This is a genomic window from Arthrobacter sp. NPDC055138, assembly GCF_053607305.1.
In genome coordinates this window covers 376,996-419,587 of sequence record NZ_JBSGTH010000003.1, presented here as the reverse complement: position 1 = coordinate 419,587, position 42,592 = coordinate 376,996, and the positions used below count along the sequence as shown (strand labels likewise).

Annotated in this window: 42 protein-coding genes (1 of these 42 cut by a window edge); 18 read left to right on the top strand and 24 right to left on the bottom strand. The window is 67.6% G+C overall.

Annotation, left to right across the window (positions count from 1 at the left end):
* Positions 1-76: 76 nt before the first annotated feature.
* The 3 genes from ACWF5H_RS10100 to purH form a co-directional block, all read right to left on the bottom strand.
* The gene (locus tag ACWF5H_RS10100) at positions 77-2,302 is read right to left on the bottom strand and encodes an NADP-dependent isocitrate dehydrogenase (RefSeq protein ID WP_452036590.1); all 2,226 of its coding nucleotides are present in this window, start codon (positions 2,300-2,302) and stop codon (positions 77-79) included.
* A gap of 218 nt (positions 2,303-2,520) precedes the next feature.
* Positions 2,521-2,784 carry a hypothetical protein gene (locus tag ACWF5H_RS10095; protein WP_452036589.1) on the bottom strand — a complete coding sequence of 88 codons (264 nt, stop codon included), beginning with the start codon at positions 2,782-2,784 and terminating at the stop codon, positions 2,521-2,523.
* A 136-nt stretch (positions 2,785-2,920) separates the two neighbouring features.
* Positions 2,921-4,609, bottom strand: coding sequence for a bifunctional phosphoribosylaminoimidazolecarboxamide formyltransferase/IMP cyclohydrolase (gene purH, locus ACWF5H_RS10090; RefSeq protein WP_452036587.1), 1,689 nt, complete (start codon positions 4,607-4,609; stop codon positions 2,921-2,923).
* 132 nt (positions 4,610-4,741) lie between these two features.
* On the opposite strand from purH, the gene ACWF5H_RS10085 reads away from it, so the two are divergent.
* From ACWF5H_RS10085 to ACWF5H_RS10050, 8 genes are all read left to right on the top strand, one after another.
* Positions 4,742-5,599 (top strand): hypothetical protein, encoded by an 858-nt coding sequence (locus ACWF5H_RS10085; RefSeq protein WP_452036585.1) that lies wholly within the window; start codon positions 4,742-4,744, stop codon positions 5,597-5,599.
* A gap of 68 nt (positions 5,600-5,667) precedes the next feature.
* Positions 5,668-7,314: an AAA family ATPase gene (locus tag ACWF5H_RS10080; protein WP_452036583.1), complete on the top strand. Its 1,647-nt coding sequence runs from the start codon at positions 5,668-5,670 to the stop codon at positions 7,312-7,314.
* Between the two features lie 27 nt (positions 7,315-7,341).
* Positions 7,342-7,551 (top strand): DUF2997 domain-containing protein, encoded by a 210-nt coding sequence (locus ACWF5H_RS10075; RefSeq protein WP_452036581.1) that lies wholly within the window; start codon positions 7,342-7,344, stop codon positions 7,549-7,551.
* Complete coding sequence (locus ACWF5H_RS10070; protein WP_452036579.1) at positions 7,535-8,359, top strand: 4Fe-4S single cluster domain-containing protein; 825 nt, start codon at positions 7,535-7,537, stop codon at positions 8,357-8,359. The genes ACWF5H_RS10075 and ACWF5H_RS10070 overlap by 17 nt, the downstream gene beginning before the upstream one ends.
* Entirely contained in the window at positions 8,356-8,832 is a 477-nt protein-coding gene (locus ACWF5H_RS10065; protein WP_452036578.1) for a hypothetical protein, read from the top strand. Before ACWF5H_RS10070 ends, ACWF5H_RS10065 begins: the two co-directional genes overlap by 4 nt.
* Positions 8,819-9,676: a ComEA family DNA-binding protein gene (locus tag ACWF5H_RS10060; RefSeq protein WP_452036577.1), complete on the top strand. Its 858-nt coding sequence runs from the start codon at positions 8,819-8,821 to the stop codon at positions 9,674-9,676. The genes ACWF5H_RS10065 and ACWF5H_RS10060 overlap by 14 nt, the downstream gene beginning before the upstream one ends.
* Positions 9,676-10,518 carry a ComEA family DNA-binding protein gene (locus tag ACWF5H_RS10055; RefSeq protein ID WP_452036575.1) on the top strand — a complete coding sequence of 281 codons (843 nt, stop codon included), beginning with the start codon at positions 9,676-9,678 and terminating at the stop codon, positions 10,516-10,518. The genes ACWF5H_RS10060 and ACWF5H_RS10055 overlap by 1 nt, the downstream gene beginning before the upstream one ends.
* Before the next feature lie 677 nt (positions 10,519-11,195).
* On the top strand, positions 11,196-12,548 hold the full coding sequence (locus ACWF5H_RS10050; RefSeq protein WP_364646699.1) for an MFS transporter: 1,353 nt from the start codon (positions 11,196-11,198) through the stop codon (positions 12,546-12,548).
* A gap of 91 nt (positions 12,549-12,639) precedes the next feature.
* Here the strand turns inward: ACWF5H_RS10050 and ACWF5H_RS10045 are convergent, their stop codons facing one another.
* The 4 genes from ACWF5H_RS10045 to purN form a co-directional block, all read right to left on the bottom strand.
* Positions 12,640-13,233 (bottom strand): DUF6318 family protein, encoded by a 594-nt coding sequence (locus ACWF5H_RS10045; protein WP_452036574.1) that lies wholly within the window; start codon positions 13,231-13,233, stop codon positions 12,640-12,642.
* Positions 13,234-13,385: 152 nt separating this feature from the next.
* Positions 13,386-14,123: a hypothetical protein gene (locus ACWF5H_RS10040; protein ID WP_452036573.1), complete on the bottom strand. Its 738-nt coding sequence runs from the start codon at positions 14,121-14,123 to the stop codon at positions 13,386-13,388.
* A gap of 194 nt (positions 14,124-14,317) precedes the next feature.
* On the bottom strand, positions 14,318-14,968 hold the full coding sequence (locus ACWF5H_RS10035; RefSeq protein WP_452036571.1) for a DUF6318 family protein: 651 nt from the start codon (positions 14,966-14,968) through the stop codon (positions 14,318-14,320).
* A 213-nt stretch (positions 14,969-15,181) separates the two neighbouring features.
* Entirely contained in the window at positions 15,182-15,739 is a 558-nt protein-coding gene (purN, locus tag ACWF5H_RS10030; RefSeq protein ID WP_452036569.1) for a phosphoribosylglycinamide formyltransferase, read from the bottom strand.
* A 40-nt stretch (positions 15,740-15,779) separates the two neighbouring features.
* Here purN and ACWF5H_RS10025 point away from each other — a divergent pair, with 40 nt between their 5' ends.
* Positions 15,780-16,190, top strand: a complete 411-nt coding sequence (locus ACWF5H_RS10025; RefSeq protein ID WP_452036567.1) for a hypothetical protein — start codon at positions 15,780-15,782, stop codon at positions 16,188-16,190.
* A 1-nt stretch (position 16,191) separates the two neighbouring features.
* Here ACWF5H_RS10025 and ACWF5H_RS10020 read toward each other — a convergent pair whose 3' ends face one another.
* The 4 genes from ACWF5H_RS10020 to ACWF5H_RS10005 form a co-directional block, all read right to left on the bottom strand.
* Positions 16,192-17,493, bottom strand: a complete 1,302-nt coding sequence (locus ACWF5H_RS10020; RefSeq protein WP_452036565.1) for a cell division protein PerM — start codon at positions 17,491-17,493, stop codon at positions 16,192-16,194.
* A 149-nt stretch (positions 17,494-17,642) separates the two neighbouring features.
* Positions 17,643-18,974 carry an FAD-binding oxidoreductase gene (locus ACWF5H_RS10015; protein ID WP_452036563.1) on the bottom strand — a complete coding sequence of 444 codons (1,332 nt, stop codon included), beginning with the start codon at positions 18,972-18,974 and terminating at the stop codon, positions 17,643-17,645.
* Positions 18,975-19,369: 395 nt separating this feature from the next.
* On the bottom strand, positions 19,370-19,498 hold the full coding sequence (locus ACWF5H_RS10010; RefSeq protein ID WP_276606329.1) for a hypothetical protein: 129 nt from the start codon (positions 19,496-19,498) through the stop codon (positions 19,370-19,372).
* A gap of 107 nt (positions 19,499-19,605) precedes the next feature.
* On the bottom strand, positions 19,606-20,352 hold the full coding sequence (locus ACWF5H_RS10005) for a sulfite exporter TauE/SafE family protein (RefSeq protein ID WP_452036732.1): 747 nt from the start codon (positions 20,350-20,352) through the stop codon (positions 19,606-19,608).
* Between the two features lie 101 nt (positions 20,353-20,453).
* On the opposite strand from ACWF5H_RS10005, the gene ACWF5H_RS10000 reads away from it, so the two are divergent.
* The 4 genes from ACWF5H_RS10000 (at position 20,454) to ACWF5H_RS09985 (ending at position 26,243) form a co-directional block, all read left to right on the top strand.
* Entirely contained in the window at positions 20,454-21,623 is a 1,170-nt protein-coding gene (locus ACWF5H_RS10000) for a glycosyltransferase family 4 protein (protein WP_452036562.1), read from the top strand.
* Positions 21,624-21,682: 59 nt separating this feature from the next.
* On the top strand, positions 21,683-22,078 hold the full coding sequence (locus ACWF5H_RS09995) for a hypothetical protein (RefSeq protein WP_452036560.1): 396 nt from the start codon (positions 21,683-21,685) through the stop codon (positions 22,076-22,078).
* Positions 22,079-22,280: 202 nt separating this feature from the next.
* Positions 22,281-22,709, top strand: coding sequence for a hypothetical protein (locus tag ACWF5H_RS09990; RefSeq protein WP_452036558.1), 429 nt, complete (start codon positions 22,281-22,283; stop codon positions 22,707-22,709).
* A 114-nt stretch (positions 22,710-22,823) separates the two neighbouring features.
* The gene (locus ACWF5H_RS09985) at positions 22,824-26,243 is read left to right on the top strand and encodes a DEAD/DEAH box helicase (protein WP_452036556.1); all 3,420 of its coding nucleotides are present in this window, start codon (positions 22,824-22,826) and stop codon (positions 26,241-26,243) included.
* Between the two features lie 85 nt (positions 26,244-26,328).
* On the opposite strand, the gene ACWF5H_RS09980 is transcribed toward ACWF5H_RS09985, so the two are convergent.
* Positions 26,329-26,469 (bottom strand): hypothetical protein, encoded by a 141-nt coding sequence (locus ACWF5H_RS09980; protein WP_364646663.1) that lies wholly within the window; start codon positions 26,467-26,469, stop codon positions 26,329-26,331.
* Positions 26,470-26,701: 232 nt separating this feature from the next.
* Between ACWF5H_RS09980 and ACWF5H_RS09975 the strand changes: the two genes are divergently transcribed.
* The gene (locus tag ACWF5H_RS09975) at positions 26,702-27,259 is read left to right on the top strand and encodes a histidine phosphatase family protein (protein WP_452036555.1); all 558 of its coding nucleotides are present in this window, start codon (positions 26,702-26,704) and stop codon (positions 27,257-27,259) included.
* Between the two features lie 49 nt (positions 27,260-27,308).
* Here ACWF5H_RS09975 and ACWF5H_RS09970 read toward each other — a convergent pair whose 3' ends face one another.
* On the bottom strand, positions 27,309-28,541 hold the full coding sequence (locus ACWF5H_RS09970) for a hypothetical protein (protein ID WP_452036553.1): 1,233 nt from the start codon (positions 28,539-28,541) through the stop codon (positions 27,309-27,311).
* Between the two features lie 56 nt (positions 28,542-28,597).
* On the bottom strand, positions 28,598-29,086 hold the full coding sequence (locus tag ACWF5H_RS09965; RefSeq protein WP_452036552.1) for an NADPH-dependent FMN reductase: 489 nt from the start codon (positions 29,084-29,086) through the stop codon (positions 28,598-28,600).
* A 124-nt stretch (positions 29,087-29,210) separates the two neighbouring features.
* Here ACWF5H_RS09965 and ACWF5H_RS09960 point away from each other — a divergent pair, with 124 nt between their 5' ends.
* The 3 genes from ACWF5H_RS09960 to ACWF5H_RS09950 all read left to right on the top strand — a co-directional run bounded on the left by ACWF5H_RS09960 (position 29,211) and on the right by ACWF5H_RS09950 (position 31,283).
* Positions 29,211-29,972 (top strand): DUF1353 domain-containing protein, encoded by a 762-nt coding sequence (locus tag ACWF5H_RS09960; protein ID WP_452036550.1) that lies wholly within the window; start codon positions 29,211-29,213, stop codon positions 29,970-29,972.
* A 113-nt stretch (positions 29,973-30,085) separates the two neighbouring features.
* On the top strand, positions 30,086-30,607 hold the full coding sequence (locus tag ACWF5H_RS09955) for a MarR family winged helix-turn-helix transcriptional regulator (protein WP_452036548.1): 522 nt from the start codon (positions 30,086-30,088) through the stop codon (positions 30,605-30,607).
* Positions 30,588-31,283: a hypothetical protein gene (locus tag ACWF5H_RS09950; RefSeq protein ID WP_452036546.1), complete on the top strand. Its 696-nt coding sequence runs from the start codon at positions 30,588-30,590 to the stop codon at positions 31,281-31,283. The genes ACWF5H_RS09955 and ACWF5H_RS09950 overlap by 20 nt, the downstream gene beginning before the upstream one ends.
* Before the next feature lie 109 nt (positions 31,284-31,392).
* Here ACWF5H_RS09950 and ACWF5H_RS09945 read toward each other — a convergent pair whose 3' ends face one another.
* Both ACWF5H_RS09945 and ACWF5H_RS09940 read right to left on the bottom strand, forming a co-directional pair.
* Complete coding sequence (locus ACWF5H_RS09945) at positions 31,393-32,298, bottom strand: macrolide 2'-phosphotransferase (protein ID WP_452036545.1); 906 nt, start codon at positions 32,296-32,298, stop codon at positions 31,393-31,395.
* An 80-nt stretch (positions 32,299-32,378) separates the two neighbouring features.
* Complete coding sequence (locus ACWF5H_RS09940) at positions 32,379-33,776, bottom strand: flavin monoamine oxidase family protein (protein WP_452036543.1); 1,398 nt, start codon at positions 33,774-33,776, stop codon at positions 32,379-32,381.
* A 182-nt stretch (positions 33,777-33,958) separates the two neighbouring features.
* Between ACWF5H_RS09940 and ACWF5H_RS09935 the strand changes: the two genes are divergently transcribed.
* Positions 33,959-34,660: a TetR/AcrR family transcriptional regulator gene (locus tag ACWF5H_RS09935; protein ID WP_452036541.1), complete on the top strand. Its 702-nt coding sequence runs from the start codon at positions 33,959-33,961 to the stop codon at positions 34,658-34,660.
* 105 nt (positions 34,661-34,765) lie between these two features.
* On the opposite strand, the gene galK is transcribed toward ACWF5H_RS09935, so the two are convergent.
* The 8 genes from galK to ACWF5H_RS09895 all read right to left on the bottom strand — a co-directional run.
* A complete protein-coding gene (galK, locus tag ACWF5H_RS09930) occupies positions 34,766-35,965 on the bottom strand; it encodes a galactokinase (protein ID WP_452036539.1) in 1,200 nt (399 codons plus the stop codon).
* Complete coding sequence (galT, locus tag ACWF5H_RS09925) at positions 35,962-37,143, bottom strand: galactose-1-phosphate uridylyltransferase (RefSeq protein ID WP_452036537.1); 1,182 nt, start codon at positions 37,141-37,143, stop codon at positions 35,962-35,964. Before galT ends, galK begins: the two co-directional genes overlap by 4 nt.
* Positions 37,140-37,928, bottom strand: a complete 789-nt coding sequence (locus ACWF5H_RS09920; protein ID WP_452036535.1) for a DeoR/GlpR family DNA-binding transcription regulator — start codon at positions 37,926-37,928, stop codon at positions 37,140-37,142. The genes galT and ACWF5H_RS09920 overlap by 4 nt, the downstream gene beginning before the upstream one ends.
* A 141-nt stretch (positions 37,929-38,069) precedes the next feature.
* Positions 38,070-38,948, bottom strand: a complete 879-nt coding sequence (locus tag ACWF5H_RS09915; protein WP_452036533.1) for a hydroxymethylglutaryl-CoA lyase — start codon at positions 38,946-38,948, stop codon at positions 38,070-38,072.
* Entirely contained in the window at positions 38,945-40,204 is a 1,260-nt protein-coding gene (locus ACWF5H_RS09910) for a CaiB/BaiF CoA transferase family protein (RefSeq protein ID WP_452036531.1), read from the bottom strand. Before ACWF5H_RS09910 ends, ACWF5H_RS09915 begins: the two co-directional genes overlap by 4 nt.
* Before the next feature lie 49 nt (positions 40,205-40,253).
* The gene (locus ACWF5H_RS09905) at positions 40,254-41,972 is read right to left on the bottom strand and encodes a tripartite tricarboxylate transporter permease (RefSeq protein WP_452036530.1); all 1,719 of its coding nucleotides are present in this window, start codon (positions 41,970-41,972) and stop codon (positions 40,254-40,256) included.
* Positions 41,973-41,974: 2 nt separating this feature from the next.
* Complete coding sequence (locus tag ACWF5H_RS09900) at positions 41,975-42,460, bottom strand: tripartite tricarboxylate transporter TctB family protein (protein WP_452036528.1); 486 nt, start codon at positions 42,458-42,460, stop codon at positions 41,975-41,977.
* 2 nt (positions 42,461-42,462) lie between these two features.
* A protein-coding gene (locus ACWF5H_RS09895; protein ID WP_452036527.1) for a Bug family tripartite tricarboxylate transporter substrate binding protein crosses the window boundary here: on the bottom strand, positions 42,463-42,592 show its 3' portion. The gene runs 857 nt beyond the window's last position; 130 of the gene's 987 nt are visible here — the last part of the coding sequence; its start codon lies beyond the right edge, outside the window — the gene reads right to left on this strand; it ends in the stop codon at positions 42,463-42,465.

Sequence of the window (42,592 nt, the reverse complement as noted above, 5' to 3'; positions counted from 1 at the left end):
CCTTCACGCGGAAGGTGCGCCGGCCGCCGTCGTTATTCAGGGCCGTGATCCGGGCGCAGCCGCCCGGCTCCGGTGGCTACGCTTCGGTCAGCGTGGCCACAATGCGGTTCAGCGTGGCCGACGGGCGCATGACCTCGGCGGCCTTGGCCTCGTCCGGCCGGTAGTAGCCGGCCAGGTCCACCGGGGAACCCTGAACGGCGTTGAGTTCGCCGACGATGGCCTCTTCGTTCTGGGCCATCTCGGAGGCAAGGCCGGAGAAGGCCGCGGCCAGCTCGGTGTCGGCGGTCTGCTTGGCCAGCTCCTGTGCCCAGTACAGGGCCAGATAGAAGTGGCTGCCGCGGTTGTCCAGCTCGCCGGCCTTGCGCTTGGGCGACTTGTTCTCCAGCAGGAACGTCCCGGTAGCTGCGTCCAGCGTGTCGGCCAGGATCTGGGCACGGGCATTGTCCGTGCTGGTGGCCAGGTGCTCGAAGGACACCGCCAGGGCCAGGAACTCGCCCAGCGAGTCCCAGCGCAGGTGGTTCTCGGAGAGCAGCTGCTGGACGTGCTTCGGAGCGGAGCCGCCGGCGCCGGTCTCGAACAGGCCGCCGCCGTTGATCAGCGGCACGATCGAGAGCATCTTGGCGCTGGTGCCCAGCTCCAAGATCGGGAACAGGTCGGTCAGGTAGTCGCGGAGCACGTTGCCGGACACCGAGATGGTGTCCTCGCCCTTGCGGATGCGCTCCACGGTGAAGGCGGTGGCCTCCACCGGGGACATGATCTCGATCTGCAGGCCCTCGGTGTCGTGCTCCTTGAGGTACTCGGTCACCTTGGCGATCAGGTTGGCGTCGTGCGCGCGGGTCTCGTCCAGCCAGAACACGGCAGGGGTCTGGCTGGCGCGGGCGCGGGTCACGGCCAGCTTCACCCAGTCGCGGATGGGCAGGTCCTTGGTCTGGCAGGCGCGCCAGATATCACCCGGGAACACCTGGTGCTCGATCAGCACGGTTCCGGCCGCGTCCACAATCTGCACGGTGCCGGCGGCCTGGATCTCGAAGGTCTTGTCATGGCTGCCGTATTCTTCGGCGGCCTGGGCCATCAGGCCCACGTTGGGAACGGTGCCCATGGTGGTCGGATCGTAGGCACCGTTGGCGCGGCAGTCGTCGATCACCACTTGGTAGATTCCGGCGTAGGAGCTGTCCGGCAGCACGGCCAGCGTGTCGGCTTCCTGGCCCTCCGGTCCCCACATGTGGCCGGAGGTGCGGATCATGGCCGGCATCGACGCGTCCACAATGACGTCGGAGGGGACGTGCAGGTTGGTGATGCCCTTGTCCGAGTCGACCATGGCGATCGCCGGGCCCTGGTCCAGGCCCTTGTTGATCAGCTCCTGGACACCCTTGCGGTCTTCGGGATCCAGCGCGTCCAGTCCGTTCAGGATGGAGGCCAGGCCGTTGTTCGGGCTCAGGCCTGCTGCCGCCAGCTTGTTGCCGTAGGTTTCGAACAGCTCGGAGAAGTAGGCCTTGACCACGTGGCCGAAGATGATCGGGTCGGAGACCTTCATCATGGTGGCCTTCAGGTGCGCGGAGAAGAGCACGCCTTCTTCCTTGGCGCGGGCAACCTGGGCGGCCAGGAACTCGTCCAGGGCGGCGGCACGCATCACGGTGCCGTCGATGACCTCGCCGGCCAGCACCGGGAAGGAGTCCTTCAGCACCGTGACCGTGCCGTCCTCGGCCACCAGCTGGATCTTGATCTTGCCGTCGGCCGGGATCACCACGGACTTCTCGTTGGAGCGGAAGTCGTCCGCGTCCATGGTGGCCACGTTGGTCTTGGAATCCGCGGTCCAGGCACCCATGCTGTGCGGGTTCTTGCGGGCGTAGTTCTTCACCGACAGCGGCGCGCGGCGGTCCGAGTTGCCCTCGCGCAGCACCGGGTTGACCGCGGAGCCCTTGATCTTGTCATAGCGGGCGCGGATGTCCTTCTCCTCGTCGGAGGAGGGATCGTCCGGGTAGTCCGGCAGCGCGTAGCCGTGGTCCTGCAGTTCCTTGATGGCCGCCTTCAGCTGCGGAACGGAGGCGCTGATGTTCGGCAGCTTGATGATGTTGGCTTCCGGCTGCTTGGCCAGTTCGCCCAGTTCGGCCAAGGCGTCGCCGATCCGCTGCTCCGCGGTGAGGTAGTCGCCGAAAACGGCGATGATCCGGCCGGCGAGCGAGATGTCGCGGGTCTCCACTTCCACACCCGCCGTGGAGGCGTAGGCCTCAACGATCGGCAAGAACGAATACGTGGCCAGCATCGGCGCTTCGTCGGTGTGGGTATAGATAATCTTGGCCATGGGTGAGGCGTCTCCCTGCAAAAAGTGGGTCTTCAGTGTTTACTCAACTCCTCCAATTTACCCGAGGAGGCTGAATCGGTCCCGGTCGAAGACGCGCACCCTTCATGCAGAACAGCGGCGGGCAGGCGCAGTGCGGCCCATCTCACCCACCTTTGGGCCGCTCCCCTGCCGGGTCCCAAGCACGACGGCGGCGCCCAACCTTCCGGAGGCGGCTTGCCTCAGAGTCCGGTGCCGGGACCAAAGACCTGCGACCGGTGCGCGGCGTTGCCTTGTTCCAGATGGGTGTCCTTGCTGCCGCCGCCCGGCCGGGTTGCCTCGGCCTCCCGCACGGCGTCATGCCGGCCGGCCGACTCATAGGAGCGCGGTTTGCGCAGTTTGGATGTCACGAAGAAGGCCACGGCCCCGGCCACGAGGACCACCACAATCACCACGCCCAGCCAGATGTCGCCCGTTCCCGCCGCCGTGGTTTGCATCGCCAGCACAGTGTGCCTCCTTTAACCGCCGGTGCCGGACACACCGGTTCCCCTTGAACCTATGTGTCCGGCACTGTACTGGCAAGCATGCCGCCTATGGTCTTCGGATCCGTTCCCGCGCGGAAGCCGCCGGGGACGGCACTTGCTAGTGGAAGAAGTGGCGCGCTCCGGTGAAGTACATGGTGATGCCGGCCGCCTGGGCCGCCGCCACTACTTCCTCGTCGCGGACGGATCCGCCCGGCTGCACCACGGCGCGGATGCCGGCGTCGATGAGGATCTGCAGCCCGTCGGCGAACGGGAAGAAGGCGTCGGAGGCAGCCACGGCACCGCGGGCCCGCTCGGGCGCTCCGGCGTCCTGCACGTTGGCCGCCCCACCGGCAGCGTCGGCTCCGCCGCCGACCGCCACGCCCAGGGTGTTGGCCCGTTCCACGGCCAGCCGGCAGGAATCGAGCCGGTTGACCTGGCCCATTCCGATACCCACGGCCGCACCATTGGCTGCGACCAGAATGGCGTTGGACTTGGCCGAGCGCACCGCGTGCCAGGCGAAGGCCAGATCGGCCAGCGTCGCCTCGTCGGCGGCCTCGCCGGCGGCCAGCGTCCAGTTGGCGGGGTCGTCGCCGTCGGCATCGATCCGGTCCGAGGCCTGCAGCAGCATGCCGCCGGAGACCTGCTTGTATTCGACCGTGTCCCGGGCGAAGCCCTCGGGCAGGACGAGCAGTCGGATGTTCTTCTTCTGCGCCAGGATCTCGACGGCTTCCGGATCAAAGCCCGGGGCCACGACTACCTCGGTGAAGATGTCCTTGACCGTGTTGGCCATGCCGGCAGTCACCGTCCGGTTTGCCGCGATGACGCCGCCGAACGCGGACACCGGGTCGGTCGCGTGCGCCTTGGCGTGCGCATCGGCGATCGGATCCGCGGCGCCCGGGGAGGCAACGGCTATGCCGCACGGGTTGGCGTGCTTGACCACTGCAACGGCAGGCTGGGCGAAATCGAACGCTGCCCGCACGGCGGCGTCGGCGTCCACATAGTTGTTGAAGCTCATGGCCTTGCCGTGCAACTGCACGGCCTGGGCGATGCCGGGCTCCGCGCCGGCCTCCACATACAGCGCGGCGGCCTGGTGCGGGTTTTCGCCGTAGCGCAGCGACTCCGAGCGCTCCAGCGCCAGGCCCGCGTAGGGCGGGAACTTCGGCGCCCCGGCCGAGCCGGATTCGGCAGCCTCGGCGTCATCGCCGAACTGCTCGGCAGTCCACTTGGCCACGGCGGTGTCATAGGCGGCGGTGTGCGCAAACGCCAGCGACGCCAGCCGGCGGCGGGTCTTCAGGTCGAAGCCACCGGATGCGGCAGCCTCCACCACATCGCCGTAGCCGGCCGGATCGACGACCACGGCCACGCTCGGATGGTTCTTCGCGGCGGCGCGCACCATCGAGGGTCCGCCGATGTCGATCTGCTCGACAACCTCGTCCTGGCTGGCGCCGGACTTCACGGTCTGCACGAACGGGTAGAGGTTGACCACCACCAGGTCGAACGGCTCGACGTCGAGCTCCTTGAGCTGCCTGATGTGGTCGTCCAGCCGACGGTCGGCCAGAATGCCGGCGTGGACGCGCGGGTGCAAGGTCTTGACCCGCCCGTCCAGGCATTCCGGGAACCCGGTGATCTCGGAGACCTCGGTGACCGGAACGCCGGCGGCGGCAATCTTCTTCGCCGTCGAGCCGGTGGACACGATGCTGACCCCGGCGGTGTGCAGGCCCTGCGCCAGCTCCTCCAGCCCGGTCTTGTCGTACACCGAGATCAACGCACGGCGGATGGGAACACGGTCAAGCTGCTTCAAGCTCACGCAAATCTCCAAGGATGGATGGCTTCGGGGATGGTCCAAGTCTAGCGTCGGGCCCCTCTCCGGCACCGACTGTGAAGCCGGCCCGCGGTGTGGGTAACCTCATGAAGGGCAGCAGAAGGAGAACAGAAGAACATGTCAGCACCGGCGGCGGAGGACGCGGCACTGCGGATCGGCCGCTTTTCACTGGCGGTGTGGCTTGTCGGGCTGCTGGTCCTCGGCGGAGCGCTGGCCTTTGCCGCGCCGCGGCTGCTGCCGCACCTGTTCAGCGCCGACTGGGACCAAGGTTCCGCCGCACAGTCGGCGGCGGAACCCGAGCCTGCAGGGGGCGACGCGGGTGCCGCACCCGTCCCCGGCGACGCAAGCAGCGGGGGCGACGCGGGCAGCGGGGGCGACGGCGGCAGCGGGACTGCTGCGAGCGCCGGGCCGGCGCCGGAGGACGAAACCCCGGTGCAATCCGACCGGGCCGGCAGCTACTCGGGCTCCGGCAACGCCGCCATCGATTACCAGCGCCCGGCCGGCTACGACGGGCCGTTCGAGATCGTGGTCAACAGCGGCGTCGATGTCAGCGTGGCGGTGGACGACCCGGACAATCCGGAGTGGCCAGTCCACTTTCTCTACAGCTCCGCCGACCGGGCCGAACCGGCCGCCGGGCTCCTGGCCCCGGCACGGGAGGAGTTCACCCTCGCCATCGAGGCTGAAGGCGACTGGCAGCTAGAGGTCCGGCCGGTCCCCTATGCCGAGTTGGAAGACGGAACGGTCTCCGGCAACGGCCCGGCACTGGTGCGCTACGAGGGCGAGGAAGTGCTGGCCGAATTCACCTACAAGGGTGAATCCAACATCGCCGTCTACACCTGGCAGGAATCGCGCCGGAACCTGGTGGTCAACAAGATCGGCACCAACTCCACCAGGTTCTCCTGGCAGCCATACCCGGTGACCTATTTCCTGGTGGACACCACCGACGGCAGATGGAGCTTCCGAGTGGGCCACTGAGGACCGCGCCTGAAGTGTGCCTAAAGTAGAGCCAGATCCCGATTCAGTTCCTTCAAAGGGAGACACCCATGTCGTTTGCCGAAACGCTTGACCAAGCGTTCAAGGCCCGCATCCCCGTGCTGTACGTGGAGAGCCACGAGGAAGCACGAGTGCACGCCGAAGTGCTCAAGTGCGCCGCCGCCCTGCGTACGCCGCGGCCGGTGTGGACCTGGAACGCCAGCAGCGGGCTGATCTCCCCCAGCGACGGCCAGCAGTCCAACACCACCGCCCCGGCCCGGGCCTTGGACCGGGTGCTCGGCGCGCACGACCCCGGCGTTTTCATCTTCTTCGACCTGCACGCCTACTTCGGCACCGACCAGCGTCCGGCGGACGCCGAAGTGGTCCGGAAGGTCCGCGAAATCTCCGCCGCCTTCCGGCAGGGCAGCGCCGGGCGGGTGCTGATCATCGTGGCGCCGCTGCTGCGGATTCCGCCGGAACTGGACAAGTCCGTCACGCTGGTGGATTTTCCGCTGCCCAGCCATGCCGAGATCCAAGCCATGCTCACCCACATGATCAGCCAGAATTCCGACGGCGGACGGATCAAGGTCGAGCTCAGCGACGCCGACCAAGAGAACATGGTTCAGGCGGCGCTCGGCCTGACCATGGCGGAGGCAGAGAACGCCTTTGCCCGCGCCATGGTCGACGACGGCGAGCTGACCGCCGACGACGTCCGGGTGGTGCTGGACGAAAAGCGCCAGACCATCCGCAAGTCCGGGCTGCTGGACTATGTGGACGTCAAGATCAGCCTCGACGAGGTCGGCGGCCTGAACAACCTAAAGCGCTGGCTGGCCAAACGCCAGGGATCCTGGCTGGATGCGGCAGCGGACTTCGGCCTCCCCTCCCCCAAGGGCGTGCTGATCACCGGCGTACCCGGCTGCGGGAAGTCCCTGACCGCCAAGGCGATGGCTTCGGGCTGGGGGCTGCCGCTGCTGCGCATGGACATCGGCCGGGTCTTCTCCGGGCTGGTCGGCTCCAGCGAGCAGAACATGCGGAACGCCATCGCCACTGCCGAAGCCATCTCCCCGGCCATCCTGTGGATCGACGAGATCGAGAAGGGCTTCGCCGGCACCAACGGCGAAGGCGATTCGGGCACCTCAGCCCGGGTCTTCGCGTCCTTCCTGACCTGGATGCAGGAGAAACGCCATCCGGTCTTCGTCGTCGCCACCGCCAACAACATCGACCGGCTGCCGCCGGAGTTCATGCGCAAGGGCCGGTTTGACGAGATCTTCTTCGTGGACCTGCCCAGTGACGCCGAACGCCGGGTGATCTGGCAGATCCAGATGACCGGACAGGCCACCACGGCCAACCAGCTGGGCGCCATCGCCAACGATCCAGCCGCCGTCGAACTCCTCGCCGACGCGTCGGAGAACTACTCCGGCGCGGAGATCGAACAGGCCGTGGTCGCCGCGCTCTTCGACGCTTACGCCGAACGCCGCCACGTGCTTCTGGCCGACCTGCAGCGCGCAGTAGCCAACATGATCCCGCTGGCCATCACCCAGGCGGAGGAGGTCAGCGCCATCCGGCAATGGGCGGCGTTGCGGGCGGTCGGAGCCACCGGCAGCGAGGATCTGGACACCGGCACCCGGCATCCGGCTGACCCGCAGCAAGCCACCGGCCCCCGGCCGGCCGTAGCGTCGGGCCAACCCATCCGCGGCGGCCGCACCGTGGACTTCTAGACAGCATTCGATTCCGTAGGAGAAGCGATGGACCAGCAACAGCTCATTGTCACGGTGGGGCCCGACGGCTCCGTTGCGGCCGAAACCCGCAACATCTTCGGCGCCGACTGCCTGGACTACATCACGGTGCTCGAAGACCTGCTGGAAGCGGAAACCGTCTCCAGCTCCTATACCGAGGACTATGCCCGCACCGCGGTCACCGCCAGCAACTACGTGAGCAATGAGTCGGCAGACTAGGCCCGCTGCGCCCGACCAGCCAGCCGGACTGGCACCGGAGTCACGGATCAACAACGGCACAGTCCCGGCGCGGACCGATGCCGGAACCATCAGGTATGCCCGGTTCCTTCCGGCTACCGACGCCGAAGGACCCGGACGGCGGGCTGCGCTCTGGCTGCAAGGCTGCTCCATCAGGTGCCCCGGCTGCTTCAACCCCCACCTTTGGGCCGATCGCGGCGCAGACCTGGTCCCGACCGTGGAACTCGCCGCCGAGCTTGTTGCCCAAGCGGCGGCTGCCGGGTCCCAAGGGCTGACCCTGCTGGGCGGCGAACCCTTCGAGCAGGCGGCGGCCAGCACCGTCGTCGCGCGTGCCTTCCGGGACGCCGGGTTGTCCGTGATGACCTTCACCGGCTACCGGCACGAGGACCTGCAGCGCTGGGCGGTCGGCCGGGAGGACATCGCCGGCCTGCTGGCTGCCACCGATCTGCTGGCCGACGGGCCTTATCTGCAGGACCGGCCTGAACTGCAGCGGCCGTGGATCGGCTCCACCAATCAGGGCCTGACCGCGCTGACCGGCCGCTACCGGGATCTGCTCGAGGACATCGGCGCCCAGCGGGACCGGATTGAAATCCGGATTGCTCCCGACGGCACCGTCGGGCTGAACGGCTGGGCCTCCGATGACCAATTGGACGCGCTGCTGGCCGGTCTGGGAACCCGCGCCGACCGGCCCGGCGCGGCTGCCACCCGCCGCACCGCCTCCCGCCAGACTCTTGACCCCATCATGTTCCGCCCGGTCCAGGCCGGCACCCGACCAGGAGAAACCCCATGAGTGTTTCCGTGCTGCTGATCCCCGCGGCCATCGCCGCCGTCGCCGCCGTCAACAGCGCCATCGACAACAAGGCCAAGAACCGAGCGGAGAAGGTCCAGGAGGCAGCGATACCTCAGGTCCAGGTGCGCACCCGCATGCGGGACCTGGACTTGCTGCAGGCCGCCCTGGCGGACACCCAGGCCCAGGTCACCCGTGCCGCGGCGGACTCGCTCGAGGCCACTTGGGCGGACGCCATTGCGGTGTTCGAACGCGATGCCGAAGGCATCTGGCAGGTCCACTTCAGCGGCGAGGACGTTGACCGGCGGCGGGCGGGCGAAATCGTCCAGGCCATCGACGCCGCCTACGCCCGGAGGGTCCAGCAGGCGGTGGTCCGGAAGCTGCGCGAACGGGCGCACACCGCGGGCTTGGAACTCGCGTCGGAGACGGTCGAAGAAGACCAAAGCGTCACCATGGTCCTGAATGTCCGCCGCTGACCAACACGCCGCACTCACCGGCCGGTCGGGCAGGCCGGCGGTCCTCTGGCTGGTTTCCAGCAGCCTGTGGTTACTGCTGCCGCTGCTCGGCATTGGGTTCCTGGGTTGGGCCGGCTTCGTGCTGATCGGCCTGCTGGCCCGCCGTGCAGCCTGGCTGTCCGCCGGCGGCCTCTACCTGGTGGTGCTGGTCATTTCGCTCTTCATGAATGAAGAAGCCGGGCGCACCGCCAGACTTTTGATCTGGGCCATCAGCTCGCTGCATGCGCTGGGCGTCAACCAGGCCTGGCTGCGCAACCGCTGGGCGGAGGCCTCCGGCTCCACCGGTAGCGTGTGGACGGCGCTACTCCGCAAGTCGGCCGCGGACAATGCCACGGACAGCACGACGGCGATGCCCACCGTCCGCGCGCTGCTCCGCCGCCGCTCCGGCGCCGCCCCGGTCCCCCGCGATCCAGCCCCGGCACTTGCCCCTGCCCCCGGCCGTGGCTTTGCCCCCGGACCTGCCGGCCCGGCCGCCGAACTCCTCAACGCTCCCGGACTCGACGCCGCCGGTTACTACGCCGGCACCGCCGCTTCCCGCACCGCCGCGTCGTCCAGCCGGCCGCCCGAGCCCGTTGACGTCAATAGTGCGTCGGCGGCGGCGCTGCAGAAGCTGCCAGGGCTAAGCCGGCATAAGGCGCGCAAGGCCGTCCGGCTGCGCAAAGAGCGGGGGCCGTTCCGGTCGCTGGAAGACTTCTGCGCCTCACTGGCCGTGCCTGACCCGCAACTGGCACAGCTCCGCCCACTCATCGCCTGCAAGCTCCCGCCGGCCCAGCCGGTGTCCTTCGGAAGGTCGGTGGACTACTGATGGCAGCCGCACAGCCCCCGGTAGGATGGAATCTCCGCCAGAGCCTCTGGCTGCTGGTGCCCCTGGGCAGCTTTGGTTTCCTGGGCGGCGCCGCCTTGCTGGTGGTGGGTTCCAGAGCCAAGCGACCGTTGTGGTGGATCCTCGGTCTGGTTCACCTCACGCTCAGCGGTGCAGCTCTGGCCCTGCTCGACGGCGTCGGAGTACGCGAAGATGTCGCCATCTGGCTGCTGCTCACCTGCTGGTTGGCCGGGAGCAGCTTCGCCGTCGCCATCAATCCCGAGTACCTGCGGTTCAAGTGGGACCGCGACCGTGCCGCGGCCCAGCCGCCCCGCACCACCGGACGCACCACCGGTGCCCGCTCGGGCAGCCAGCTCAACACCCGGCGCCAACCGCGTGACCGGGCGCGCGGAGTCAACGGCAAGCCGGCCACCCGAGCCGGTTCCCGCAACAGGGCCAAGGCATCGGAAGGAGGATCCGGGAAATCCCCCTCGGCTCGCCGCGGCTCGGCGGCTTCGGCCAGCGCGCAGACCGCTGCAGGCTGGCCCGCACTGCCCTCGAATCCGGCGAGTGCTGCCTCATCGGCACGTGCCGCCACAGCGGTCGAAGCCGTTGACGTCAACAATGCCACCGCCGGCGAGCTGGAAACCCTACCGGGATTCTCCCGGGCACTCGCCAACAAAGCAGTCGAGGCCAGGCAGAAGCGCGGCGGCTTCACCTCGGAACAGGATTTTGCCGCCGCATTGGACCTGGCGCCGCACATCTTCCAACGGCTGCGTGGCCGCATCGTCTGCGGGCGCACGCCGCAGGCCCCGCCGTCGTTTGGCCGGATCGTCGACTACTGACACAGGCCAAACCGCGGCCGGGCGCGGGCGGTTTCAATAGCGCCAGGTCCCGATGCGCTAGGGGTGCAGTCGGGACCTGGCGGGTTCTTTGGGCCGCTGGTCAGTCAGCGCTCTGTGCACTCGGGGCGGATGCCGCAGATTGCGCGGAGACCGGCGACGGCGCGCTCTGCGCCGAGGCCGGGCTGGCCGCCGACTGAGCCGAAACCGGCGACGGCGCGCTCTGCGCCGAAACCGCGCTAGCAGCCGACTGAGCCGAAACCGGCGACGGCGCACTCTGGGCCGAAACCGCGCTAGCAGCCGACTGGGCTGTCACGGCCGACACGGCTGTTTTTACATCCTGCTGCTCGAGATTCACCGCAGCCGGGGAGACGGTGGTTGCCACGACGGGAGCGATGGCGGGTGTTTCCGCTGCCTGGACAATACCGGGACCCGCCTCAACGTTCCCGAAGGCCGAATCCGCGACAGCGGATCCTGCGCCGATTGCCATCACGCCTAGAGTTCCGGTTGCGATCCACAGAGTGCGCTTGTTCATGTTCTGCCTTTCACGGTGCATTGCGAGGTGCTGATGACTCAAGAATGCACACCGAAAGTGAGACGTTGAGGAGAACTCAATGAGAACCCTCTCATCTGTTGCACACGACTAGAGTGTGAATAGTTGCTCCGTTGGAAGGCCATGAATGACGCAGACCGCTTCCCTGCCCACCGGCGACCAGGTCGTGCAGGAACTTCCTTGGCGTTGGCGGGTTCAAGGCAAGATTTTCCTGCTCGGCGGACTCGGCTTCATGTTCGACGCTTGGGACGTGACGCTCAACGGCGTCCTGATCCCGCTGTTGTCCGACCACTGGGACCTCGTCCCGGCCCAAGCTGCCTGGATCGGCACGGCGAACCTGATAGGCATGGCACTCGGTGCCTTCATCTGGGGATCGATCGCCGACCTCATCGGCCGTAAGACGGCGTTCACCGCCACGCTGTTGGTCTTCTCGATCTTCACCGTCTGCGGGGCCTTCGCACCCGACATTGTCTGGTTCTGCGTTTTCCGGTTCATCGCAGGCTTCGGTTTGGGCGGCTGTGTGCCCGTTGACTACGCGCTGGTCGGCGAATTCACCCCGCGCCGGCTGCGCGGCCGTGTCCTCACCGCGATGGACGGCTGGTGGCCGGTCGGCGCCGCGCTTTGCGGTTTCGTCTCGGCCATCATCATGGCCACCGTGGCCGACTGGCGCTTCACCATGCTGATCATGGTCCTGCCCGCCCTGCTGGTCTTCTGGGTCCGCAGGTCCGTGCCCGAATCCCCGCTCTATCTGGTCAGCCGCGGCCGCACGGAAGAGGCCGAGCGAGTCATCAACGGCATGATCGAGCGGACCGGCGGAACCGTTCGCGACTGGCGGCTGCCCGAACCGAGCGAGGCACCGCGCCTCTCCGCCGTCAACGTGCTGGTGCAGTTCAAAGCCGTCTGGAAATTCAACTGGAAGATCACGACGGCGGCCTGGGCCCTGTTCTTCAGCATCCTGCTGGTCTACTACCTGGCCCTGACCTGGATGCCCATCATCCTCATCGACGCTGGATTCGCCGCAGCGCGAGCCTTCCTCACCACGGCCGGCATGGCCGCCGTCGGTCTGGTGGGCGTCATCATCGCCGCGTACTTCGTCGAGAAGACCGGACGGAAGTGGATCCTCGCCATCACCGGTCCGTTGTCGGCGCTGGCGCTCGTCGCCGTCGCACTTTTGATTGACGTTCCCCCGGCGGTGGTGGCCCTGCTGCTGGTCTACGGGATGGTGGTGCAGATCGCCATTCCCGTGCTGTACACCTATGTCTCCGAGCTCTACCCCACCGAGCTACGCGGGTCGGGCTTCGGCTGGGCCTCGACGTTCTCCCGCGTTGGAGCCGGCTTCGGCCCGCTGATCTTCGCGTCGATCATGTGGCCGTATCTGGGCCTTGCATGGTCCTTCGCCATCGCCGGCGTCTTGGTGCTGATCGCGGTGCTGTGGATGGCACGCTTCTCCCCCGAGACCAAGGGCGCCGAACTTCTCTAATTCGGGCAGTGGCTCGCACGGCTCTCGAACCCAAATGCGCCCTTCCACCATCAGGCGGAAGGGCGCACGCACAGCGGGGCTGTCTTAGTGCTTACTCCGGCAGCCCGGCATCCGGAGTCTCGTCGACAGACACCATCGCCCACGCGCCGTCGGCGTAGTTGGCAGTTACCGTCAGCGTGGTTCCGTCCGAATCCCACTCTTTGGTATCCACAGTCTCGCCGTCCTTGTCCAAGGTGGTGCGGGCGTCTTCCATGTACGGAACCACGGCGCTGAGCTTGCCCTCGTCGTCCGTGGCCTCTTCCAGTGCCACCACGTTCAGTGCCTTCGGCTGTCCGCCGGCAATCCAGCCACCGTCGGCGTAGACAGCCTCAATGGCGTCAGCCTCGGTCATGCAGCTGGCGCAGTCGGCAGCGACTTCGCGCATCAGGTCCGCATCGCCCGTCTGGATCGCATAGTTCTTAGCATCAAAGTAGTAGTACGTGAAGGACGCCAAGCCCTGGGCGGTGTCCTCGGCCATCCGGTCGTTCTTCTCCGGCGTCCGGACATTCTGCGCCGGCGCGTCAGTGGTTGCCGACACCGGCTTGTTGCTTACGGCGGCCTTGTCCGACCCGGCGTCGCTGCCGCAGCCCGCAAGCGCAACAGCTGCCATAGTCACCATGGCGCCGGACATCATCAACTTCTTCATGGTCTCCCCTGGGATAACGGAATGAGAGGGAGCCGACCTCTTCGCATCTCGGCGGCGTCGGCACCGTCACACACCCTATCGCCGGGATGCACCCAAAACTCTGAAAAGAGTGCTTCAGGTGTGGCAGATCACACCTCATTTTCCATCTAGGTTCAGCACCCCGCACCCTCCGGATTCTCCAGGCAGTTGTCGGCGTAGTTATTCACCACTGACCGCCAAACGCTGAGTGCCACTGCGGCGCTATCTACCTGCGCTTCACCCGAAATCGCTATCCAGTCCGAGCCGTTGATCGAGTACTCCCCTCGGTAGGTAGTCGTCAATGAAACTTGAACATCACCAGTATCCGTATATCGGTGACTTGTAGCCGTCTTCTCCCCCAAACGATCAGCGGGGAGCGGCCCTCCAGGTTGGCTCGTCGGCCCCAACGAGGAGCCGTCACCATAGCTCCAGGTGTAGGACGTAGGAATCGCACGAACAGTGACGTCAAAACCATCGATATGCTCAGTGAACGTCTGCTCATTCGGACTCGCGTAGACGTTGGTTTCGGCTCCGATCAAAGTATGCGGAACAGGCTCCACGGACAGTCCCGATGGAGCGATCGGCAACCGCCGGAAGAACTCGATCGTCACCACAGGCAATTCGTCAGCATCATTTGCGGTGCCTTCCAGAGGCCTATCTGAGTACTGACAGATTGTCCGAGTCGTATCCACCCACTGTGGCGGACTCTGACCCGCCGGCGCTTCAAGAATGCGCATGAGAGTCCCATCAGCGCCGATCGAACATTGTGAGTTAATGAGCACGCATTCAATGGCAACATTCGACATGTCGGGCGCACACACTGGCTCATATTTGCGTTGTGTGAGTGCAACGTCTTCACCCACATTGTGCACTGCTGGCTCCTGTTCTGCAGGACCCTCTCCTGGCACCTGCTTTACGCCCCGGACGACAGCATCATTGTCTACCCAGTCGGTGGCAATGTTCGGATTAGCCGAACTTACTGTCGCTGGAAGTAGGAAAAGTGTTGCCAGCAACGCCGAGAATGTTAGCGCTCTCGTGCAGAGCTGTGTCGTTGAATGATTTGGGATCACGAGGCACCATCCGGACGAGCGACACCCTCGATGATCCAATGGTCTTCGACGTAGCGTACTGTAGCGACCCAAAGAAGCGGATCCACAAAACCATCAGCCTCTCCGACGACTTTGTCACCTTCATAGATGACCAAGGGCTGCTGCGTGATGAAAACTATCGGCGCATATTTCCCATCAGCAGTTTCCACGAACCGGTCTTCGATCTCCGTGGGCTCAATCTGTCCTCCCACTATCCATTTATCGCCGTCATGGCCCGCTTGGATTGTCTTCTTAAATTCCTTACAGATGGCACACCCCGGGGCAGTGATCTGCTCCAGCGGCGCCAAGTCTCCAGTCTCATAGGCATAAGACACAGTCTCAAACCAATACGGTAGAAACGCCTGTAGCCCCTGCTGGGACTTCAAGGATGCTTCATCTGGCATCACCGGAACTGGGACGTTTTCGGCCGGGCCGTCTTCGGATGCTGGCTTATAGGTTTGGTCTGGACTTTGAGTCGTTGGCGCCGACGCAACGGGCGCGGGCGATGCGGATGGCTCGGCGCCGGCCGGCCCGGTGCAGGCGGAGAGGGCGAGGGCTGCTGCCGCGGCGATGAAGATGACGGTGATGCGGGCACGCGTTGTAGCTATGAGTGTTGGCTGCTGGCTCACTCAGACCCCCGGGTGCTGGACGGGCTGGACGCTTGGTGCGAGTCAGTCTAACCAGACGCATCGATAGGTGCGGAGGTTTTCCACAGGTTTGGTCTGCAGCGGGTGGAAAGTCTGCACGTCCCTTGACAGCAGCACGGAAATATCGGGTGTCTTGGCGCAGGAAAACCGCACCGACGCCCCATGGCGAGCACCGGCGTCGTTGTTGGAGGGAGCCTAGGCGAGCTTGACGAGTGTCTCCACCAGGAGCCTTCGCTCCTCCACCTTGATCCGTTCGTGCAGCGACTCTTCAGTGTCTTCGTCCAGCACGGGCACCGCCGCCTGGGCAAGGATGGGTCCGGTATCGACGCCGGAATCCACCAGATGCACGGTCACGCCGGTGATCTTGACGCCGTGGGCCATGGCGTCGCGCACGCCGTGGGCGCCCGGAAAGGACGGCAGCAGGGCCGGGTGGGTGTTGACCAGGCGCCCCTCGAAGCGGGCGACGAACTCGGCGTCGAGGATGCGCATGAAGCCTGCCAGCAGCACCACGTCCGGATTTTTAGCCGCTACGGCTTCCTCCAGGGCGCGGTTCCATTCGGGCCGGGTGGCGAAGTCTGCGGGGGCCACCGTGAAGGTCCGGATGCCCGCCGCGGCGGCACGTTCGAGTCCGCGGCAGCCGGGAACGTCGCTGCCTACAGCGAGGATTTCGGCATCAAGCCGGCCGTCGCGGACGGCGTCGATGACGGCCTGTAGGTTGGTGCCGGAGCCGGAAACGAGGACCAGTATGCGCATGGAATCAACTTTATGCGCCCGTCTCGCCTAGGCTTAATCCATGCAGCAGACCACGCGCCCGGAGCCGACCGAGGAACAAATCAAGTCGGCGGGGCTCTTTGTCCGTGTGCTGCTGCTCTTGCTGGCCTCCACCTTTCTAGCCACAGCTCTCCCGCTCCCCTGGAAAGCGGTGGCTCCGGCGCTGGCTCTGGCGAGCATCGTGGTGGCCGTGATCGGTCTGGTCAAAGCGGTGCGCGCGGGGCTGCCGGGCTCGCTGCGGATCACCTATGTGCTGGGCGTCGGTGCCGGTGCGTTCTTCCTGCTCACCACGCTGGCGCAGGTACTGTTCTGGCCCGTGACTGCCGCCTTTGAGGACTGCAATCAGCTGGCAGTCACGCAATCGGCCCGCGAAGCCTGCCTGGGCAACTATGAGGACAAGCTGCTGAACTTCACTAACCTAGTGAACCCGTAGGTCACTTCCGACTGCGGGCCCGGGCCGGTTCGCGCTCCAGCCAGGGCGCGACGGCGTGGCCGATCATGGTGCCGAGCGCCACTTCGCCCGCAACCCACAGCGCGGTCCACAGCGGGTCCGGCCCGATCTCCGTCAGCCGGCCGATGCCCAGCGAGCCGTTGGACAGCCACACCAGCCCGGCGGCCGCTGCTCCGGCGACGGCGCCAATGAACAGCCCCAGCAGCAGCGTGGACGCGGAAGCCGTAAACCAGCGGGCGCGGATCTTGATGGAGAGCCACTCGTCGAAATGGTTCTCGCCCTCGCGCAGGAACCACCAGCCGGCCAGCACGCCGGCCAGCACCGGCACGCCGAGGGCGGCCAGTCCGTAGGTCAGCTCGCCGGACGGCAGCGCGCCCAGCACCGGCAAGGCAGGCATGGGTCCCACCGTGGTGGCCAGCGGGCCGATGGAACTGCCGGAACCGAGCGCGAATCCGGCCCCCGAGCTCCACGACAGCGCCCACACGACGAAGTTGGGTACCAGCCCCAACTGCGCCACCGTCAGTACGGCGCCGCCGATGATGCCGGGGCTGAGCTGTTCGTAAATTTCCACGACTTCGGCCCAATGCAGGCCCAGATCCACTGCCAGCAGCAGGGCGGAGAGCGCCACGGCAGCGGTCACCGCCAGCAGCCCGGCCCGGACGCCCGCCCACACGTAGGACCCGGCCCAACGGGAATGCTGGCTGGTGCGGGCCACCCATGCGGCCGCGTCGACGCCGATCAACCGGGCCCAGGACCCGGCTTCCCTGTACGCGCCCACAATCAGCCCCGCCCCCGCCGGCAGCAGCGGGATGAGTGCCCCGGCCAGAATGGAGATCTCCACTTCGTCGGTCTGCACCAGGTATGCGGTCGCTGCGCCCACGGCAGCGTAAGTTCCGAGCGCGCCAATGAGTGCCTGCCACAGCTGGTCCGTATAGGAGGCCCGGGCCAGCCGCCGTCCGGCCCGCCAGGACAGGAAGAACGGAATGAGGGCGAGTCCCAGCGGCACCAGCGACAACGTTCCGCGCATCGTTTCGGCCGAACTGGCGCCGGTTTGGATGGCCAGTTCCAGCGGGACGCCGTGGATGAGTAGCCAGGCCTGGCCGCCGAGCCGAGCCAGCGAATCGAAGCTGCGGTCGTCAAAACCGTCGGCAAACCACACGCCCACCAGCGGCAACAGCACCACGATGGCCGAGAGCAGGGCGCACTGGAAGAACTCGAAGGCACCCTGCAGCCAGAGGGGCATCGGCAGTCCGGCCTGACCGCCCGGTCGCGACGTGAGTTTCATTGCTTCTATGGTGCCAGCCAGGTTGCCCCCGCCCGCTTAGCGACGCGGCGCCGTGGCCATCGGCACATGGCGGGGGCGCACCGGCGTCGTACTGTCGCAGAGCACGACGGCGGTGCCCGGCTCACGCTCCCGGGTCCGGTCCTTGGGGCTCAGGCGGCGGGTTCGATGTTCTGGTTGCCGCGGAAAACATTCAGTGGATCGTACTGGTGCTTGATCCGGGCCAGCCTGTTGTAGTTCTCTTCCCCGAACGCTGCCTTGATCCGGTCCTGCCCCTCGTGGCCGATGAAGTTCAAATACACTCCGCCGGTGGCATAGTCGGAAATCTCCCGGCGGAAACCGCGCGCCCATTCGATGGCTTCCTCCGTCTGCGCGGGATCCTGCCAGAGCGCGAAGGGGTGGCTCACCCAGGTGGCGTCGCGCCGGGCCATCGGCGTGCTGGTGTCGTCGACCTGAGCCACGGCACCGCCCCAGGGAAGCAGCAGCAACTGCGAGGATGGATGCGGCAACTTGGCGCCGGCACGCAGGAAAACGTCAAGCGCCGGGTCCGGAAACTCGTCATGGTATTCGGCCGACCAATAGTTGAACTGGTCCGGCTGATCGTCGAGCATCGACTGGAACTCCGCGTACGGCCGCGGCGCCACAATGTCGACGGCGGGCCCCCAGCTGCGCACGGTCGCCAGCGCTTCCTCGCCGGTTCCGTGATCTCCGGCGTGGACGAAGACCACGCCGAGCGCTGGTTTGTTCTGCAGGTCAGCCGGCACGAATTCCTCCGGCGGGGCGATCACGGACGCCAGCGCGGTTCCCACGCCCTCGGGAGCATCCGGTGCGAAGTCGCGGAATGAGCGGGCCACCTCGGGTGCTGCTTCGGCGGGCCACAACATCAGGCCGGCCAAGCTCTGCTCGCCCACCTGATGCATCCGGAAGGTCAGGGAGACCGCTACGCCGAAGTTTCCGCCGGCGCCGTGCAGTGCCCAAAACAGCTCCGGGTTTTCCTGCTCGCTCGCGGTGACCAGTTCGCCGGCCGCCGTGACCAGGTCCACCGAGACCAGATTGTCGCAGGCGAGTCCCCAGGTCCGTTCCATCCACCCGGATCCGCCGCCGAGCGTGAAGCCGGCAACGCCCGTGGTGCTGACCCGGCCGCCGGTGACCGCGAGTCCGTAGGACTGGGCCGCCCGGTCGAACTCACCCCAGGTCACGCCGCCGCCGACTGTGGCGGTCTGGGCCCCGGAATCCACCGTCACGGTCTTCATCGGGCGGACGTCGATGACCAGTCCGCCCTCGTTCATCGACATGCCCGCCACCGAGTGGCCTCCGGACCGCACCGCCACGTCCAGTTGGTGCGCACGGGCGTAGCGCAGTGCCTCCCCCACATCGTCGGGGTTGCCGCACTGGGCAATGACGGCCGGCCGCCGGTCAATCATCGCGTTGAATAGTTTCCGAGCCTCGTCGTAGCCGGAGTCCTCCGGCCGGATCCATTCCATGGCGCTGTCCTCTCCACGTGTTGGACCCCCAGCAAGCAAAACGGTACGCCGCTCACCGGCGACACGCCAGACGTTTGGACCCCAGAGACGGAACACCGGTTATTCGGGGGCCCGGCAACCGCAAGGCGTTCCTACCCGCCGGCCGGAAAGCGGCCGTTCATTAAATGGAATGGGCGGCCGGATGATGTTGAAATCATCCGGCCGCCCGGCAGGCGGATATTCGCTCAACGGAAATTCAACGCAGGAAGACTAATTCCGCGGACTCTTTCCGTGGCTCCGCCAGTCAGCAGGAACCGTGTGGCCACGGCTCCGCCGGCACCATCGGTCCGGCCCCCTCGAAACGTCAGCCCCGCAACTGGGCCGCCGATTCCGCGGACGGCAATGGCTCCGGCGCGCTAACGCTTCCGGCGCTTGGGAATGGTTTCGCTTTCCAAGTTCGCCTTTTCGCGCTTTTCGGCACGCTTTTCTTTAATGCTTCGGCCTTGCTTCTTAGCGCTTTCCCGCGCAGGTGTTTTTCCGGACATTCTTGCTCCTCATTCTCAAGCGGGATGTCTTGCTACAGACCATACCTGCTTTAAGAAATTAAGCCAGCCACAGTTAGCGGACCGAAAGAAAGAAAAACGCAGGGCACTCAGGCCAGCAGGTCCACCAGTCCCTTGGCCAACGCGCCGGCCGCTCCCAGAAACGCCAGCACCACCACCGCGGTTCTGGCGTGCTCGTCCCGCAGCCGCCGGCCGAGCCGTTCGCCGGCGAAGATGCCCACGATGATTGCCAGCGCGATGACCGCCCACATCCACCACGCCAGCTGCGGCACGCTGCCGGGATCCACCGCCAGCTTTACGCCGACGGTGATGAGGCACAGTTGCAGGAAGAACGGCTGCAGCGTGGCCGCGAACGGTCGCGGCGGCCAGCCGGACAGGATGGCATAGGCGCTCACCGTCGGACCGCCCACGCCGGCGAGCGCGTTGGTCAGTCCCGAGCCGACTCCGGCGAGCGCCTTGGGCAGCTGCCCGGACACGGTGACCTGCGCGCGGCCCAGCACCACCGCGACGGCCAGCCCGGCCATCACCACCGCGCCCACCACCGTGGACAGCACGGCCGGCGGGACCTGGACCGCCAGCCATGAGCCGACAACCGTACCGGCCACGGCGGGAACGGACAGCCACAGCAGCAGATTCCAGTCGATCTCCCGCCACACGCGGGGCACAATCAGCCCGCAGGAGACCACCGCGCAGATGTTGATCATCATGATGCCCTCATGTGGCCCCAGCAGGATGGCCAGGATGGGCGCCACCAGCAGGGCGAACCCGATGCCCGCGATGCGCTGGGCCACCGAACCGAAAAAGATCGCGCCGGTGATCAGCGCCAGGAGTCCCATGGTCACCCGACCACCCTGCCAGAGCGGAGTTAGGCCGCCGTTCACCGACACGATCATGTCTGCTCGCCTGCTTGTTGCCGGCCGCAGGCAGGCTGGGTGGCGTGAGGATAGCTATCGTCGCCGAATCGTTCCTGCCACACATGAACGGGGTCACCCATTCCCTGCTGCAAGTCATCGCGCACCTGCGGCGCCGCGGCGACGACGTCCTGGTGGTGGCACCGACGTCGTCGTGGCTGGAGGACACCGCACCGGCAACAGTAGAGGGCTACCCGGTCTACCGGCTCCCGTCCATCCCGCTGCGCGGCTACCCGAATGTGCGCGTGGCGGCCGGAACCGTGGCACGGATCCGCCGGGTGCTGGCCAGCTTCCGGCCGGACGTGGTCCACGTGGCCTCCCCCTTCATCCTGGGCTGGCGCGCGGTGCAGGCCGCCCAGCAGCTCGGCCTGCCCACCGTCTCCGTCTACCAGACCGAGGTGCCCGCCTATGCCGCCCGCTACGGTGCGCCCTGGCTGCAGGAACTGCTCTGGCAGCGGGTGGAGAGCATCCACAAAGCGTCCACGCTGACCCTGGCACCGTCGTCGTTCGCCATGGAGCAGCTGCGCAGCCGCGGCATCCGCGTCCACCTGTGGCGGCGCGGGGTGGACACCACCCGCTTCCATCCGGAGAAGTACGACGCCGGCTGGCGGGCTTCCGTAGCACCCAACGGCGAACGGATCATCGGCTACGTGGGCCGCCTGGCGGCGGAAAAGCAGGTGGCGGATCTGGCCGTGCTTGCCGACCTCCCCGGGACCCGGCTGGTGGTGGTGGGCTCCGGCCCGCTGAAGGAGGAGCTGCAGGCCAAGTTGCCGGACGCGCACTTTGCCGGCTTCCAGACCGGCGAAGAGCTGGCTCGCTGTGTCGCCTCGTTCGACCTCTTTGTGCACCCGGGCGAATCGGAGACCTTCTGCCAGACCATCCAGGAGGCGATGGCCAGCGGCGTGCCCGTCGTGGCCGTTGGCCGCGGCGGCCCGCTGGACCTGGTTGACCCGTCGAGGACCGGGTGGATCTACCGGCCCGGGAACCTGGACGAACTGCGCGACTACGTTCGCGACCTGACGGGCGACGACACCAAACGCCGGGCGTTGGGCGAGGCCGCTCATCGCTCGGTGCAAGGCAGGACGTGGCCGGTGCTCTGCGAACAGCTGGTGGACTATTACCGGCTTGCCGCCAGGGTCAAGCGCCGGGAGCTGAATCTGGAAGCCCGGGGCGTGCTGGGTTTCCTGGCCGGGTGAATGCTTCAGCCGGAAACCCGGCCGTTCAGTGTCTTGACTCGCTCCATTAGGATGTGGCCATGCCCACAGAAACCGGATCCGTCTCGCCCGAATCTGCTCCGTCATCCCGACAGGGGCAGCGGCCCTCGGCCGGCCCGTCCGTACCGGAGCGACTGGCCGAACAACTCAAGTCGCTGGGCGTTGCCCGGACCTTCGGAGAACCGCTGCAGCTGGGCGGCGATACCGTGGTCCCGGTGGCCCTGGTGCAGTACGGGTTCGGCGGCGGCGGCGATGCCGAGGGAGCTGCCGGCGGCGGTGGCGGCGGTTTAGCCCTGCCGGTCGGCGCCTACGTTGGACGCGGCGACGGGCCAGCGACGTTCCGGCCCAACACCGTTGCGCTGCTGGCTGTGCTGATTCCCTTGGTATGGACCGCCGGCCGGGCCGTGGCCCGGGTTGTCCGCGCCGCCAAGAAGTAGGCAGTGCTCCCGGCGGGGGTTTCCACGCGTTCGCTGGCACTGTCGGTGGTCGAAGGAGGCGCGCCAGCGCCGAGTAGAGACCGGTCGACCACCGGCGGATGACGGCACCCACTCGGCCTGCCGCCGGTGGACCCTAGCGGACGCTGGGGCGGAACCGTAGGCTCGGACGTAACAGCGGACAACACAGATTCGAGGACTTCCGATGAAACTGAGCCATATTCCGTTGCGCCTCTCCACCGGCGCGTTCATCCTCAACTCCGGGCTGGGCAAACAGAAACTGGACACGGACAGTGCCGTCGCCATGCAGGAGATGGGCGGCCGCGCATTTCCCCAGATACGGCGCATGGATCCGGAGAAATTCGGCAAACTGCTGGCCTACGGCGAAACCGCCCTGGGCGCGGCACTGCTGCTGCCGTTCGTGCCCAGCAGGCTGGCCGGACTGGGTCTGGCCGCGTTCTCCGGTTCGCTACTGGCCATGTATTTCAAGACGCCGCACATGACGGCCGAGGACAACGTCCGCCCCAGCCCCGAGGGCACCCCGTACGCCAAGGACGTCTGGATGCTCGGCATCGCCTTGGCACTGATCCTGGATCCCAAGAACAAGAAGCCGGCGGCGCTGCAGACCACCTAGCATCCAGCAACGGGGCACGACGGCGGAGCCAGGCCTCCCCCGCTGCCGTCCTCCCTCTCCACAGCCTCGCCTACCCGTGCCGGCCGCCGCTTCCACCGTGAGATGATGGAGGTCATGGCCGCACACACTTTTCCGCTGGTTGACGTCAGCGAAATCATCAGGCTGGTGGGCGGCGCCGCCTTTGCCCGCGGCAAGATCTATTCCTCCGACGGTTCCGTGGCCGAGCTCGACTGGGACCCTTCCGTCCGCCTCCTGACCGCCAAAGTCATCGGCACCGCTGCCCTGCCGTACCGCTGCCGAATCTATCTGGAGACCGGCACCAGCGGCCAGTGGCGTCCGGCCTCGGCCTCCTGCAGTTGCCCGGTGGGATCCGACTGCAAGCATGTGGCCGCCGTGCTCCTCAACAGCAACGGCAAGCACCTGATCACCAACCAGGCCTTTGCGCGCGAACCGGAACCGGAACCGGCCGGCTGGGAGGATTCGCTGGCGGGACTGATCGGCGGCACGCCGGACGGTGCCAAGGGCGGCGCGGGCAAACCGGCTAAGGCCAAGGCGAAAAGCACGTCCGGGCTGGGACTGCAGTTCGATTTATTGGAGCCCGGCCGCCGAAACGACCGCCAGTACCGGCCCTCGGGCCTCTCCCTGCCGCAGGCCTCAGCGGCTGGCCCCAGCTGGACGCGCAAGGCCGGCAACCGGCTGCGGGTGGGCGTCCGCCCCGTGCTGCAGAACGAGACCGGCCGGTGGGTGCGCAGCAAACTGCGCTGGAACACCATCAGCTACAAGACCTACGGCCTGCCGCTGGACGCCGAACAGCACCGCTGGTTCAGCCAGTTCGCGCCGCTGCACCGGGCCACCGGGCTGACCTACTTCGGCGAAGACAACGACTGGCTCTTCCTGGACGAATTCAGCAGCCCGCTGCTCTGGGAACTCTTCGCCGAAGCCAAGCGGCTGGGCATCGCGCTGATCGGCGCCAAGGCGGACACCGTCGTCGAGATCCGGGACCAGGCCGTGATCGGTCTGGACGCCCATCTCGACGGCGTGGCGCCGGCGGCCACCGCTACCGGCGGTCCAGCCGAGGCGAGCGACGGCGACGCCGGGGACCGCCCGGTATCCGCCGATCTGGTGCTCACCCCGTCGCTGCGGATCGATGGCCAAGAACTCCCCACGGACACGGCGGGCATCGTCGGAACCCACGGCGTGTATCACTATGCCTTCGCCGGGCAGACCGTCATCACGCTGGCTCCCACAGCGCATCCGGTCACGGACCAGGAAGCGAACCTGCTGCTCTCCGGCGCCCCGTTGACGGTGCCGGCCGCCGACGTCGAGCAGTTCATGGAGCGCTACTATCCGGCGCTCAGCCAGCGCATCGCGGTGGCCAGCAGCGACGATTCGGTCAATTTCCCGGAGATCGTTCCCCCGGCGCTGGTCCTGACCGCGTCCTACCGCAAGGGCAACGTCCTGCAGGTCGGCTGGCACATCGAGTACCGCCACGGGGACAAGCCGCTGCGGCTTCCGGTCGACGGGGAACCGGAGACCAGCCACTACCGCGACCTGCCCGCCGAGCAGGACCTACTGGTGGCCGCCGCGGCGGTGCCGGGCGTGGGTACGACGGCGGCGCGCACCCTGCGGGATATGGCCACCGTGGACTTCACCCGCTACGCGCTGCCCGCGCTGGAGCAGCTGGACGGCGTGCGCGTGGACATTGTGGGCGAGAAGCCCGATTACCAGGAGCTGACCGAAGCCCCCGAACTGACCATCAGCACGGTGGAGACGGAGGAGAGCGACTGGTTCGACCTCGGCGTCATGGTCCGCGTCGCCGGACGCACCGTGCCGTTCGGAAACATCTTCAAGTCGCTGGCCCGCGGCCAGACGCGGCTGCTGCTGGTGGACAAGTCCTACCTGTCGCTGGAGCAGCCGGTCTTCGACCGTCTCCGCCAACTGGTGGACGAAGCCCGGCAGATGCAGGACCGGGAATCCGGGGAACTGCAGATCAGCCGTTATCAGGCCTCGCTCTGGGAGGATCTGGAGGAAGTCGCCACCGAAACGGTGCAGGCCCGCACCTGGCGCGATTCCGTCCAGGGCCTGCTGGCGCTGGAGTCGGTGGAACAAACTCCCCTGCCGGCCGGTTTGGACGCTGAGCTCCGCCCGTACCAGGCCGAAGGTTTCAACTGGCTCGCCTTCCTTTGGCGGCACCGGCTGGGCGGCGTGCTGGCCGACGACATGGGGCTGGGCAAGACGCTGCAGGCGTTGGCGCTGCTGCTGCACGCCAAGCAGCATGGCGAACCGGCGCTCGCCCGCCCGTTCCTGGTGGTGGCACCCACCTCCGTGGTCTCGAACTGGGTCCACGAGAGCCGGCGCTTCGCCCCCGACCTGAAGATCGAGGGCATCACCGACACGCAGGTGCGTGGCCGCCGTCCGCTCTCAGAGATCACCGCGGAAGCCGACGTCGTGGTCACTTCCTACACGCTGTTCCGACTGGATTTCGAGACCTACCAGGAGACGGACTGGGCCGGGCTAATTCTGGATGAGGCGCAGTTCGTGAAGAACCGCGCCACCAAGGTCCATCAGTGTGCCCGCGACCTGCGCGCGCCCTTCAAGATGGCGATCACCGGCACGCCGATGGAAAACAACCTGATGGAGCTGTGGTCCATCTTCTCCATCGTGGCGCCGGGGCTGTTCCCGTCCGCGGTGCGGTTTGTTGACCAGTACCAGCGCCCGATCGAACGCAACCAGGACTCCGAACTGCTGCAGAAACTGCGCCGCCGGATCAAACCGCTGATGATGCGCCGCAGCAAGGAGGCGGTGGCCCGGGACTTGCCGGAGAAGCAGGAGCAGGTCCTGGAGGTGGAGTTGACGCCCAAGCACCGGCGGATCTACGACACCCATCTGCAGCGCGAGCGGCAGAAGGTCCTGCGCCTGGTCGAGGACATGGACAAGAACCGGTTCACCATCTTCCAGTCGCTGACCCTGCTGCGGATGCTGAGCCTGGATCCCTCGCTGGTGGATGCGAAGTACTCATCGGTGCCGTCCAGCAAGCTCGGTGTCCTGTTCGAGCAACTCGAAGACGTCATCGGCGAGGGGCACCGGGCGCTGATTTTCAGCCAGTTCACCAGCTACCTGAAGAAGGCCGCCCAACAGTTGGACGCGGCCGGGGTCGAGTACTGTTACCTGGACGGCTCCACCCGGCGCCGTGCCGAGGTGATCGAGAAGTTCAAGAACGGCAGTGCGCCGGTGTTCCTGATCAGCCTCAAGGCCGGCGGCTTCGGCCTCAACCTGACCGAGGCCGACTACTGCTTCCTGCTGGATCCGTGGTGGAACCCGGCGACCGAGGCCCAGGCCGTGGACCGCACGCACCGGATCGGCCAGACCAAGAACGTGATGGTCTACCGGATGGTGGCCCGCGGGACGATCGAGGAGAAGGTGATGGCCTTGAAGGAGCGGAAGGCCAAGCTCATCTCGTCGGTGCTCGAAGACGATGCCATGTTCTCCTCCAAGCTCACCGCCACGGATATCCGCGGCTTGTTCGGCGATTAGGCCTGCGGCCGGAGGGACGGCCCGCGCCGGCCATGCGGACGGATGCGCGGGCCCGGTGGCTGGCGGCACGCTAGTGCACGGTTACCTACTGCACGGTTACCTGCAGCAGGCGCCAGCCTTCCGGCACCTGCGCTTCGATGGCGGCCCGGGCGTCGACATAGGACTCCCCTTCGGCCGACAATTCCTTGGTTTCGACCGGCTGGATGATTCCCACAACTTTGACCACGGACTAAAGATATCCCCGTCCCCGCCGGGGCCGCGGCATCCTCGACCATGGTTCCGGTCACGTCCGCCGACAAGCCGCATCCCTTCAGGCCCGACGCCTAGCGCCGCAGCCGGGCGCCGCCGCCTTCCAGCATTGGCCGCCCCCGGGCCGGGCCCGACGGGCTCGGGCTAAGGTGGTAGGCGGGATCGTCCGTCTCCACGGGCCGTCCCGTCCACCGGACGAAGGGGGCAGGGTGCTGGCACTGGTACGCCACGGACAGACCGATTGGAACGCAGCGGGCCGACTGCAAGGACACACCGACGTGCCGCTCAACGGCTTGGGCAGGCAACAGGCGAACGACGTCGGCGCCTCGCTATCCGCTGGCGGCTGGGACGTTTTGGTGTCCTCGCCTTTGGGCCGCGCCGTGGAAACCGCGCAGATCATCGGCGGCCAGGTGGGTCTGGAACTGGCGGAAACGGTCCCGGAGCTCCTTGAGCGCGATTACCGCGGGATCGAAGGCACCGTGCTGCGCGGGATGGACCGGCCGCGCATCGACGAGCTGATGCGCCAGGCCGAACCGGAGGCGGACGTGGCCGTCCGCGGTATCGCCGGGCTGCAGGCGTTGGTCCGCACCTACCCGGAACAAAACATCATCGCGGTGGCGCACGGGACCATCCTGCGGCTCACGCTGAATGTGCTGCATGGAACGCCGCGGGACTACATCCTCAACGGCCAAGCAGTGGAACTGGACCCTGACGTGGTGCTCGGCTACCGCGCGGATCCGGACCAGTTGGCTGCCAGCCGGTCCTGACGACGGCGGGGCGTGCGGTGCCCGCGACCGTCCGGCCGGCGTCCTGCTGCTATTCGCCATCCAAACGCTGGTGCAGGGTAGCCACGTCGTGCGCGGAGAGTTCTTCGCGCGGGGCGCACCAGTCCACCCAGCGGTGCAGGAACGCGGTGAGTTCGGCGGGGTCAACCGGCTCCATGCCGCCTTCCGCCATCAGGGTCTCGCTGATCAAATCCAGCTTGACCGGGCTCACCCGGGTCAGCCGTCCGCCGTCGTAATCCCAGCTGTAGCCAAGGATCAGGTTCACCATGCCGCGTTCCGACGCTGATTCGTGCCCGGTCTCCCGCAGATAACGGGCGGCCATCTCGTCGATTTCCTCCTGCCGGACGGCCTCGATTTCCTCATCCAGGCTGCCGTCATCCGGCTCCGTGTCTTCGCCCTGCCGCGCCGCGCCGGGGCCGGCCACAGCGTCGTCGAGCTCTGCATAGTCCTCGTCGGAGAGCCAGTCCTCGCTCTCGTCCTCTGTCTCGTCCGCCAGCTCGATGATGGTGCGCAGCCAGGCCTGGGCCACCCAGCGGCGGGCGCCAAAGTCTTCATCCACCATGTGTTCGGGCAAATCCAGCGAAGCGTCAAGCCCTTCCCACGCATCCAGCGCGGCGCCGGTCAGGTCGGCATCGGCGTCGAGCACCAGCCCTTCTTCCTGGGCGTCTTCATTCAGGTCCTTGAGCGCCGCGACCGGGTCATCCACCAGCCCGGTTTCCATCACCGTCCCGCCGAAAATGTTGCCGTCCAGCAGCACCAGCAGGCCTACTTTGTCATTGCCGGCCGTGAATTCGAAGAGCATGTTGGCCTCGTCGCCGAAAGCGTCCGCATAGCGGTGCAAAGCCGTCACCGTCACCGGGTGTTTGGCCCACTCCGGTTCGGTGAAGCCGTCGGCCACCATCCGGTCCGCCAGCGTTTCGGCGTCGCGCCGCATGTCCGGGCGGTCGATCAGGAACGCCAGCGCACGCAGCATCGGCACCGCGCCGGGGCCGTTCCGGTCCTCGGCCAGGTCCAGCCACGCATAGAACAGCTCATTGCGGCGCTGCCGGCCGGCGTCGTCCTGGGTGTCCCACAGATCCAGCAGGTAGCCGCCCAGCGAATGGGCTTCGATCGGACTGGCCGTCTCCAAGGTGTCGGCAAACGGACGTTCCAGCTCGACATACAGTTCCAGCAGCGGGTCGCTGCCCGGGCCGGCCTGCCCGCCGGAGCCGGGCTGCCGGTTCTTCAGCTTTTTCGGCTTGCGTTTGCGGCTCACAGGACTCATGCCACGAGTCTGCCATGCCCTCGCCGCGAAGGTAACCGCCGCGGCGGGCACTGCGGTCAAAGCAGGGACTGGATTACCAGCCGCCACTTCTCCAGCCAGGCGGCGCTGCTTTCCGGATCCTGCCAGGACTCCTGGTTCAAATACAGGCCCTGGACCGGGACCGTGGCGCCCAGTTCCACCAGCACCGGCTTAAGCAGCAGCTCCGGCGCCAGGGCGTGGGCCGATCCGGCGCCGAGCATCAGCGGCACGGCCACCACTCCGGCCAGCCCGTCACCGGTGGCGAACTGGTCGAGGAACAACTTCAGCACTCCGGAGTAGGTGGCCTTGAAGGTGGGCGACGCCACGATGACCAGTTCGCTGCCCTGCACGGTCTTGACGGCGGCGGCCACGCCCTGATCGCCCCATCCCAGCAGGCCCGGGCCCAACGTCACTACATCCACCTGATGGTCCGCCGGCGCACCGGTGATCTGTTCGGCCAACGCTCCGGCGGCGGCCAGCGTCCGGGAGCCGGGTTTGGGGTTTCCTGCCACAACTGTCACGGTCATGCTCCGGACGCTACCGCGCCGGAAGGCCGAATCGCCAGCACGGGTCCGGTCATTGCGGTCCGTGGCGCGGCGTTACCCCATGTTGCCCATAGGAAACGTCTGCCCCGAATGTCACACTGGCCGCATGCCGTTTTACCAGGACGCCGCCGCCACCGACCCCCTGACGGCCATCCATCTGGTGCAGCGCACCAAGAGGTGCTTCCAGTTGGTGCAGCCGATCTACTACCGGGCGGATCCGGCTTCCGCCGTCATCCGGATTGCAGCGCACGATCTCTCCGCCGGGCTCAAGAACAACTCCACGGACCTGGCCTCGGTGCCCACCTGGATGTGGGGGCTGATCGCCAGCTACGGACGGCAGACTGCACCGGCCCTGCTGCATGACCAGCGGATGGCAACGTGCGCCGAACTACCGCCCAACGAGGCGCTGCGGCGGCGCCGGGGCTATGACGAGGAGTTCCGCCGCGCGCTGCTGGATACCGGAGTCGCCGCGTTGCGTGCCCGGCTGATGTGGGCGGGCGTATCGGTACAGGCCTATCTGGAACATTCCCGGGGCCGGGGGCTGCTGCTGGCGGCCTCCATCGGGGTGGCGGCGCTCGCGCTCATCGCCGGCATCTGGCTCGCCGCCGCCGGCGCCGGCCAGCTGCCGTTGGCAGGAGCCGTGCTGTTGACCGCCGTACTGAGCCTGGCGTGGACCCGGGACTGGCCGGTGGTCGCCGTCCTGGTTCCGGCGTTCGCCCTGTTCTCCCCCGTGTTCGCGGCAGCCGCGGCCGGCTCACTGCTGCTGTGGCTCTGCGAAAGCGGCTGGTGGGCCGTCAGCAAACGCTTCACCCAGCACCCCGGCCCGGCACCCGTCATCGGCCCCTTGACCAGCACCCCCCACCCATGATTCAGGTCACAATTTATGGCCTAATCATGCCGAAAGCGGCCCTCCGGAACACCCTCGAAAGCCGGCAGTTGGTTTGATTGGCACAACCAAACGGAATCGACTATGATTGAGGCATGCCCCCCAACCCCCGCAAGCAGCCCGATTCGGGCGTCATGATCCGTGACGCCGTGGCTCAGGTGGTGCGCTGGGCATCCCATGCCGACACGCGGAAACAGCTGTTTGATCCGCGCGAAGCCGGGCTGACGCCGACCGATGTCGCCCTGCTGGAGTACATCGACGACAAGGGCCCGGTCCGCGTTTCGGAGCTGGCCACGCAGCAAGGGGTGGACAAGTCCACCATGACTCCGCAGGTCCGCCGCCTTGAGGACAAGGGGCTGGTGGACAAGCAGGCGGATCCGGACGACGGCCGGGCCACCCTGCTGACAGCCTCCACGGCCGGCCGGCGGATGCACCGGAACATCGGCAAGGCCGGTGCGGCAGTTGTCGATGAGATTCTGGCGGATTGGACCGACGAGGACCGCGAAGCCTTTGCCCAACTCTTTACCCGTTTCGCCGAACAGCTCATGCGCGGTGAACCTTCACAACGAACCGACTCGGAAAGGAACACGACAGGCGATGTCATCAAAGGCTCTTGAGCAGGGTGGCAAACACGATCTGCTTTCGCTTTCTTCACGGCTGTCCGCCACCCGGCAGATGCTGGTCAGGAAAGTACGTACCGCCGGTCTGCTGTTCCCCTTGCTGACCCTGGCCGGCACCGCGGTGTTCTGGTCCATCGTCTGGCTGCTGGACACCACACCGGTCCATGCACTCTCCCCGGTCAACGCGCTGCTGCGGATCTACGGCACGGGCATCGCGGTGATAGCCACCATGCTCATCGTCGGCGCGTCCCTTTGGCTGATTGCCAAGCGGCTGGGCTACGCGGACAGGTTCACCGGTGCCCTTTTCGAGCATTCCGATGACATCGGCCCCGTTCCGTCCACCGACGGCAGCCTGCTCCAGAGTGCCGCTGCCCCGGCCCCGGTGGCCGACTACATTTTTGCGGCGCTGCCCGCTGCTCCGGCCCGGCTCCCCCTGGAGGCGGCCCCGAACGACGACGCCGCGCGGCCGGCTTTCGCCGCCACCGCACCGGCCCCGCAGGCCACGTTTACTCCCGCTGCCGTTACGGAACCGGACCTTCAGGCAAGCACGGCGATCGAAGGGGAAGCCCTGCTCGCCGAGCCGCAGGCACCGGAAGACAGCGGCCAGGATACTCCGGCCCGGCCGCTCACCAAGGCCAATCCACTCAAGAAAACCAAGGGCCGCAAGAAGTAGCAGCCCCTTAGACCAATGACCGGCGCCAGCGAACGGGCGCCGGTCATTTTCTTGCCCTCTCACGCGGGCTAGGCCCTCCCCCACCGCCCCGGGCCTTCTGCGCGCGGGATCAGGCGCTGGACGGATCCAGTTGGGCGGCCGCCACGGACTGGTGATCGGGGTGGCCCGTTTGCAGGGCATACATGCCGTAGACCACCGGGCCGGCGGCCACCAGTTCCGCGCAGTGCTCTCCGAGCCGTGGCGGTACGCGGCCGCCCTCGTCCCGAAAGGCCCGCACGGTCAGGTCGAACGCCAGGGGCGTGGACATCATGTGGTGGAGGCTGAAATCAGCCGCCGGATCGCCCACCCTGGCCGTGGTCCAATCCAGCACTGACCGGATTTCGTTTTCCTCGTCCAGCAGCAAATGGGCGGGGTAAAGCTCTCCGTGTACGAATGCGGTGAAGTCCGGCCAGTAGCTGTCGTCGCCGAGCCAGGCTGTCCAGCGCTCCATCAGCTCGTCGGCAATCCGGAACTCGGCGCTGACCGCGGCCAGATTGCTGCGCCATTCTGCGCGCAGCTCCGCAGGGGTCAGCACCGGGACGCCCTTAGCCCGAGCTTCATCAGCACCGATCCGCTGCAATTGGGCGATCAGACGCCCCAGCGAGGCACAGTAAGCCGGCGACTCGCGGTCGAAGTGCCAGACCGGTTCGCCGTCTTCCACCGTGAGGCCCAGTTCGCCGGGCAGTTCCGGATAGGCGATCAGGGAGCGGTTCCGGATCCGCCAGTCGGGGACCGCGGCGGAGATCTTGTTCTTGACCAGCTCCAGGATTTTCGCTTCATCAGAGATCTTGGCCGAGACGTCGGTCCGCCGGGGAATCCGCAGCACCCACCGCCTGCCGTCCTTGGCCGTCGCGAAGGCCACCAGGTAGTCCAGTCCGGCCTCATTGAACCGCACGGATTTTGGCTGGATCGTCATCCCGTTCTGGGAAGCAAGATCGGCCACGTAGTCCGGCGTGAATTCGTCCGCAGTAATCATGGGCACCTTCCTCGCACCTTGGTGCAACTGTAGCCACTAGCAGCAACCGGAGCCACGATTGCTTGCGCGGTCAGCCGACCCTACCCCTGCCGTCCGGCCGCACCGGCCAGCTCGCCGCGGGACGCTGCATCTTCCGCAAGGATGCGGGCGGCAGTCGCCCGGCCCATCCGCACGGCGCCGTCCACGTGCTGGTAGCCCGCGCCGGCCAGGTCGGAGCAGGACCAGAAAATCGGCCCCACCGGCGCCAGCTGGTCCTTGCCGTACCGGGACAGCCCGCCCAGGTCGTAGCTGGCGGCGTAGGCGCCGCGGGTCCACTCCTCGGAGCCCCAATCGGACTCGTAGTACACCACCGGGTCCCGTGCCGCAGGGCCCAGGTAGTCGGCGATGGTGGAGAGGATCGCGGCCTTGCGCTCCGCGGCGCTGAGCTCGAACATGGCGTCGGCCTTTTCATCGCTCACAAAACCGACCAGGGTGCCGCGGGAATCTCCGTGGTTGGTGTTGTCGTAGACCTCCTGCACTACCGCCCCGGCGCCGAAGCAGGTGCCGGAGAGGCCATCAGCCCGCCAGAACGGCGTCTCGTAGACAGCGTGGACCTTGATCACCAGGCCCAGCGACTGGTGCTGGTGCATCTGGTGCTGCCGGCGCGGCAGCGGCGGCTCGAAGGAGACCCGCGAGTACAGGTTCGGCGGCACGGCTATGACGGCATACCGCGCTTCTACGGCGACCCCGTCCGCGAGGGCCGTCACGCCGTCGTCGTTCCAGCGCAGCGTGCGCACCGGTGCGTCCAGCCGGACGTCCTCGCCCAGTTCGGCGGCCATCCGGAGAGACACCTCCTGCATGCCGCCCACCACGCGCTTGTCCAGGATGAAATCGTCGTCCACCAGATTGCTGAACGAGCCGGCCGACGCGGCCATCAGCAACGCCTGCAGCACGGAGAATGAATGCGCGGGCTTGGTCAGCATGCCGCCCGCCACGAACAGGCCGATGTTGCTGCAGGCTTCCTCATCGGCCGACTGCTGGCGCAGCCAATGGTGGAAGGAGATGGTGTCCAGCTCGCGCGCCCGCGGATGCGCCCAGGGCTCCTCGGCCCCCACCTCGGCCGCCAGCGCGTCCAGCAGGCCGATCAGCCGGTTCATTTCCGCCTCGGTGGAGTCACTGACCGGGAACATCGCGCCGGTGTAGCGCTCGGCCTCGCCGGCGCGATCCAGATAGACGCTCTGGCCCTCGCGGTAGCGACTGTAGGTCTCCAGGCCCAGCTCCTCGAGCAGCTCCAGCAGGGCCGTCTGGTCCGGCGACACCCATTGGCCGCCGATCTCGAGCATGGCGCCGTCCACCACATCGGTCCAGGTGCGGCCGCCCACCCGGCCTCGTGCCTCCAGCACCGCCACGGACAGGCCGGCCCGCTTCAGATCGCGCGCCGCGGTCAGTCCGGACGGTCCGGCGCCGATAACCACTACGTCCCGCTTCAACTTGCTCACTGTTGTTCAACTCCCGTTCGTCCTGCTGCGAACCGCGGCTAAGATCCCGCCCCGCTTAAATGAACAGCATTCATTTACGACAACTGTAACCGGCGCCACATGGTTTTGAAAAGCAGCGCGTAGGATGGTTACACGGGTTGTACCGCCGCAGCCCCGAGCGGACAAGGAAGAAGGAGATTGTCGTGACAGCACGCCTCGCGCCCGACGATGCCCCTGCCCCTACCTCGAACGGCCACCGGCCGGCCGGCCGCCCCACAGAGAAGCTGCTGTCCAAGGAACTGATGACGACGGCGGCGCTCGGCTTGATCGAGGCGCGCGGCTACGAGGCACTCACCATGTCCGGCCTGGCCCGCAGCCTGGGCGTTGCCCCGTCGGCGCTGTACAACCATGTGGCCTCCAAGCACGACGTCCTGCTGCTGCTCCAGGACCATTTGATGGCCCGCGTGGACGTGGCTGCTTTCTCCGAACTTCCGTGGCCGGACGCAGTGCGCCGCTGGGCCTGGTCCTACCGGGACGTCTTCACCCATCACGCCCCGCTGATTCCGGTCATTGCGGTGCTGCCCGTCACCGGCGCCCCGCACACGCTGGCCATGTATGAGGCCGTCGCCGCCGGCTTTCTGCAGGCGGGCTGGCCGGAGCCGCAGGTGGTGCCGGCGATCGTGGCCCTGGAGTCCTTCATTTTCGGCTCGGCGTTCGACGTGACCGCGCCCGCCGACATCTTCGAATCCGGCGGGCTGGCCGCGGCGAACCCGGTCTTCACCTCCGCGGTGAGGGCGCAGGATACCGGCACTGCTGGGTCCGCGGCGGACGCCGCGTTCCAGCTGGGGCTGGAGGCCCTGATCGCCGGCCTACAGGCACAGCTCAAAGCCGCCCAGTCCGTCTGACCCGGCGCAACGCCCCTGCCACCCTGCCATCGACTATTCGGATAACGCCCTTTTCAGGCCTGACAAGGGCGTTATCCGAATAGTCGATGTGGGTGGAGCGTCGGGTTACAGCAGCCGTCGGGCGCCGTCGGCCGGACGTACGGTGAACAGCTCCGGTCGCCGGAAGCCGCGGGCGGCGAAGGCCCGCAAGACTACATCCCGCACCGCGTCCACCTCGCCCGCCGGGACCAGGGCGATGGCTGAACCGCCGAATCCCCCGCCGGTCATCCGGGCACCCAGGGCACCGCCGTCCCGGGCGGCCGCCACGGCCAGGTCCAGTTCCGGGCAGGAGATCTCGAAGTCGTCGCGCATGGAAACGTGGCTGGCGTCGAGCATCCGGCCGATGGCCGCGGGCCCCTCGGCGCGCAGCGCTTCCACGGTGCCCACCACGCGCTGGTTCTCGGTCACGATGTGCCGGGCGCGGCGGAAGGTCTCATCGTCGAGCAACTGCTGCGCTTCCGGCAGCCGATCGAGCGGCACGTCGCGGAGCAGCGGCACGCCCAAGGCTTCCGCTGCCCTGGTGCAGGAGTCGCGGCGGCTGGCATAGTCGCCGGTGGCGTGGGCGTGCGAGACCTTGGTGTCCATGACCAGGCAGACCAGACCGGCGGCGGCCAGGTCCAGCGGCACCAGTTGCACCTCTTCGCTGCGGCAGTCCAGGAAGACGGCCGACCCGGCGGAACCGAACAGCGAGGCGTACTGGTCCATGATGCCGGTGGGGGCGCCGACCATGTCATTTTCGGCCCGGCGTCCGGCGGCGGCCAGCGCCCGCCGATCCAGCCCGGCCAGTCCCGGACCGGCGGAGTCCGGATCCCCGTCACCCAGTTCAGCCAACTCCGCCAGCCCCACCGCCACGGCGCACTCCAGCGCGGCGGACGACGACAACCCGGCGCCGACCGGCACCTCGGAGTCCACCAGCAGGTCGAATCCGGGCAGTCGCGCTCCGGCCTGCTCCAGCGCCCAGGCCACGCCCAGCGGATAGGCGGCCCAGCCGGCCACGCTGCCCGGGCGCAGGCCGTCCAGGTGCGCCTCCACCGCGTCGGTCCCGGACAGGACAGAGGCCACCCGGACCGTGCGGTCGCCACGGACGGCGAGCGCCGCCGTCGTTGTTTTGTCGATGGCAAAGGGCAGCACAAAGCCGCCGTTGTAGTCGGTGTGCTCGCCGATCAGGTTCACCCGTCCGGGCCCCGCCCACACCCCGGCGGGCGCGCGGCCGAAGCGTGCGGCGAAGGCGTCGGCGGTGCGCGCGGCCAGGGCGCCGGCGCTCACTGCCCGCTCCCGGCGGTCGCAGCATTTCCGGAGCCCGCCTCGCGCAGCGCCGCGGCGACCTGTTCGGGCAGCGTGTCGTTGATGAAGGCACCCATCGCGGCCTCGGAGCCGGCCAAGTATTTGAGCTTATCGGCCGCCCGACGCGGCGAGGTCAGCTGCAAGTGCAGGTAGCCGGATTCGCGCAGCGCCGGCTCCACGGGCGCCTGGTGCCAGGCGGCGATGTAGGGAGTGGGGCTGTCGTAAAGCGCGTCGAAGCGTCCCAGCAGCCGCGGGTACAGCTCCGCCAGTTCGTCCCGCTCGGCCCCGGTGAGCCCGGCAAGGTCCGGCACCGGCCGGTGCGGCACCAGGTGCACCTCCAGCGGCCAGCGCGCGGCGAACGGCACGTAGGCGCTGAAGTGCTCCCCCTCCAGCACCATCCGCGAGCCGTCGGAACGCTCCTTCGCCAGCACCGATCCGGTCAGTGTCTCCCGCCCTCCGGAGGCGGCATAGTGCTGTTGCGCGGCCGCCGCCATGACCGCCCCGCGCGGCGGCAGATAGGAATAGGCATAAATCTGTCCGTGCGGGTGGTGCAGCGTCACACCGATCTGGGCACCGCGGTTCTCGAAGCAGAATACCTGCCCCGTCCCTGGCAGCGCGCTCAGCGCCGCGGTCCGGTGCGCCCACGCGTCGATCACGGTCCGCACGCGGCGGAACTCCAGCCCGCCGAACGATCCGGTATGCGCCGAGGTGAAGGAGACCACCTCGCAGCGCCCGCCGGCGGTGTAGGCCCGGCCCCACTCGGGGTGATCCGGCACCGCCAGCAGGTCCGGACCGAGCGAGGGGAACCGGTTCTCGAACACGGCCACGTGGTAGTCCGCGGCCGGGATTTCGGAGGCATACTCGGGCGTGCTCGGGCACAGCGGGCAGGCATCGGCCGGCGGCAGATAGGTGCGGGCCTGCCGGTGCGCGGCCAGCGCCACCCACTCCCCGGTCAGCACGTCGTACCGCAATTCCCCGGCCGGCGGCCGCCCGGGCAAGTCGCGGGTGTCCCGGGCTGCCCGCGGAATCGGCTGTGCGCCGTCGTCGAAGTACAACAGTTCCCGGCCGTCCGCCAAGCGCGTGCTGGTCACCGCGGTGACCGGCTCGCCGTCGGGAACAACGACGCCGGTGCCCGCCGCGGGCGCTCCCCGTTCCGTCACGCCGGCTCCCCCGCCCCGGAGGCCACCAGCAGGTTGATGCCGAGTCCGGCGTAGCTGGAGCGGACCTCGTCCGGGATGCCCGCGTCGGTGATCATCGTGTCCACCGCGGCCAGCGGGACGATCGGGGCGAGGGCGCGGATGCCGAACTTGGTATGGTCGGCCAGCACCACCAGCCGGTCGGCCGACTCGGCGAGCGCGGCGTTCGTGTCCGCCTCGGCCAGGTTGGGCGTGCTCAGTCCGCCCTCGGGGTGGATGCCGTGCACGCCCAGGAAGCAGATGTCCACGTGCAGCGACCGGATCGCCGCGGTTGCAACGGGACCCACCAGCGCCTCCGACGGCGTGCGCTCGCCGCCGGTCAGGATCACCGTCGCCTCGCCGCCGGTGGAGCGCCGGGCCACGTCCGCCCCGGTCAGCGAGTTCGTGACCACCGTCAGCCCCTCCAGTCCGGCCAGCAGGCCGGCCAAGCAATAGGTGGTGGTGCCGGCCGAGATGGCAATCGTGGCGCCGGGCCGCAGCAGTTCCCTTGCGGCCCGGCCGATGGCCAGCTTCGCCTGCCGCTGCCTGCCCAGATTCACGCTGAACCCCGGCTCCGCCTCCAGGGTGCCGCGCAGTCTGGTGGCGCCGCCGTGGACCTTGCGCAGCACGCCCTCGCCGTCGAGCGCATCGATGTCCCGGCGCACGGTCATCTCGGAGACCTGCAGCGCGTGAGCCACTTCGGAGACGCGCACGGTTTCGCGGACGCTGAGTTCCTGCAGCAAATAGCGCCGCCGTTCCGGTGCCAACATGGACGGGCCTCCCCAGATCGATCAAATCCGCACTTTCTCCCTCAAAGTAGCACAGGAAAGCACAACGACGCCGGTGCCCGCCTGCGGAGGGCGGGGCACCGGCGTCGCGCTGACCCGGGGTGAACGGGCCCGCCGGGCGGGTTAGGCGGTCCGCTGGATCCTGGGCGCCCTCGCCACCGCGTCGCGTGCCGCGGCTGCCGCCTCGGCCAGGGCGTCCTCGTCGATGCCCGTCTGGTGTCCGGCCTCATGCATCGTCCGGACCAGTGCCTCGGTGGCGAGGTTGCCATGGGCGCCGGGCGCGAACGGACAGCCACCGAAGCCGGCCAGTGCGGCGTCGAAGCGGGTGACGCCGAGTTCCACCGCGGCGAGCGCCGTCGCGAGTGCCTGCCGGTGCGCATCGTGCAGATGCAGCGACAACTCTGCGTCCGGATGCGCCGTGCGCACGATGCCGAGTGATTCGATCACTCGGTCCGTCGGCGTGGTGCCCAGCGTGTCGGCGAGCCCGATCTCCGTCACGCCCATCGACGCAAAGCGGTCGACGACGTGCGCCAGGCGGGCCGCCGGGATCTCGCCTTCGAACGGGCAGGTGAAAGCGGTGGACACACCGGCGAGGAAATGCACGCCGGGGTGCCGGCGCACCGCTGCCTCCAGCCCGTCGAGGGCATCGTCGATTGTCTGGCCAGCGTTAGCGCGGCTGTGCGCCTCGCTTGCGCTGGTGACAATCTCGACCACCGCTGTGCCGGCGGCAACGGCACGCTCAATGCCGCGGTCGTTGAGCGTCAGTGCACTGACCGTGACCCGCTCGGTCAGGCCTGTCGCGACGAGGCCTGCCAGCACCGCCTCCGCGTCGGCCATCTGCGGGACCTTCCGGGGGTTGACGAACGAGGCCACCTCGATGGCGGGCACGCCGGCGTTGACCAGGAGGTCCGCGATGCGCAGCTTCTCCTCGGTGGGGACAACGCCGTCCTCGTCCTGCAGCCCGTCCCGCAGATAGACGTCGGTGATCCGGATGGCGGTCATGCGCCCAGCCCCGCCCGCGCGCCTGCAGGCTGGTGCGGCTCCTGCACCCTGGCGACGCCGGAGATCCGGGCAACATCCGCCGCGTCGTAGCCGGCGACCTCGGTGAGCACCTCGTGGCTGTGCTCGCCGAGCTCCGGTCCCAGCCAGCGGACGCTGCCCTCGGACCCCTCGATGATCGGCACGATTCCGGGGAAGCGCACCGGCTCCGGGGCGCCGTCAATGACGACGTCGTGCGTCTGCACCATGCCGCGCGCCAGGTAATGACGGTCCTCGGCGATGCTCGGCGCGTCGTACACCGGGGCGGCCGGGACCCCGGCGCCCTCGAGCGCGTCCAGTGCCTGCTCCAGGGTGCGGGCGCCCGTCCACGCGGAGATGATGCCGTTGAGCTCTTCCTCCCGGGCAGTGCGCGCCTCGGTCTGGCGCAGCGACTCGTCCTCGGCCAGGTCGGGCCGGCCGACGGCGTGCATCAGCCTGGCGAAGACCGATGCGGAGTTGCCGCCGATCACCACCTCCAGGCCGTCGCCGCATTCGTAGGAGCCGGTCGGTACCACGCCCGGCAGCCGTCCGCCGGTGCGCGTGCGGACCATGCCGTAGGCGTCGTAGTCGGGCACGAGCGACTCGAGCAGGCTGAACACCCCCTCGTACAGTCCGACATCGACCACTGAGCGGTTGGCGATGTCGCGGCCACTGGCGCGTTCAAAGAGGAGCATCAGCGCACCGATGGCGCCGTACAGGCCGGCGACGGTGTCCCCCATGCTGGCCGCCGCGCGCCCGGCCGGACGGTCCGGCTCGCCGGTCAGGAACCGCAGCCCGGCGAAGGCCTCCGCGGAGCTGCCGAAGCCCGCCCGGTCCTTGTAGGGTCCGGTCTGGCCGTAGCCGGAGATGCGCACCACGATGAGGTCCGGGTTGGCGGCCTTGAGCTCCTCGGGGCCGATCCCCCACCGCTCGAGCGTACCCGGGCGGAAGTTCTCAATCACCACGTCGCAGGTGGCGGCAATGCGACGGACGGCTTCCTGGCCCTCCGGGGTGCGCAGGTCCAGTGTCACCGAGCGCTTGTTGCGGGCAATCGTGCGGAACATCATCGAGGTGGAGCCGCGGGTCTTGCGCCAGTCGCGCAACTCGTCGCCGCCCTGCGGCCGCTCGACCTTGATCACGTCTGCGCCGAAGTCACCGAACAGGCGCGCGGCGAACGGCGCGGCGATGAAGCTGCCGAGTTCGAGCACACGGATGCCGGCGAGGGGTTTGGTGTTGGTCATGGATTCGCTCCTTTGAGAGCTGTAGTGGGAGAAGTCATGGCTGGTGCCGCTAGTCATCGGCTTTCCGATCCCTCGCATCGTCGTCGGCGCCTTGTCCGGCCGAGGCCGGCTGCAGCTCGCTCTGCCCGTCGCCGGAGGCAGCGTGTCCGGACGGCTGTCCTGCAGCCCCGGAGTCCTGGGGCTCCTTGGCGTACCCAAAACCGGTGGGTGCGTGCAGGTCTGCACTGGGATCCTCCAACTGGTTCGTCGCCACCTGGCGGCGCGACGCGAGGCCCCTTGAGAGGACACCGCTCCTGCGCAGCAGCGGCAAGAGCAGCGGCGCGGCAATAACCAGCAGGATCAGCGACGTGAGCGTGATCGCCAGCGGTCCGTCAACGAAAGTCGCCGGATCGCCGGCGGAGATCTGGAGCGCCCGGCGCAGGCTCGACTCGAGCATCGGCGCGAGTACCAGACCGACGACGGCCGGCGCCAGCGGGAAGCCGTACTTCTGCATGCCGTAGCCGACGAGGCCGAACACGAACATGGTGCCCATGCTGAACAGGTCGAAGCCGAGTGCGTAGGCACCGAGCGCGACGAAGGCCAATACCCCGCCGTAGAGCTTGGCGTCCGGGATCTTCAGCAGCTGGACGAACACTCCCACCAGCGGGAGGTTGAGCACCAGCAGCAGGACGTTGCCGATGTACATGCTCGCGATGATCGCCCAGATCAGGCCTGACTGCTCCGACATCAATTGGGGACCTGGCTGGAGCCCGTACATGGTGAAAACGAAGAAGAGCAGCGCCAGCGTGGGCGAGCCGGGGATCCCCAGCGTGAACAGCGGCACCAGGCCGCCGCCGACGCCGGCGTTGTTCGCCGCCTCGGGACCGGCAACGCCCTCGATCGCACCCTTGCCGAACTCGGCCTTGTGCTTGCGGGATAGGCGCTTCTCCAGTGGGTAGGAGAAGAAGGAGCCAAGGGTTCCCATGCCGGGCAGCAGGCCGACGAAGAAGCCCAGGAACGTGCCGCGGAACCATGGCACCGTCGACCGGCGCCAGTCTTCCTTGGTCATGAAGAGCTTGACCTTGCCGATTCCGGGCGTCGCCTCGGTATGGCGGCGGGTCAGGTTCGCGAGCGCCTCGGGTACGGCGAACAAGGCCATGGCGAAGATCGCGAAGTCGATCCCGCTGTTCAGTTCGAGGACGCCGAGCGTCATGCGCGGCATGCCCGCCTGCGCATCCATGCCGATCATGGCGACGGCCATGCCGAAGAGCGTGGAAATGCCGGCCTTGAGCCGGGACCCGCCGGTCAGGTTGGAGAGCATGATCAGGGCCAGGAGCAGCAGCAGGAAGTAGACGTTCGAGCCGAACGCCACCGATACAGCGGCCAGCATCGGGGCCATCAGCATCAACATGATGGTCGAAATGGTGCCGGCGACGAATGACCCGATCGCGGCGGTTGCCAGCGCCGGCCCGCCCCGGCCGCGCTTCGTCATCTCGTAACCGTCGATGGTGGACATCACGGTGCCGATTTCGCCGGGAGTGCGAATCAGGATCGAGGTGATTGAGCCGCCGTACATGGCGCCGTAGTAGATGCCGCACAGCAGGATGAGGCCGGTGACCGGGTCCAGGCTGAACGAGACCGGAATCAGCAGAGCGATGGCGGTGGTCGGGCCGATGCCCGGGATGACGCCCACCATCGTGCCGATGAGCACACCCAGAAAGGCGAACAGCAGATTGATCGGGGAGAGTGCGCTGGCGAAGCCGTCAGCGAGGTTGGCGAGGATATCCATTCCTACAGCACCCCCGCCAGCAGGCCTTGCGGCAGCGGCACGCGCAGCAGGTACTCAAACACCACGAAAACGATCAGGGGAAACGAGATGGCAAAAATGAGGTTGCTCTTCCACTTGGCCGGCGAGAAGTACGATGCGATGCCCATCAGGAACGCGACCGTCGACAGCAGGTATCCGACAGGAATGAAGGCGAGCACATACGCCCCGAAGATTGCGATGGTGACCCACAATCGCAAGCCGCCGCTCTGGGCCGGTTCCGTCTTCGCCTCGGCCGGGCGGAGCCGCAGGCCGCCAATGGCGACCGCGGCCCCGCCCAGGGCGAGAAGGACACCGAGAAGCGTCGGAAAGACGGCCGGGCCGATGACCGATGCGGATGAAGCGGCCGGCGGGGTCTGCAGCGCGATGATGGTGTAGGCGATGCCGACGCCGCCGACCACCGCTCCAGCGATGACGTCAGCTGGATTGCGTCCGAGATTCTCAGTGGTCATGGTTACTTCAGCGCGCCGACGCTCTGCAGGGCGGAAGTGAGCTGGGTGTAGGAATCTTCGAGGAATGCGTCCAGCTCGTCACCGGCAAGGTAGGCAGTGCCCCACTGGTTCCGCTCGGCGATTTCCTTCCAG

What these genes read in the sequence shown, in the direction of transcription:
- ACWF5H_RS10100 (WP_452036590.1), bottom strand. Translation starts at nt 2,302, where the DNA reads ATGGCCAAGATTATCTATACCCACACCGACGAAGCGCCGATGCTGGCC.
- ACWF5H_RS10085 (WP_452036585.1), top strand. Translation starts at nt 4,742, where the DNA reads ATGTCAGCACCGGCGGCGGAGGACGCGGCACTGCGGATCGGCCGCTTT.
- ACWF5H_RS10080 (WP_452036583.1), top strand. Translation starts at nt 5,668, where the DNA reads ATGTCGTTTGCCGAAACGCTTGACCAAGCGTTCAAGGCCCGCATCCCC.
- ACWF5H_RS10075 (WP_452036581.1), top strand. Translation starts at nt 7,342, where the DNA reads ATGGACCAGCAACAGCTCATTGTCACGGTGGGGCCCGACGGCTCCGTT.
- ACWF5H_RS10070 (WP_452036579.1), top strand. Translation starts at nt 7,535, where the DNA reads ATGAGTCGGCAGACTAGGCCCGCTGCGCCCGACCAGCCAGCCGGACTG.
- ACWF5H_RS10065 (WP_452036578.1), top strand. Translation starts at nt 8,356, where the DNA reads ATGAGTGTTTCCGTGCTGCTGATCCCCGCGGCCATCGCCGCCGTCGCC.
- ACWF5H_RS10060 (WP_452036577.1), top strand. Translation starts at nt 8,819, where the DNA reads ATGTCCGCCGCTGACCAACACGCCGCACTCACCGGCCGGTCGGGCAGG.
- ACWF5H_RS10055 (WP_452036575.1), top strand. Translation starts at nt 9,676, where the DNA reads ATGGCAGCCGCACAGCCCCCGGTAGGATGGAATCTCCGCCAGAGCCTC.
- ACWF5H_RS10050 (WP_364646699.1), top strand. Translation starts at nt 11,196, where the DNA reads ATGACGCAGACCGCTTCCCTGCCCACCGGCGACCAGGTCGTGCAGGAA.
- ACWF5H_RS10045 (WP_452036574.1), bottom strand. Translation starts at nt 13,233, where the DNA reads ATGAAGAAGTTGATGATGTCCGGCGCCATGGTGACTATGGCAGCTGTT.
- purN (WP_452036569.1), bottom strand. Translation starts at nt 15,739, where the DNA reads ATGCGCATACTGGTCCTCGTTTCCGGCTCCGGCACCAACCTACAGGCC.
- ACWF5H_RS10025 (WP_452036567.1), top strand. Translation starts at nt 15,780, where the DNA reads ATGCAGCAGACCACGCGCCCGGAGCCGACCGAGGAACAAATCAAGTCG.
- ACWF5H_RS10020 (WP_452036565.1), bottom strand. Translation starts at nt 17,493, where the DNA reads ATGAAACTCACGTCGCGACCGGGCGGTCAGGCCGGACTGCCGATGCCC.
- ACWF5H_RS10015 (WP_452036563.1), bottom strand. Translation starts at nt 18,974, where the DNA reads ATGGAATGGATCCGGCCGGAGGACTCCGGCTACGACGAGGCTCGGAAA.
- ACWF5H_RS10010 (WP_276606329.1), bottom strand. Translation starts at nt 19,498, where the DNA reads ATGTCCGGAAAAACACCTGCGCGGGAAAGCGCTAAGAAGCAAGGCCGA.
- ACWF5H_RS10005 (WP_452036732.1), bottom strand. Translation starts at nt 20,352, where the DNA reads ATGGGACTCCTGGCGCTGATCACCGGCGCGATCTTTTTCGGTTCGGTG.
- ACWF5H_RS09995 (WP_452036560.1), top strand. Translation starts at nt 21,683, where the DNA reads ATGCCCACAGAAACCGGATCCGTCTCGCCCGAATCTGCTCCGTCATCC.
- ACWF5H_RS09990 (WP_452036558.1), top strand. Translation starts at nt 22,281, where the DNA reads ATGAAACTGAGCCATATTCCGTTGCGCCTCTCCACCGGCGCGTTCATC.
- ACWF5H_RS09985 (WP_452036556.1), top strand. Translation starts at nt 22,824, where the DNA reads ATGGCCGCACACACTTTTCCGCTGGTTGACGTCAGCGAAATCATCAGG.
- ACWF5H_RS09970 (WP_452036553.1), bottom strand. Translation starts at nt 28,541, where the DNA reads ATGAGTCCTGTGAGCCGCAAACGCAAGCCGAAAAAGCTGAAGAACCGG.
- ACWF5H_RS09965 (WP_452036552.1), bottom strand. Translation starts at nt 29,086, where the DNA reads ATGACCGTGACAGTTGTGGCAGGAAACCCCAAACCCGGCTCCCGGACG.
- ACWF5H_RS09960 (WP_452036550.1), top strand. Translation starts at nt 29,211, where the DNA reads ATGCCGTTTTACCAGGACGCCGCCGCCACCGACCCCCTGACGGCCATC.
- ACWF5H_RS09955 (WP_452036548.1), top strand. Translation starts at nt 30,086, where the DNA reads ATGCCCCCCAACCCCCGCAAGCAGCCCGATTCGGGCGTCATGATCCGT.
- ACWF5H_RS09950 (WP_452036546.1), top strand. Translation starts at nt 30,588, where the DNA reads ATGTCATCAAAGGCTCTTGAGCAGGGTGGCAAACACGATCTGCTTTCG.
- ACWF5H_RS09945 (WP_452036545.1), bottom strand. Translation starts at nt 32,298, where the DNA reads ATGATTACTGCGGACGAATTCACGCCGGACTACGTGGCCGATCTTGCT.
- ACWF5H_RS09920 (WP_452036535.1), bottom strand. Translation starts at nt 37,928, where the DNA reads ATGTTGGCACCGGAACGGCGGCGCTATTTGCTGCAGGAACTCAGCGTC.
- ACWF5H_RS09915 (WP_452036533.1), bottom strand. Translation starts at nt 38,948, where the DNA reads ATGACCGCCATCCGGATCACCGACGTCTATCTGCGGGACGGGCTGCAG.
- ACWF5H_RS09910 (WP_452036531.1), bottom strand. Translation starts at nt 40,204, where the DNA reads ATGACCAACACCAAACCCCTCGCCGGCATCCGTGTGCTCGAACTCGGC.
- ACWF5H_RS09905 (WP_452036530.1), bottom strand. Translation starts at nt 41,972, where the DNA reads ATGGATATCCTCGCCAACCTCGCTGACGGCTTCGCCAGCGCACTCTCC.
- ACWF5H_RS09900 (WP_452036528.1), bottom strand. Translation starts at nt 42,460, where the DNA reads ATGACCACTGAGAATCTCGGACGCAATCCAGCTGACGTCATCGCTGGA.